Origin of the sequence: Thalassolituus sp. UBA2590 (assembly GCF_002339775.1) — a bacterium.
Taxonomy (GTDB): Bacteria; Pseudomonadota; Gammaproteobacteria; order Pseudomonadales; family Oceanobacteraceae; genus Thalassolituus.
In genome coordinates this window covers 1-57,671 of the sequence record NZ_DDKU01000170.1, presented here as the reverse complement: position 1 = coordinate 57,671, position 57,671 = coordinate 1, and the positions used below count along the sequence as shown (strand labels likewise).

Annotated in this window: 51 protein-coding genes (1 of these 51 running past the window's edge); 23 read left to right on the top strand and 28 right to left on the bottom strand. The window is 50.7% G+C overall.

From position 1 onward, the window contains the following. The 7 genes from hflX to B2067_RS14400 form a co-directional block, all read left to right on the top strand. Positions 1-676 carry the 3' portion of a ribosome rescue GTPase HflX gene (hflX, locus tag B2067_RS14430; RefSeq protein ID WP_068437344.1) on the top strand. The gene continues 635 nt to the left of window position 1, outside the view, so the window shows 676 of its 1,311 coding nt (coding positions 636-1,311); the start codon falls outside the window, past its left edge; its stop codon occupies positions 674-676. Positions 677-799: 123 nt separating this feature from the next. Then, on the top strand, positions 800-1,987 hold the full coding sequence (gene hflK / locus B2067_RS14425) for an FtsH protease activity modulator HflK (protein ID WP_068437361.1): 1,188 nt from the start codon (positions 800-802) through the stop codon (positions 1,985-1,987). Further along, complete coding sequence (hflC, locus tag B2067_RS14420) at positions 1,987-2,856, top strand: protease modulator HflC (RefSeq protein ID WP_301388928.1); 870 nt, start codon at positions 1,987-1,989, stop codon at positions 2,854-2,856. Before hflK ends, hflC begins: the two co-directional genes overlap by 1 nt. 119 nt (positions 2,857-2,975) lie before the next feature. Then, a complete protein-coding gene (locus B2067_RS14415) occupies positions 2,976-3,176 on the top strand; it encodes a DUF2065 domain-containing protein (RefSeq protein ID WP_068437367.1) in 201 nt (66 codons plus the stop codon). Between the two features lie 10 nt (positions 3,177-3,186). Beyond that, the gene (locus tag B2067_RS14410; RefSeq protein WP_300428509.1) at positions 3,187-4,353 is read left to right on the top strand and encodes an ATP phosphoribosyltransferase regulatory subunit; all 1,167 of its coding nucleotides are present in this window, start codon (positions 3,187-3,189) and stop codon (positions 4,351-4,353) included. Positions 4,354-4,389: 36 nt separating this feature from the next. After that, complete coding sequence (locus B2067_RS14405) at positions 4,390-5,682, top strand: adenylosuccinate synthase (protein WP_076516535.1); 1,293 nt, start codon at positions 4,390-4,392, stop codon at positions 5,680-5,682. 410 nt (positions 5,683-6,092) lie between these two features. After that, positions 6,093-6,551 carry an acyl-CoA thioesterase gene (locus B2067_RS14400; RefSeq protein WP_297533871.1) on the top strand — a complete coding sequence of 153 codons (459 nt, stop codon included), beginning with the start codon at positions 6,093-6,095 and terminating at the stop codon, positions 6,549-6,551. 60 nt (positions 6,552-6,611) lie between these two features. Here B2067_RS14400 and B2067_RS14395 read toward each other — a convergent pair whose 3' ends face one another. Beyond that, positions 6,612-8,135: a carbon-nitrogen hydrolase family protein gene (locus B2067_RS14395; RefSeq protein WP_301388927.1), complete on the bottom strand. Its 1,524-nt coding sequence runs from the start codon at positions 8,133-8,135 to the stop codon at positions 6,612-6,614. A gap of 424 nt (positions 8,136-8,559) precedes the next feature. Here B2067_RS14395 and B2067_RS14390 point away from each other — a divergent pair, with 424 nt between their 5' ends. The 3 genes from B2067_RS14390 to B2067_RS14380 are packed head-to-tail and all read left to right on the top strand — an operon-like array spanning position 8,560 to position 9,780. Continuing rightward, complete coding sequence (locus tag B2067_RS14390) at positions 8,560-9,300, top strand: metallophosphoesterase family protein (RefSeq protein ID WP_301388926.1); 741 nt, start codon at positions 8,560-8,562, stop codon at positions 9,298-9,300. After that, the gene (locus B2067_RS14385) at positions 9,228-9,488 is read left to right on the top strand and encodes a hypothetical protein (RefSeq protein ID WP_301388925.1); all 261 of its coding nucleotides are present in this window, start codon (positions 9,228-9,230) and stop codon (positions 9,486-9,488) included. The genes B2067_RS14390 and B2067_RS14385 overlap by 73 nt, the downstream gene beginning before the upstream one ends. Continuing rightward, positions 9,463-9,780, top strand: a complete 318-nt coding sequence (locus tag B2067_RS14380; RefSeq protein WP_068436041.1) for a hypothetical protein — start codon at positions 9,463-9,465, stop codon at positions 9,778-9,780. Before B2067_RS14385 ends, B2067_RS14380 begins: the two co-directional genes overlap by 26 nt. 65 nt (positions 9,781-9,845) lie before the next feature. Here the strand turns inward: B2067_RS14380 and B2067_RS14375 are convergent, their stop codons facing one another. Next, the gene (locus B2067_RS14375) at positions 9,846-10,718 is read right to left on the bottom strand and encodes a LysR substrate-binding domain-containing protein (RefSeq protein WP_301388924.1); all 873 of its coding nucleotides are present in this window, start codon (positions 10,716-10,718) and stop codon (positions 9,846-9,848) included. A 113-nt stretch (positions 10,719-10,831) separates the two neighbouring features. On the opposite strand from B2067_RS14375, the gene B2067_RS14370 reads away from it, so the two are divergent. The 4 genes from B2067_RS14370 to B2067_RS14355 all read left to right on the top strand — a co-directional run bounded on the left by B2067_RS14370 (position 10,832) and on the right by B2067_RS14355 (position 14,565). Next, positions 10,832-11,953, top strand: a complete 1,122-nt coding sequence (locus B2067_RS14370) for an S-(hydroxymethyl)glutathione dehydrogenase/class III alcohol dehydrogenase (protein WP_301388923.1) — start codon at positions 10,832-10,834, stop codon at positions 11,951-11,953. Positions 11,954-11,970: 17 nt separating this feature from the next. Next, entirely contained in the window at positions 11,971-12,804 is an 834-nt protein-coding gene (fghA, locus tag B2067_RS14365; protein WP_301388922.1) for an S-formylglutathione hydrolase, read from the top strand. A 230-nt stretch (positions 12,805-13,034) separates the two neighbouring features. Continuing rightward, positions 13,035-13,985: an SGNH/GDSL hydrolase family protein gene (locus B2067_RS14360; RefSeq protein WP_301388921.1), complete on the top strand. Its 951-nt coding sequence runs from the start codon at positions 13,035-13,037 to the stop codon at positions 13,983-13,985. Between the two features lie 136 nt (positions 13,986-14,121). After that, complete coding sequence (locus B2067_RS14355) at positions 14,122-14,565, top strand: hemerythrin domain-containing protein (RefSeq protein WP_301376803.1); 444 nt, start codon at positions 14,122-14,124, stop codon at positions 14,563-14,565. Between the two features lie 44 nt (positions 14,566-14,609). Here B2067_RS14355 and B2067_RS14350 read toward each other — a convergent pair whose 3' ends face one another. Beyond that, positions 14,610-15,995 (bottom strand): PLP-dependent aminotransferase family protein, encoded by a 1,386-nt coding sequence (locus B2067_RS14350; protein WP_301388920.1) that lies wholly within the window; start codon positions 15,993-15,995, stop codon positions 14,610-14,612. 113 nt (positions 15,996-16,108) lie between these two features. Here B2067_RS14350 and ccoG point away from each other — a divergent pair, with 113 nt between their 5' ends. The 7 genes from ccoG to B2067_RS14315 all read left to right on the top strand — a co-directional run bounded on the left by ccoG (position 16,109) and on the right by B2067_RS14315 (position 28,173). Continuing rightward, on the top strand, positions 16,109-17,431 hold the full coding sequence (gene ccoG / locus B2067_RS14345) for a cytochrome c oxidase accessory protein CcoG (protein ID WP_301388919.1): 1,323 nt from the start codon (positions 16,109-16,111) through the stop codon (positions 17,429-17,431). Between the two features lie 146 nt (positions 17,432-17,577). Further along, complete coding sequence (gene dptF, locus B2067_RS14340; RefSeq protein WP_301388918.1) at positions 17,578-19,146, top strand: DNA phosphorothioation-dependent restriction protein DptF; 1,569 nt, start codon at positions 17,578-17,580, stop codon at positions 19,144-19,146. Further along, entirely contained in the window at positions 19,146-20,492 is a 1,347-nt protein-coding gene (dptG, locus tag B2067_RS14335; protein WP_301388917.1) for a DNA phosphorothioation-dependent restriction protein DptG, read from the top strand. The genes dptF and dptG overlap by 1 nt, the downstream gene beginning before the upstream one ends. Continuing rightward, complete coding sequence (dptH, locus tag B2067_RS14330; protein WP_301388916.1) at positions 20,473-25,626, top strand: DNA phosphorothioation-dependent restriction protein DptH; 5,154 nt, start codon at positions 20,473-20,475, stop codon at positions 25,624-25,626. The genes dptG and dptH overlap by 20 nt, the downstream gene beginning before the upstream one ends. A 19-nt stretch (positions 25,627-25,645) precedes the next feature. Then, the gene (locus tag B2067_RS14325; protein WP_301388915.1) at positions 25,646-26,179 is read left to right on the top strand and encodes a hypothetical protein; all 534 of its coding nucleotides are present in this window, start codon (positions 25,646-25,648) and stop codon (positions 26,177-26,179) included. 12 nt (positions 26,180-26,191) lie between these two features. Continuing rightward, positions 26,192-27,340 (top strand): DGQHR domain-containing protein, encoded by a 1,149-nt coding sequence (locus tag B2067_RS14320; protein WP_301388914.1) that lies wholly within the window; start codon positions 26,192-26,194, stop codon positions 27,338-27,340. 5 nt (positions 27,341-27,345) lie between these two features. Then, the gene (locus B2067_RS14315; protein ID WP_301388912.1) at positions 27,346-28,173 is read left to right on the top strand and encodes a hypothetical protein; all 828 of its coding nucleotides are present in this window, start codon (positions 27,346-27,348) and stop codon (positions 28,171-28,173) included. Here the strand turns inward: B2067_RS14315 and dndE are convergent. The 22 genes from dndE to dksA all read right to left on the bottom strand — a co-directional run bounded on the left by dndE (position 28,160) and on the right by dksA (position 53,544). Continuing rightward, positions 28,160-28,504, bottom strand: coding sequence for a DNA sulfur modification protein DndE (gene dndE, locus B2067_RS14310; protein ID WP_301388911.1), 345 nt, complete (start codon positions 28,502-28,504; stop codon positions 28,160-28,162). The genes B2067_RS14315 and dndE overlap by 14 nt on opposite strands. A gap of 59 nt (positions 28,505-28,563) precedes the next feature. Further along, positions 28,564-30,567 (bottom strand): DNA sulfur modification protein DndD, encoded by a 2,004-nt coding sequence (gene dndD, locus B2067_RS14305; RefSeq protein ID WP_301388910.1) that lies wholly within the window; start codon positions 30,565-30,567, stop codon positions 28,564-28,566. Next, positions 30,567-32,150, bottom strand: coding sequence for a DNA phosphorothioation system sulfurtransferase DndC (gene dndC, locus B2067_RS14300; RefSeq protein WP_301388909.1), 1,584 nt, complete (start codon positions 32,148-32,150; stop codon positions 30,567-30,569). Before dndC ends, dndD begins: the two co-directional genes overlap by 1 nt. Beyond that, positions 32,147-33,247: a DNA sulfur modification protein DndB gene (gene dndB / locus B2067_RS14295; protein ID WP_301388908.1), complete on the bottom strand. Its 1,101-nt coding sequence runs from the start codon at positions 33,245-33,247 to the stop codon at positions 32,147-32,149. The genes dndC and dndB overlap by 4 nt, the downstream gene beginning before the upstream one ends. Positions 33,248-33,556: 309 nt before the next feature. Further along, positions 33,557-34,357 carry a hypothetical protein gene (locus B2067_RS14290; protein ID WP_301388906.1) on the bottom strand — a complete coding sequence of 267 codons (801 nt, stop codon included), beginning with the start codon at positions 34,355-34,357 and terminating at the stop codon, positions 33,557-33,559. Between the two features lie 90 nt (positions 34,358-34,447). Further along, positions 34,448-35,593, bottom strand: coding sequence for a hypothetical protein (locus B2067_RS14285; RefSeq protein ID WP_301388905.1), 1,146 nt, complete (start codon positions 35,591-35,593; stop codon positions 34,448-34,450). Positions 35,594-35,610: 17 nt separating this feature from the next. After that, entirely contained in the window at positions 35,611-36,459 is an 849-nt protein-coding gene (locus B2067_RS14280) for a hypothetical protein (protein WP_301388904.1), read from the bottom strand. A gap of 256 nt (positions 36,460-36,715) precedes the next feature. Further along, on the bottom strand, positions 36,716-37,435 hold the full coding sequence (gene mtnC, locus B2067_RS14275) for an acireductone synthase (RefSeq protein ID WP_301388902.1): 720 nt from the start codon (positions 37,433-37,435) through the stop codon (positions 36,716-36,718). Between the two features lie 7 nt (positions 37,436-37,442). Beyond that, entirely contained in the window at positions 37,443-37,988 is a 546-nt protein-coding gene (locus tag B2067_RS14270; RefSeq protein ID WP_301388901.1) for a 1,2-dihydroxy-3-keto-5-methylthiopentene dioxygenase, read from the bottom strand. 7 nt (positions 37,989-37,995) lie between these two features. Continuing rightward, positions 37,996-38,640, bottom strand: a complete 645-nt coding sequence (locus tag B2067_RS14265; RefSeq protein ID WP_301388900.1) for a methylthioribulose 1-phosphate dehydratase — start codon at positions 38,638-38,640, stop codon at positions 37,996-37,998. Positions 38,641-38,654: 14 nt separating this feature from the next. Next, positions 38,655-39,659 carry an S-methyl-5-thioribose-1-phosphate isomerase gene (gene mtnA, locus B2067_RS14260; RefSeq protein ID WP_301388899.1) on the bottom strand — a complete coding sequence of 335 codons (1,005 nt, stop codon included), beginning with the start codon at positions 39,657-39,659 and terminating at the stop codon, positions 38,655-38,657. Between the two features lie 427 nt (positions 39,660-40,086). Further along, on the bottom strand, positions 40,087-41,745 hold the full coding sequence (gene pgi / locus B2067_RS14255) for a glucose-6-phosphate isomerase (RefSeq protein ID WP_301388898.1): 1,659 nt from the start codon (positions 41,743-41,745) through the stop codon (positions 40,087-40,089). A gap of 118 nt (positions 41,746-41,863) precedes the next feature. Next, complete coding sequence (gene panD / locus B2067_RS14250) at positions 41,864-42,244, bottom strand: aspartate 1-decarboxylase (RefSeq protein ID WP_076516573.1); 381 nt, start codon at positions 42,242-42,244, stop codon at positions 41,864-41,866. Positions 42,245-42,352: 108 nt separating this feature from the next. Then, the gene (panC, locus tag B2067_RS14245; protein ID WP_301388897.1) at positions 42,353-43,213 is read right to left on the bottom strand and encodes a pantoate--beta-alanine ligase; all 861 of its coding nucleotides are present in this window, start codon (positions 43,211-43,213) and stop codon (positions 42,353-42,355) included. Beyond that, the gene (panB, locus tag B2067_RS14240; RefSeq protein WP_301388895.1) at positions 43,210-44,019 is read right to left on the bottom strand and encodes a 3-methyl-2-oxobutanoate hydroxymethyltransferase; all 810 of its coding nucleotides are present in this window, start codon (positions 44,017-44,019) and stop codon (positions 43,210-43,212) included. The genes panC and panB overlap by 4 nt, the downstream gene beginning before the upstream one ends. Positions 44,020-44,079: 60 nt before the next feature. Then, positions 44,080-44,574, bottom strand: a complete 495-nt coding sequence (gene folK, locus B2067_RS14235) for a 2-amino-4-hydroxy-6-hydroxymethyldihydropteridine diphosphokinase (RefSeq protein WP_076516579.1) — start codon at positions 44,572-44,574, stop codon at positions 44,080-44,082. A gap of 5 nt (positions 44,575-44,579) precedes the next feature. Next, positions 44,580-45,947: a polynucleotide adenylyltransferase PcnB gene (gene pcnB / locus B2067_RS14230; protein ID WP_301388893.1), complete on the bottom strand. Its 1,368-nt coding sequence runs from the start codon at positions 45,945-45,947 to the stop codon at positions 44,580-44,582. 1,670 nt (positions 45,948-47,617) lie between these two features. Next, positions 47,618-49,021 (bottom strand): sigma-54-dependent transcriptional regulator, encoded by a 1,404-nt coding sequence (locus B2067_RS14225; protein ID WP_068439284.1) that lies wholly within the window; start codon positions 49,019-49,021, stop codon positions 47,618-47,620. After that, the gene (locus B2067_RS14220) at positions 49,018-51,948 is read right to left on the bottom strand and encodes a sensor histidine kinase (RefSeq protein WP_301388891.1); all 2,931 of its coding nucleotides are present in this window, start codon (positions 51,946-51,948) and stop codon (positions 49,018-49,020) included. Before B2067_RS14220 ends, B2067_RS14225 begins: the two co-directional genes overlap by 4 nt. Beyond that, complete coding sequence (locus tag B2067_RS14215; protein WP_068439288.1) at positions 51,938-52,117, bottom strand: hypothetical protein; 180 nt, start codon at positions 52,115-52,117, stop codon at positions 51,938-51,940. The genes B2067_RS14220 and B2067_RS14215 overlap by 11 nt, the downstream gene beginning before the upstream one ends. Positions 52,118-52,167: 50 nt before the next feature. Continuing rightward, the gene (gluQRS, locus tag B2067_RS14210) at positions 52,168-53,046 is read right to left on the bottom strand and encodes a tRNA glutamyl-Q(34) synthetase GluQRS (RefSeq protein WP_301388890.1); all 879 of its coding nucleotides are present in this window, start codon (positions 53,044-53,046) and stop codon (positions 52,168-52,170) included. A 63-nt stretch (positions 53,047-53,109) separates the two neighbouring features. Continuing rightward, the gene (gene dksA, locus B2067_RS14205; protein ID WP_068439292.1) at positions 53,110-53,544 is read right to left on the bottom strand and encodes an RNA polymerase-binding protein DksA; all 435 of its coding nucleotides are present in this window, start codon (positions 53,542-53,544) and stop codon (positions 53,110-53,112) included. Positions 53,545-53,754: 210 nt separating this feature from the next. Between dksA and B2067_RS14200 the strand changes: the two genes are divergently transcribed. Both B2067_RS14200 and sfsA read left to right on the top strand, forming a co-directional pair. Then, on the top strand, positions 53,755-54,951 hold the full coding sequence (locus tag B2067_RS14200) for a pyridoxal phosphate-dependent aminotransferase (RefSeq protein ID WP_301378177.1): 1,197 nt from the start codon (positions 53,755-53,757) through the stop codon (positions 54,949-54,951). Beyond that, the gene (gene sfsA, locus B2067_RS14195; protein WP_301388889.1) at positions 54,951-55,661 is read left to right on the top strand and encodes a DNA/RNA nuclease SfsA; all 711 of its coding nucleotides are present in this window, start codon (positions 54,951-54,953) and stop codon (positions 55,659-55,661) included. Before B2067_RS14200 ends, sfsA begins: the two co-directional genes overlap by 1 nt. Positions 55,662-55,712: 51 nt before the next feature. Here the strand turns inward: sfsA and B2067_RS14190 are convergent, their stop codons facing one another. The 3 genes from B2067_RS14190 to B2067_RS14180 form a co-directional block, all read right to left on the bottom strand. After that, positions 55,713-56,030 carry a Rieske (2Fe-2S) protein gene (locus tag B2067_RS14190; protein ID WP_301388887.1) on the bottom strand — a complete coding sequence of 106 codons (318 nt, stop codon included), beginning with the start codon at positions 56,028-56,030 and terminating at the stop codon, positions 55,713-55,715. A gap of 338 nt (positions 56,031-56,368) precedes the next feature. Further along, entirely contained in the window at positions 56,369-57,154 is a 786-nt protein-coding gene (locus tag B2067_RS14185) for a Crp/Fnr family transcriptional regulator (RefSeq protein ID WP_301388886.1), read from the bottom strand. A gap of 97 nt (positions 57,155-57,251) precedes the next feature. Next, a partial coding sequence (locus B2067_RS14180) for a pentapeptide repeat-containing protein (protein ID WP_301388885.1) occupies positions 57,252-57,671 on the bottom strand: 420 nt, incomplete at its 5' end.

Sequence of the window (57,671 nt, the reverse complement as noted above, 5' to 3'; positions counted from 1 at the left end):
ATCGACTCTGTTCAATGCACTGACGCAGGCTGAGGTCTATGCTGCAGATCAGTTGTTTGCAACGCTTGATCCGACCTTGCGACGTCTCGAAATTGATGACGTGGGTGAAATCGTTCTGGCGGATACGGTTGGATTTATCCGACACCTGCCCCATAAACTGGTAGAGGCATTCCGTGCCACTCTTCAGGAAGCGGCAGAAGCTGACCTGTTGATGCACGTGATCGACTGTGCCTCGGATGAACGGGAAGGCAATATCGAGCAGGTTGAGCTGGTACTTGGAGAAATTCAGGCGGATGAACTGCCTGAATTACGTGTGTACAACAAGATCGACCTGTTGGAATCTGGTGAGCCGCGCATCGACCGGAATGAGGATGGTGTTCCCGTTGCGGTCTGGGTGTCGGCACAGGAACGACTTGGTTTTGACCTGCTGTGTCAGGCGATGTCTGAGTTGTTGGGCGAAGAGATCTTCGAAGATCGGCTCACGCTGGCACCTGCGGATGCACGTCTTCGTGCAATTCTTTACGAAAGCGGTGGCGTTCAGGGCGAGGATTTTGCCGATAATGGTGACATCCATCTGCAGATTCGCATGCAGTTGCAAGACTTTAAACGAGCGTTATCTAAAGCTGAGGTTCCTGAGTCGCGCTTTATCGCGCAACCTGCAGATCCCTGGTTATAGCGAAAGTCGGCGGTTAGTTGCCCGATTCAATGCCTGATGGGCTGGCCGCTGCGCTCAAATCCGTTATCATGACGGACGTACTATTCATTTATGACAAAACAGCCACACTGACTGGAGTGATCTATGGCCTGGAATGAGCCTGGCGGTAATGGCAACAAGCCCAAAGACCCTTGGGGTAACAATAACAGGGGCAACGGCGGTGGTGGTGGTAATCAGCCACCCGATCTGGACGAAGTGATCCGCAAACTGACCGATAAACTGAACGGTTTATTCGGCGGCAAGAAAAGCGGCGGAAATAACAACAACGGCGGTGATGGCAGCATCACAGGTTTTCTTGTTGTTGCCGCAGTCATCGCGGCAATTCTGCTAGCGATGAATTCTGTATACATCCTCGACACTCAGGAACGCGGCGTTGTATTACGTACTGGTAAGTTTGACCGCATCGAAGGTGAAGGTCTGAACTGGAAACTGCCAGTGATTGAAGACGTAATCATCGTCAACGCGACCCGTGTTCGTGAAACTGAAATCCGTGAAAGCATGCTGACCGAAGACGAAAACATCGTCGACGTAAAACTGAACGTGCAGTACCGCGTCACCGATCCTGTGTCTTATGCGCTGCGTGTTGAAGACCCTGAGCTGACTCTGCGTGATGCCGCCGAAAGTGCGCTGCGTCATGAGGTGGGTTCCACCGAGATGGACCCTATCCTGACCACAGGTCGTGTGGTTCTGGCAGAAGCGGTTAAGCAGCGCCTGCAGTTCTACATGGATGAGTACAATACAGGTATCACTCTGCAGAACGTGAACATCAAAGACGCTACCCCGCCAGCCGCGGTGAAAGAAGCGTTTGATGATGTTCAGCGTGCTAAGCAGGATAAAGAACGCACTATCAACGACGCAGAAGCCTACGCTAACTCGGTTGTACCGGAAGCCCGTGGTCGTGCTCAGCGTCAGCTTGAAGAAGCCCGGGCTTACCGTGAGCGTGTTGTGGCACGCGCAGAAGGTGAAGCCGATCGCTTTACCAAGCTGTTAAGCGAGTACAACAAGGCACCCGAGGTTACCCGTGAACGTCTCTACATTGATGCTGTGACTCAGGTGTACAACAAGAGCAGTAAAGTTCTGGTGGACGTCGAAGGCGGTAACAACATGATGTACCTGCCACTCGATAAACTGACCCAGCAGGCTCAGGGTGTGGCTCGTCAGTCTGATCTCAGTGATGAAGACATCAAGCGCCTGACTGATGAAGTGATCCGTGAGGCTAACTCGCGTCGTACTTCAGGCAGTTCATCTACTATTCGTCGGGAGGGTCGATAATGTCACCTAAAGCATTTACTTCGCTGATCGTTATCGCGCTGGTGGTCCTGATTGGTAGCCAGAGCTTCTACATCATCAAAGAAACCGAGCGTGCGATTAAGCTGCGCTTCGGTGAGATGATTGACGACGATGTTCAGCCGGGCATCGGGTTTAAAATGCCACTGGCCGATGTCATCAAGCGTTTCGATGCGCGTGTACTGACGCTGGATACTCAGCCATCACGCTTCCTGACGTCAGGTAAGAAATACGTCATCGTTGATTCGTTCGCGAAATGGCGCATCAAAGACGTGCGTAATTACTACCAGGCGACATCGGGTGACCGCACTCGTGCAACGCTTCTTCTGGAAAACCAGGTGAACAAGGGTCTGCGTGACGAAATCGCAGCGCGCAGCCTGTACGAAGTTGTTTCTGGTGAGCGTGATCAGCTGATGACCAAACTGACCGCAATGCTCAACGAGCAGACGCAGGACGAGCTGGGTATCGAAGTACTGGATGTTCGCGTTAAAGCGATCGACCTGCCAGATGAGCTGAGCAATAACGTGTATCAGCGTATGTCGGCAGAACGTGGTCGTGAATCCCGTGAGATCCGCTCTGAAGGTAACGAGCTGGCTGAAGGTATTCAGGCAGACGCAGATCGTCAGAAAACGGTGATCGAAGCAGAAGCCTACCGGGAAGCAGAGCAGATCCGCGGTGAAGGTGACGCTGAAGCATCACGTATCTACGCGCAGGCGTTCAACAAAGATCCTGAGTTCTACTCATTTACCCGCAGTCTGAAGGCTTACACCGAGACCTTTGAAGGAAACGATATTCTGTTGCTCGATCCTAAGAGCGACTTCTTCCGTTACCTGAACGACTCTAAAGGGAACTAATGGCAGTCGGGCCTGAACATGTTTGCATGTTCAAGCCCGGTCAGCTCTGGTAGAATCCCGCAACCGGGCTGGTAGCCCGGTTTTTTTGTGCAATTCTGTTTTACATCAAGGTAGAGAAAGTGTCCGCAGAAGCCTGGCATACACTGGCGGTGGCCGTCAGTCTGGTGCTGATTATCGAGGGCGTTATCCCTTTTCTTTACCCCGCACGATGGCGCCAGCTGGTGATCCGGATGGCCGAGACAGATGACCGCACCATGAGAATGATCGGGCTCTTCAGCATGTCGCTGGGGCTCATCCTGCTTTACCTGTTTAACAATTGAAGGCTGGACAATGACTGGAGCTGACCGTTGGCTGCTGCCTGATGGCATTGACGAAATCTTACCGCCACAGGCGCGACGTATAGAACAGTTACGCCGCCATCTGCTCGATTATCTCGATAATTGCGGTTATGACTTCGTTATCCCGCCGGCGCTGGAGTATCTTGATTCACTGCTGACCGGCACGGGCAAAGACCTTGATCTGCGCACGTTTAAGGTGACTGATCAGCTGTCTGGCCGCCTGATGGGGTTGAGTGCGGATACAACACCGCAGGTCGCCCGTATCGATGCGCACAGCCTTGCTCCGGAAGGCACCAGTCGTTTGAGTTACTGCCGTACTGTGTTTCACACGCGTCCGGCATCACTGCTGGCCAGTCGCACGCCAACTCAGATTGGTGCGGAGCTGTATGGCGTAGCTGGCACCAGTGCCGATGTCGAAATCATCAGCGTGATGCTCAGCCTGTTGTCTGAAGCTGGTATCGAAGGTGTTCACCTGGACCTCGGTAATGTCGGTGTATTCCGCGCATTAGCCGACAGTGCTGGTCTGAGTGATGAGCAGCAGAGCGAACTGTTCGACCTGCTCAAGCTTAAGTGTCAGACGGACACATTGGCGTGGGTTGAGCGTGAGCTGAGTGACAGCCGTTTAACTGAAGCATTCAGCCTGGTGGCTTCAATGCAGGGCAGTGCCAGTGCACTGACCGACAAATTTGCGCGCTTAGCTGAACTGGTGCCCGTTGCGGCGCAGCAGCTGAGCGATATGACACAGGCGATTGAAGCGCTGATGCAGCGTTTTCCTCAGGTATCAATCACCTGTGATCTGACCGAATTACGTGGTTATGATTACCACACAGGTCTGGTATTTGCGGCCTATGTGCCGGGCTACGGTGATGCTGTAGCTCAGGGCGGTCGCTATGATGAAACCGGTGCTGATTTCGGGCGAGCACGTCCGGCAACCGGTTTCAGTGCCGACCTTAAAGTACTGGCGGCTCTCGGTCAGCGTCAGTTTGAAGCAAAGGAAACCGTGGCCGCTCCTGCGTCGGATGATCCGTCGTTATGGCAGGCAATCACGGACTTACGGACCAAAGGATACCGTGTAGTGACCGAAGCGAATGGTGATGTTGCAGGGGCGTCTCAGCGACTGCAGCAAAACGATGGCCAGTGGATACTGGTCAGCGCCTGAATTTTTAAATTTAACGACTGAGTGAAAGATTCTGCCATGGGCAAAAGCGTTGTTGTTCTGGGCACCCAGTGGGGTGACGAAGGTAAGGGTAAAATTGTTGACCTGCTGACTGAAAAAGCAGCGGCCGTCGTCCGTTTTCAGGGTGGCCACAATGCAGGTCATACCCTGGTAATTAACGGTGAGAAAACTGCACTCCACCTGATCCCGTCCGGCATCCTGCGTGATGGCGTTCGTTGTGTCATCGGTAATGGTGTGGTTCTGGCGCCAGATGCTCTGTTGAAAGAGATCCGCGCGCTTGAAGAGCGCGGCGTACCTGTGATGGATCGTCTGCGTATCTCTCACGCTTGTCCTCTGATTCTGCCATACCATGTCGCTCTGGATCAGGCGCGCGAAATTAAGCGTGGTAATGCGAAAATCGGCACGACAGGCCGCGGTATTGGCCCGGCGTACGAAGACAAAGTTTCTCGCCGTGGACTACGTGTTGATGACATGTATCAGCCAGAGTTTGCTGACAAACTGAAAGAAGTCATGGAATACCATAACTTCTCTCTCGTGAACTACTATGGCGTTGATCCGGTCAGCTACGAAGAGACACTGGCTGCCTGCATGGACTGGGCTGCTCAGATTAAAGACATCGTTGTTGATGCTGTTGATCTGGTGCACACCGTGCGTGAAGACGGTGGCGACATCATGTTTGAAGGTGCTCAGGGCACTCTTCTGGACATCGACCACGGTACATACCCGTTCGTAACCTCGTCTAACACCACTGCCGGTGGTGTGGCGACAGGCTCTGGCGTTGGTCCTCTGTATCTGGATCAGATTCTGGGTATCACTAAGGCTTATACGACCCGTGTTGGTTCTGGCCCATTCCCGACGGAACTGTTTGATGACGTCGGTAAGCACCTGGCAGATGTCGGTAAAGAGAAGGGCACGACCACTGGCCGTGACCGTCGTTGTGGTTGGTTCGATGCTATGCTGGTTAAGCATGCAATCCGCGTTAACTCGATCAACACCATCTGCCTGACCAAGCTGGACGTTCTGGATGGTCTGGACACCATCAAAGTGTGTATCGGTTACCAGGACGAGAATGGCAATGCGTTGAAAGTACCAGCGTCTGCTGACCAGTTCGAGAAAGTGACTCCGGTCTATAAAGAGCTGCCGGGTTGGACTGAAACGACCTTCGGTGCCAAAAGCATTGACGATCTGCCAGAGAATGCACGCGCTTACATCCGCTTCGTAGAAGAAGCGATTGGTGCGCCGATCGATATTATCTCTACCGGCCCGGACCGCGTTGAGACCATCGTTCTGCGTCACAGCTTCGAGCTCTGATTACGACGTTCGCTCGTAATGCTCCTAAGACCCGCCTCGGCGGGTTTTTTATTGCCTGACGAAAAGCTGACGATTTGGCAGTAACCAATCAAAACCGACGTGTGGCTTATCTGTTTTCTGACGTTTCTTTAATTCCCGTTTCCAAGGAGCCGGTTCAAGTTTCTCAGGACGTGTTCGTGGCCGGATAAGTCTTGCCGTTATGACTAATGAAAAAGTACTAGTCCGTGTTTATAAAGTTCTCCCTTGCCAACTTTGACTGGTGCTTTCTTCGTATATTTGATTAATTTTCACCCTTTCTTTTTCAGCGGGCATAGTCGTTGCTCTAGTACTTCTGTCGGCGCTGACTGACACCTTTTCTTATCGCTGGCCACGATGGCGAGCACCAATGAAGTATTAATGGGGCGATTATCATGCTGGATTTATACGATTATCCGATTGTTGTTGAGATACCCGTAGCGTGGGGCGAAATGGATTATTTCCACCATGTGAATAACACGGTGTACTTCCGTTATTTTGAAAGCGCGCGCGTTAAATACGTCGAAGCGATCAAAATTGAAGAATATATGGCTAAGACGGGCATGGGCCCGATTCTTGGTAGCACGAGTGCTAAGTTCCTGGCACCGCTCAAGTACCCTGACACCATCAGTGTGGGTATAAAAAGCGTTAAGCTGGATTCCGGCCGCATCGTTCAGGAATACGGCGTGTGGAGCCATGAGACGTCACGCCTGGTCGCTAAAGGTGAAAGCACCATGGTCTTTTTTGATTATAAAAAAGGCCGCCCGTGTGACATCCCGGAAGGCCTTCGTGAGAACATTCTGAAGTTAGAGCCATATCTGGCGGAAACAAATAAAACGACGGAATCTGCCTGAGCGTAGTCTCAGAATTGCCGGGATGCCTGTTCATCAGCATCCCGGCTTTTCCTCTCTGTCTTACTTCTTGATAAGGACGTCGTACAGGTCTTTGCGACGGTCTTTCAGGTTTCTGACCGAACCTTCGTTATGCAGAATGCGTAACTTATCCATATCCAGATCCGAAAACAGCAGCATCTCTGTGTTCGCTGTTGCTTCAGACAAGGTCGCATCATGCGGGAATGGGAAGTCCGACGGTGTCAGTACCGCTGACTGACCATACTGCACGTCAAGGCTCTCCACTTCTGGCAGGTTGCCGACGCTGCCCGCGATGACTACATAGCATTCGTTTTCAATGGCACGGGCCTGGGCGCAATGGCGGACACGCAGATAGCTGTTTTTCGTGTCTGTCCAGAAAGGTACAAACAGAATTTCCAGACCCTGCTCAGACATAATCCTTGATAACTCAGGGAATTCGACGTCATAACAGATCTGAATGCCAACGCGGCCTGCGTCAGTTTCAAATACCTGGAGCTTATCACCGCCTTTAATCACCCAGTCATTTTTCTCGTGCGGAGTGATATGGATTTTGCGTTGCTCATCAACCTGACCACTGCGGTGGCAAAGATACGAGACGTTGTAAATCGCGCCGTTGTCCATGATCGGCATCGAGCCGGTGACGATGTTAGCGTTGTACTCAACGGCCATCCGTGACATAGCATCACGGATCGGATCGGTGAAGTCGGCCAGAAAGCGTATGGCTTCCGTCTGGGAGGTCTGGGGTCCAAGCCCCATCAGCGGTGCGTTAAAAAATTCCGGGAACACAATAAAGTCGCACTGATAGTCCGATACCGTATCGACAAAGTACTCGACCTGCTTCAGCAGCTCCTCCAGTGACTGAACGGTACGCATTTGCCACTGAACCGCGCCCACGCGTACTGTCGTTTTGCGGAACTCAAGAACAGTATCGGTCGGCTCATACAGAATATTATTCCATTCCAGTAGCGTCGCGTAGCCAACAGACTCAGAGTCTTCCGGCAGATACTTTTTCAGCAGGCGCTTTACCTGAAAATCATTAGACAGCTGGAAGGAGAGAATCGGGTCGTAAATCTCTTTCGTGTCGACCTTGTGGATAAACTCCATAGGCGACATTTCTTTGCGATAGGTGTGATAACTCGGGATACGGCCACCCGCAAGAATTGCCTGAAAGTTGTACTGGCGGCAAAGCTCTTTCCGGGCGTCATAGAGGCGTCGGCCAATCCGCATGCCACGGTGAGATTTTTTAATAACGACATCAAGGCCGTACAGCGCATCACCATCAGGATTGCTGCGGATAACGTCGTTAGCGCCAACAATATCCTCGTAGGTGTGGGGGTTGGAGAAGCGTTTGTAGTCTACCTGTACGGACAGGGCGATACCGACCAGAGTATCGCCATCAATGACGCCAATCTGTCCCTCTGGAAACTCTTCGATCAGGCGCTTAATCGTGTGCTTTGGCCAGGAGCCGCCCAGCTCCGGATAAGCTTCATCCATGAGTACTTTAATATCGGGATACTGCTTCAGTGTCAGGTTGCACAACTCAAGATGAAGACGTTCTGATGCCATGTATGTACTTCTCTTTTAAGAACGGGGAAATTTTTCTCTAATCTAGCAGGAATGCGGTTCTATTCAAAAAAATGCTGCCGACAACATAAGGTCGATAGCAGAGGACAACCACAGTCAGTGAGACCCGTTGCGGTAAAAAGGATTCAATATTTTCTGAAAAGAGTAATCCGCAATTGGGATAGTGCTGGCTAGTAAATGTAAGAGATACGCCCTGCGCGCGCGAGTACGCTTTAACTGTGTCGCTTAAATGACAGCAACAGCCTGTTGTCAGTAAAGACGAATCAGTGATGACATTGCATCAGCGCCTAAGTGCAGTACGGCAACGGAAATCTGGCCCGTATGGATTTTAGCGTCTGTCGGCCTGTCACAGAAACGACATTGCCTGTGGGCTTACTGAGTCCTCCAGAAATTTGGGGGACAATCCATGAATAATTCTAAAGTAATGGCTCACCTTGGCCTGTTGGCTGCCGCTGTGGCACTGACAGCCTGTGGTGGCGATAGCAACAACAGCAGTAACAGCAGTAACAGCAGTAACAGCAGTAACAGCAGTAACAGCAGTAACAGCAGCAACACTGAAACACCTGATACCAGTCTCGATACGCCAGTCGTTGAAGCGCCTCAGGCTGAAGCTCCACAGACAGAGGAGCCTCAGAATGAAGGCGTCAACGAAGAAGCGCGTTTCGGTGCTTTCACGGTAGGCGTACTGCCAGATACTCAGGGCGGCTCGGATGAAACCGGGCAGGCCCATTTGGCGATGCACCCGATGGACGAGGTGCTCAAACATCAGCTGGTAGCGGGTGTGGATCTGGTGATACCCGTAGGTGACCTGACAGACAAAGGCTCTGCGGTTGAATGGGAAGAGTGGACCAGCGTCGCGCGTCCCTACAAAACGCAGGGCATGGAATTTCTGCCAGTAATGGGTAACCACGAACTCAATTACTCGTACACCACCGGCTGGATTAACGCCATGCGTGAATTCATTCCGGAAGATGCGGTGCACATGCCGGGCTACGAATGGGTGAACTACTACGTTATCCGCGAAAACGTTCTGATCATCGGTCTCGCTTATTACAACCTGCCGCTGGCGATTAAGTGGATCGAAAATGTGGTCGAAGAAAACCGGGAAAAGTCGATCGCATTGTTGTCGCCAGTCACGATGGCCTGATCGGTGCGAAATACGGTCTGACGCGTGAACAGATTGTCGAAGGCACGAAAGATGACGACTGGGTATACAGTGTCGCTGACGAAATTCGCGCGTTCTTCTCTGAACACGATGTGATTTACGTTCAGGGTCATGAGCACCAGTACCAGCGCTCACTGATTGCACGTGATACTGCCAGCCACAGCCACTGAATCCTGGGACATCTCTGACGCCGTCTCTGACCCTTACGCCGTTGCCTTTACCGCCTCAGCGGGTGTGTCAGGTGGCAGTGTGATTCTGGCGCAACACAATGGCGAAGACTGGCAGCCTCTGGCTGATGCCAGTTGCATCATCGATGGTATGTGGCTGGAAAGCTATGTCGACACGCCGCCAGCGCGTGACGGTGCCTGTGCTGAACAGCCGCTGCTCGGTTATGACAGCGACGACAACATCTGGTGGACGGTATTGAACGAAGACGCCGAGCTGGCTCTGATCAGCCGTTAATAGCCGGTATACGTTGCTAAAGAGAGAGCCCTGGTACGCCGGGGCTTTTTTATTTTCGTTAGAGGTTATTGCCCCAGATGCTCGGTCAGATACGTCAGTAATACCCGTACTTTCGGTGACAGTTGGCGGCCCGGCGGATATAACGCCGAGATGCTTTCTTTCTCTGGGCGGAAAGGGGTCAGTACCTCAACCAGCTCACCTCGTTTTAATGCGTCACCCACGTAATGGTTCGGCAGCTGAACAATGCCTAAACCTCGCATTGCAGCATCGCACAGGGCTTCACCACTGTTGCATCTCAGGCGTCCATTCACCCGCAGAATGCGCTCACCCTGTTCATCGCGGAATCTCCAATAATCCAGCGTGCCGACAAGGCAGTTGTGATCGCGAAGCGCATCGAGTGTCTCAGGAATGCCAGCATCATCCAGATAGGCCTGCGACGCACAGGTAAATAGCTGACGACTGCCCAGCCGTCGCGCGACCAGGTCCGGGGTATCAATTTTGCCAAGCCGGATCGCAATATCGTAGTCGTCGGCAATCAGATCCATCTTCTGGTTGGTCAGTTCACAGTGAAGGCGGATGTCCGGATACTGCTCCAGAAAAGCATTCAACACCGGTGCCAGCTGGCGCTCGCCGTAGGTCACTGGGGCCGTCAGACGGATTAACCCCTGCGGTACACTCTGAAGCTGCTGTACCGCATGCTCCGCGCCCTGCAATGCCTCTATTAATGGGCGGCAGGATTGATAGTAGAGCTGTCCGGCTTCGGTCAGGTGTACGCGTCTTGTCGTCCGGTACAGCAGTTTGATGCCCAATCGCTCTTCGAGCAGTCGAACCTGCCGACTGACCTGCGCCGTTGAGATCGAAAGCCCAGCCGCTGCCTTGGTGAAGTTCTGCGATTCTGCGACCGCGACAAATTCATTCACGCCTTGCCAAAGGTTCATTGTTACCAATATGTAATAGTGATTTTATAGATTGCTAGATTATCTCTATTTGGTAACGAACTACAATGTTCGCAGTGAAGACACCGAATTCCGGAATAATAAGGAGACCTCCCATGTCCGAGACTATTACCTGCCGTGCTGCCATCGCGTGGAAAGCCGGCGAGCCGCTGTCTATTGAAGAAGTTCAGGTTGCACCGCCCAAAGCAGGTGAAGTCCGTGTGAAGATCGTCGCGACTGGCGTTTGCCACACCGATGCGTTTACTCTGTCTGGTGATGACCCTGAAGGTATTTTCCCTGCGATTCTGGGCCACGAAGGCGGTGGTATCGTTGAGTCCGTCGGCGAAGGCGTGACCAGTGTGAAAGTAGGCGATCACGTGATTCCGCTGTACACCGCCGAATGCCGCGAGTGCAAATTCTGTAAATCCGGTAAAACCAATCTTTGTCAGGCGGTACGCGAAACTCAGGGCAAAGGTCTGATGCCAGATGGTACCAGCCGCTTCAGCCAGAACGGCAAGCCGATCTTCCACTACATGGGTTGCTCAACCTTCTCTGAGTACACGGTACTGCCGGAAATCTCACTGGCCAAAGTAAATCCAGAAGCTCCTCTGGAAGAAGTCTGCCTCCTCGGTTGTGGTGTCACGACTGGTATGGGCGCCGTGATGAATACTGCCAAAGTAGAAGAGGGTGCGACTGTCGCTATTTTCGGTCTGGGTGGTATTGGTCTGTCGGCGGTTATCGGTGCGGCCATGGCAAAAGCATCACGCATCATTGCCATCGATATTAATGAAAGCAAATTCGACCTGGCGAAACAATTGGGCGCGACTGATTGTATTAACCCGAAAGACTACGACAAACCGATTCAGGAAGTCATTGTTGAACTGACCGATGGTGGCGTCGACTACTCGTTTGAATGTATTGGTAATGTCGACGTTATGCGCTCTGCGCTTGAGTGCTGCCACAAAGGCTGGGGCGAGTCTGTGATCATCGGTGTTGCAGGTGCCGGTCAGGAAATCTCTACCCGTCCGTTCCAGCTGGTGACCGGGCGCGTCTGGAAAGGCTCCGCTTTTGGTGGTGTAAAAGGCCGTTCTGAGCTGCCGGATTACGTCGAACGCTATCTCGCTGGCGAATTTAAGTTGAGTGATTTTATTACGCATACCATGCCACTGGATGACGTTAATGAAGCCTTCCACCTGATGCACGAAGGCAAGAGTATCCGTACCGTAATTCACTACTGAACACCGGGTATTAAGTAATGGAAAAAGTCAGCGAAAACCGTTGTTTTGACGGTCGTCAGCTGCAGTTTACGCACCGCTCTGCGGTGCTTAACTGTGAGATGCGCTTCGGTATTTATCTGCCACCGCAGGCTGAAGTCAGAAATGTACCTGTGCTCTACTGGTTATCTGGCCTCACCTGTACCGATGAGAACTTCACTCACAAAGCCGGTGCACAGCGCGTGGCGGCCGAATTAGGTATGGCGATTGTGATGCCGGATACATCACCTCGCGGTGAAGGCGTACCCGACGACCCTGACGGCGCTTACGATTTTGGACTGGGCGCAGGTTTCTACGTGAATGCGACCGAAACGCCATGGTCTGAGCATTACAAAATGTACGATTATGTCGTTAAAGAATTACCTGAACTGATTGAAGCCGAATTTCCGGTGACGGATAAACGCGCTATCAGCGGTCATTCGATGGGTGGTCATGGTGCGATTACATTGGCTCTGAATAATCCGGATAGCTATACCAGTATCTCTGCCTTCAGCCCGATCTGTAATCCCATGGATTGCCCCTGGGGCGAAAAAGCGCTGGGTAATTACCTTGGCGCTGATAAGGCTACCTGGGCGAAGCACGACGCCAGCTATCTGGTTCGTCATGCGGATAAGCAATTACCTTTGCTGGTGGATCAGGGGCTTGCGGATAACTTCCTCGTCGAGCAGTTGAAGCCTGAAGCGCTGGAAGCAGCCGCTGCAGAATCTGGCTACGCACTGAAACTCCGTCGTCATGAAGGGTATGACCACAGTTACTTTTTTATCTCCAGTTTTATAGAAGAGCATCTCCGCTTTCATGCGAAATACCTCGGTTGAGAATTTCGTATGAACCTTCTCTGAGTGTTTTCTCAGAGCTTCTCTTGCCCGGCATTGCCGGGCTTTTTTATGCGTCGTTTTGGCTCTGCTTCCTGTGACCATTGAAAGGAAAGACAAAGTGAGTCAGGCATGCGGCTTTTGCAGTTTCAGTCCTTGTTGCGGGGGGCGCCATTGATTATGTTTCTGGCGTTTTTACCCTAATCTCCCCAAAAAATACAAGGAATGTTGATATGCGCAAACACCTGCTGACCGCGTGTTTACTGCTCGGTACCTCACTAGCCTCCGTTGCTGGCCCTCACCATCATGGTGGGCATGTTGGAAATCCTCACGCAGAGGAAACACCAGAGACACTTCCCGTGCTGATCGTTGGCGCTTCGTTTGCTAATGGCAAGGCCCCTTTCGATGGCGACCTGTCATCGCCCTTACTGGGCTTATCGGTTGGTACCGGACAGTATATTTCGTTAGGGGATGCACTGATCCGCAATCGTACTCACAGCGGCTATGTCATTACCGAAGCTCAGGCTTCAGCCACGACTTTTGCACGTGAAAGTTGCCGTACCGCACTCTATGGTGGCGGTTGTAGCACCGCCCAGTCTGACAGCTACCAGACTCAGGTGTTGCGTGCCAGCTCTCGTGTTTATTCTCTGGCCGACGGCAGCTACAACGCAGAATACGTCGTTGTAACGGCCCCCAACGACTGCCTGCACTCAGATGCCTTTGGACTCCCTGAAAGCGATGCGCAGCAATGTGACGAAGAAGATATGCAGGACGCTGCCGACCGTATGGTCGAAGTCGGGCAGTTGATACTTGGTTTGGGTATGACCCCCATATTCGCGCCTTACCCGGACGTGAGCAATATCGATCTGGAGCTCTTCCGTCAGAGTTCATTGTTGGAGTGGACGATCTCTCCCACCGATTACCAGATGCTAAATAACATCGTTATGACGACCATTGCATCTGATCTTCCCGAAGCGCTGATAGTTGATTACTGGGCGGAATATTCTCACCTTGGTGACGGTATCCATCCAGACCTGGCGACAGTTGAAAATGCGGCCAATATTATTCTGGAAAGCATCGGTTACAACGTGATTTCTGAAGCTCCGGGCAATAGTGCCTGGGGACATAAGCGCGGACACCGCCACCATGGCTTACGTGGTAACTCCCGTGGTAGTCGCCGCTGAAGGCTGTTGTTTTCTCATGCGCAACTCTTCGATCGTGTGTGAGCGCATGAACCTTTTTTGAACTTTCTGATTTTTATCGCAACTGAATTAAGGCAACCGCGATAAATTTCAGGAAGCATCAATTCAGGAGAACACCATGAGCACGATTTTTGAAAAACTACGTGAAGACCATGAAGTACAACGTGAACTGATGGATAACATTGTTTCCACCTCAGGTGACGAGTCGGCCAGAAGAGAGCAGATGAAGTTACTTAAAGAAGAATTGACCGAACATGCTGCCGCAGAGGAACGCCATTTTTATTCAAAGTTAATGGCGCACGATAATAGTCAGGATAAAGCACGTCACAGTGTCGCAGAGCACAAAGACATCGATGATCTGGTAGAAGAGCTGGAAACTATCGACATGAGTAGCCCACAGTGGCTGCAAAAGTTTAAAGATCTGAAGCATCTTGTTGAGCACCATCTCGAGGAAGAAGAGCAGGAAGTTTTTCAGGTGGCAGGTAAAGAACTGACCGATAATCAGAAAGAAGTTCTGGCTGAAAAATACGACAACGATATGGAGCGTCGTCGCAGCGCCTGATATCAGGTACTGAGTGTCTTAACTGAGCTAGCTATCTGAACCAGCTAGCTGAGTAGTTTACCAAGCGCCGACAGAGCTTTCTGTCGGCGGCTATTCCAGGGGTGTGCGAAACTCAGACGCATGTAATTTTTGAATTTATGCTTTGATGAAAATAGTGCACCCGGTGCAATAAAAACGCCCTCGCTTTTCAATTCTGAAAACAAAGCCGAAGTATCCCAGTCTCCGTGTAATTCGACCCAAAGAGTTAAACCTCCTTCCGGAATTCCAACATTCTTAACAGCAGACCAGCCCCGAACTTGATCTGAGAGTTCATCCCTTTGCTGGCGTAACCATTTTTGTTGTCGTTTCAGATGCGAATCGTAGTCTCCATTGGAGATAAACTCCGCAAGCCCGTTCTGTACACTTAAAGGGCTGGCTAATTGAGTAACCAGTTTTAATTGCAGTAAGGCCTGTTGCCAGCGGCCACCACTGATCCAGCCGATGCGCAGGTCTCGGGATAAAGACTTTGAGAGAGAGCTACATAGAATGACACGCCCAGTCTGATCCAGTTTCTTAAGTGGATCAGGCGTATACGAAAGCGCCGTATCGGCATAGATATCATCTTCAATCACAGCAAAGTCACGCTGTTCTGCGAGCTGTAATAATTGCTGGCGTTCGGGCTCTGGCATGACAGCTCCCGCGGGCGTCGAAAAGCAGGGAGAAACGATGCAGGCTTTGATTGGCCACTTCTTCGATGCCTGCTGCAAAGCGTCGACCGACATCCCCGTCAGTGGTGAGGAAGGTATTTCTACTACCTTCAGCTGCAGTTGTTCTAACAACTGCAGAGCGCCATAAAATCCGGGGGATTCTACTGCAACGACATCACCGGCTTTGCAGGTGGCCATTAGTGCAAGAAACAATGCATTCTGGCATCCGGCAGTAATCATCAGCTCGTCAGAGCTAAGCTGACAGCCCCTGCGTAGTAGCCTCATTGAGAGTTGTTCACGCAATACGACTGCCCCGGCAGGGTCATCATAATAAAGATGGCTCTGGCCACGCTGGCGCCGCATTACCCGGTTAATAGAACGATTGAGTATTTCCAGCCCCTGAGTGTTCTCTCCGCCGGCGCCGGGCACTAAATCAAACGCCGCACCATGCTGCATTAAGTCCATCAGTAGCGGACTGACCCGGGCGGCGACCGGCGCAGTGGGGCGCGTAATCGCGGGAGCCTGAGCTTCCCGGGGCAGTACGTAATAACCAGAGCGGGGTTTCGCCAGAATCAGTCCGCGGGCCTCAAGACGACTGAGCGCGTGCAGCACAGTCCCTTTCGCAAGATCATGTCTCTCGCATAACACTCTTACAGAAGGCAGCCTGTCGCCGGCATTCAATCTGCCTTCGACTATCTGCTCAGCCAGTACGTCTTCGAGAATCTGATATTGATGAATCTTCATAAGGTTAACTGTACCACTTAAATTTTATGAAAGTGTGCCTTTTGTGGTACAGATAGGGCGCGTACCCTCACCTCAGCATAGAGAGAAAGCTGTAATCTGATGAGGTAACAGGTATGCAAAGAATTCCAGCACTGGATATTACGCCCGCTCAGTCCGGAGAGAAGATACACGTAAGGTTATTCTCCGGCCGCTTTCAGACACTGCGCCGCCTGATCAGCTGGCCGTTGCTGCTCGCATACTTTGGCCTTGCCTGGGTCAACATCAATGGGCAGCAGGCGTTACTGTTCTCGATTGAAGACCGCAGGCTATATTTCTTTGGCACCCAGTGGGGCTGGCACGACTTCCCGGTACTTGCGGGTGTACTCATTATCGCTGCCATTGCGTTATTTGCGGCATCGGCTGTGGTGGGCAGAATCTGGTGTGGTACAGCGTGCCCGCAGAGTGTCTGGACCTGGCTGTTCCTGCGCGTCGAAGAAGTGACCGAAGGCCCAGCCTGGACGCGTAAGCGCATGGATGAAAAAGGCCTCACCACAGAGCAGCGCCTGCGCAGGGTCAGTAAGCATACACTTTGGTTACTGCTGGCCACCGCGACCGCCATCACCTTCACCGGCTACTTTGTACCTGTTCGTGAATTAGTGCCTGACACCCTACTGGGTGAGGCGAGCCTCACAACAGGCATCTGGCTCACCACCATGACAGCACTCACTTACCTGAATGCTGGGCTGGTGCGTGAAAAAATATGCCTGCACGCCTGCCCGTACTCGCGCTTTCAGAGCGTTATGTTCGATGACAATACCCGGACAGTTACCTACGACAAAACACGAAGCAGCGACTGTATTGATTGCAGCCTCTGCGTACAGGTATGCCCAACGGGGATCGACATTCGCGATGGCCTGCAGGCTGCCTGTATCGATTGCGGTGCCTGTATTGATGCCTGCGATAGCGTCATGGATAAAATTAAAAAGCCGCGAGGACTAATTACCTACAACTCGGTAGAAAAGATCCGCACTGGTAACAGCCCTATCCTGCGAACACGCACTCTGGCTTACGGCGTAGTGATTAGTGTGGCTGTGGTTATTCTGGGTAGCTTTATAGCCCAGCGGGATAGCATCGTCGTTGATATCCAACGCGACCGCCAACAGCTTTACTACCAGACGGTGAACGACCAGACCTGCAACAGCTACCAGCTCGAAGTTGAATACTTTGCACCGGGCAGCCACCGTGTCGCTGTCGCGATACAAGGCCTGAAACAGGCCCAACTTTCGGGGCCTGCAACACTGCTCGTGCCAGAAAATGGTGTCGCAACGCAGCAATATCAGGTGTGTGTGGACACAGCAGCGCTGAGTCGCGGTGCGTATCGCAGTGATATTGAGTTTGTAATTGCGGCAGACGATGAAAAGGTGGTGCGAGGAACGACGTTTATTGTGGGGCGGTAAATATCCGGTACACCAATCTCTAATGGAACAGATTGTCATCTCCCTTTGCCTAGATGATTAGCGCCAACATCGGTATGCTTGTAGGCCTTGTACTTCCGTGCTTTCACCATAAGTGCGGTACGTTAGGCCTACGAGAATCGGTGGATATGGATTTCAAAACACTGCTTGATACCTTGGCGCGCTCGTCAGCCGAGGCAGTCTCTACACTCTCAAAGTCATCCGATGAAGTAGAAGAGCTTCGCTCCTACCTCTACGTTGAAACCGAGATTGAACGCCGCTTCGTTGAAGCCCTGAAGACGACAAACTCCGCGCATTCAATCATCTTCCTTTGTGGTTCCAGTGGTGACGGTAAGTCAGAGATCCTCCGCAGGCATCATGACTTATATAAAGACGACTTTCTGTTTCATCTGGATGCGACTCATAGCTTCAAGCCAGATCAGAACGCAGTAGAAGCGCTGAACGAGTTGTTTGATCAGCATGGAGAGAGTAATAAGCCCCTTATCGTTGGTATCAACATCGGGATGTTGTTTAACTTCCAGAACACCGGCGATGAGCGACATGACGGTGTTAAGGAGGCGATCCGCCGATTCATTGATGGCGAACGTGCTTTTGACCAATACCAGTTCCTTAGCTTTGAAGATTACCCTAAGTTTTCGCTTGAGAAAGGTGCGGTTGGCTCTGAATTTATCTCAGAATTACTCGGAAAAGTGACTGCGGCTGACGAAAAAAATCCGCTTTACAGAGCTTATTCAGAAGATGAAGCGCACCATCAACAACTGATCTATGAGAACTATCGTATCCTTCAAGAGACTGAAGTTCAGGCTTTGATTGTGCAGACCTTGTTGCATGCACGCCTGAAATACGATCAGTTTCTGTCTGCACGGGCGTTATTAGATTTTATCTATAACCTGATTGCTGGTGATTCGGTACTATTCGATAACCTCTTCCTTGCACCGGGTGACGGTTTAGCAGGCAGCATGGCCAGTCTTGATCCGTGTTTACTCAGGTCACAGCGTATCGACGAGTTTGTCGTGCAGCGTTCTCTTGAGGTTACGGATAGTGATTTTGAAGAGTTCAAGAGGGCATTCTCCACGAAGTACGGCCACTTCAGTATGGAGCCAACGACCTGGATTCGCGCATTCTATGTGATGAAAGACATCGATATCGGTAACAATTATCACAAAGCCTTCAGTGATGACTTCCGCCGGAAGCTCTTCGAAGACTACATCCATGTCTGGCAGCTTCATCAGACTCTGGATGATAAAAAGCAGCTCCGTGAATTCTATGACAAGACTCTGATAGCAAGTCTTATTAAGTTTGCGAATCGCCTGCTTACCGGACTTGGTAACGACGCCCTTTACCTTGCGGAGCGTAATGGTGTGACCATCACCACCAAAGTACGGGTAGCAATGGATACTAAGGCTCTGGAGAGTCCCGCTTCGAGTCAGATTCACAGTTTCAATGCCGCAATTAAGGTCGGAGATCAGGCGATTAAGCCGTTTCCCGTGACTATTTCATTTCTTGAGTTGGCTGAGCGCATCATGTCGGGTTACAGGCCAAACAGACACGATAAGAACACCATTGTGATTCTTGAAGAGGTGATCGACGAAGTTGCTCGGGTTGCATCAAAGAATGGTTCGCTGACTTTTATCAAAGATGAGCGCGAATGGTCGCTGCTGTTAGAAGATGATGAATTCATTGTGGAGGCTTGCTGATGAGTATTAAAGAAAATCTTCAGGCCGTGTCGGAAGTAGCGATAAAAGATCGAAATTTCGTCAATCACTTCCTTACATTCCGACAGCAGCGCGGGGAAAAAATCAGTGATCCTGATGTCATGGCTGTTGCGGGTGAACTTCTGTCGATTGCCTGGCGGAAAGCTTTAAAAAAAGGGGCCTCGCTTGAGAAGTACACTCAGGCTTGTATGGATAGGTTATCAAGCAAGGTTGCTGACGATGAGTTTGAAACTTTGCTGCAACACATGTACTTCAATGATGATGCCAGGGGCCTTTTTCAGGTATCGCCTGAATTTATGCTGTTTAAAGCTGGAAGTGCCTCTTCAGGCAATACCCGGCATGTTGGTAGTGTCCTGGGGAATATGCTTCTTTCCAGACCTGAAGTGACGCAGGGGAAACCCGAGAACCTGAACTTCCTCGAAGCCGAGCTGCTGGACGAGTTGCAGTCATTTGTTTCTGATTTCGCACCAGCAGACGCTACTGAAGATTACTTACCCTTTATGGGGGACGTCTTTGCCGAAGATCTTTCGCTGTTGTGCAGCTACCCAAGCTACATGATGCAGAACCTGAAAGCCTTTGTTGGCTTGTACAACTTTCTTTACAGCGCTCAGCTGGCGATGAACTTACGCAGCTGGCGTACAGAGCCTACTAGCAAACCACTGTATTTCATCATGGATACGGAGAGGGCGAGTAGCGAACGTACCTATGTTCGGGAAGCACTCAGTTCTCTTATTGATTACGTGGAAGATCTCTTCCCTGTATTGTCGGCACTTGAGTACCTCAATCAACCCGATAATAAAGAATCAATCTGCTATCCGTTATGGAAACACTATCAACAGATAGAGGCACTACCCGCCGATGAGTCTTACGAACTCAAATCTGGTCTGAAACGATTCCTTGAGAACTATCGTAATGCACGAGGTCGTGAGCCTTGGAGCGAGGAGTTGAATACTACGGAAGATATCTTTAAGGCGATCACGGCGACGGCCAGAGAGATATTCAGGCAAGCTCGCTCCAGCCAGTTAACGGTCAATCGAAAGGTGGTTGCGTCATTCGAGACTGAAGTAGCTCGTCATTTCATTCAGAATCGTAAGCGCGGTGGGCGTGTTCTCATCATGAATCAGGACTACCTGCTACTGCTGACGAACCTGGCCGTAGGAAGTAGAGAAAAGCTCCAGTATCAGCAGTTGATTGAAGAGTTTAAGCGCCGGGGCGTCTGGTTTGATCAACAATCACAACAAGCGTTAATCGAATTTTACGAGCGAGTAGGAAATCTCGAGCGGATGAGCGACAGCGGGGATGCGGTATATGTCCGAAAAACAATTTGAAGGATTTCTCGTACGCCACTTGAAGGCATGGCTTAGCAGCAGGCTCAAGCCAGGAGATCGCTTTCAGTTCCGTTCAACTGATCCGGATAACACAGTACGTTTACTATCTGCATTGCGTGATACCGCTGATGGAATTGTCGAGGATGAAGGTACTAACCTCAGCTATTTAGAGGTAAATGGTATTCAGGTGCTCATTGCTGGACATGCAGAAGAAAAGTCGGTGACAGAGGGGTGTTACACCGATAACTATTTAGCAAAATTGAGAGACAGGGTCGTTGATGATAAACGCGCTCTGGTGATGATTCATAACAGCTCACTCGATACGATTACCAACAGTACATTTGACCTCGCGCATAGTGGAGCCGTTTGGTCTGTCGCCAAGATTCGGGATCTTCTGGAAGGCCTGATCGACGATAGCATGACGAATCGCGATACCTCAAAATGCCTTCTCGATCTGCAGACAAAAATTGTTGCCTCTGATGGGGCGAGTATTTTTGGTTATCGCAGCCTCTATGAGTCGATGATCGACGGCGATCTCCGATTTGATGAGTTGGGTTTGTTCAATGACCCTCATTTGACTGATTCATGGGGTGGTGCGACAACGGCCCCAAATCAGCGCCAGATCGAACGTAGATTGGAGGAAAACCGAAAACTGAGGTCTGAAATCGAATTTGAAATAGAGCATCACCCAACTGAGTTAGAAGATCGTTTAAGTCAGTTTGGAAGTAAGTTTATAAAAGAAAACTTTATAAACAGTGATGATTGGAAAGATCGTACCTATGACGAACTCGTATCCGAAATCCAAAAGCAGAAGAAGCAAGCACTGGAATTTCTTGATGTTGAAGCCTTAACGGGAAACCTTCAACGACGAAGCAAGAAAGAAACGGCAGCAGGGCAAAGAGAGCAGAATGTCCTTCTTCAGGTGCCAGAAGATCAAGGTACTTTTCAGATTGATTTGAGATTCTCCGGAGCTCGAACAGAAAGAAGCGAGTTCGAAATTCAGCCCAAGAAAACGGCCAAGTTACTGGAGCTGAGTCACAAGCCTAGAGGCAACAATACGACCTTTACCATCTCTGGTGAGCTGACGTCCGAGCCGTTGTTTTTCTCCGTACGTACTAAACGTGAGCTGTCCAGTGAGCAATTCAAGTTCCAATGCCTGGTGTTGCCTGAGGGCAAATTCTGCTTTGACGATATCATTAACAAATACCTGATCAAAGCGACGGGGCGAGGCCAGTCTCTGATTATCCAGTCAGACGTTCAGTTACTGGTGACCAACCCCGAGCTCGAAACGGCCGTTACGCTAAAAGATAACGATGAAGTCATCGACGTGATTGAAGTCGGAACACTCGACTATCAGCAGATTTATGATGAGTCGGATGAAGTGCGATTTATCCTGAAAAGTGGGGCCACCACGTTACCGGTTCAGGTCGAAGGGGAATCTGCAAAAGAGTCGCTTACCCTACCACTGCTGATGGATACATCACGTACCCGTCACATGTTTAACGACGACTACTATGGCGTTTATAAAGAGTCTAAAGGGACCGTCGTCGTTGAAAACCAGGAAGTCATGCAGTTGTTCCTCCGAAAGCAACTGCTAGATGCTGAATGGGAGATCATCGCGTCAGAGCTTGTGTACTGGGATGCGTCTAAAGAAAAAGGCTTACCTGCTTCTGGCTTAACTGCGTTTCCTGAACTCCAGAATCTGCATCAAAGCTATATCGCGTTTCTCCAGTACTTTAAAACAGGTAGCCGCCGCACCTTACCGTCTCTGGAAGGCTGGGGGCCGGCACTGGTTAAACTGGCGAAGAAGTATGTGGCCGAATACCTCTCCTATCTCGAATCGGTCGAGCGAGGTAAGACGTTATCGTCTGGTACCAAGTTTGTGATGAAGCTGGGTACGGCCAGCATTCGCGATACTGAAGATAACCGGATTAAGAACTACCTCACTCCGTTTCATCCGTTGGTGCTGTCGTATTACCTCTATCTCATTGAAAGCATACAGGCAGACGGTGATGACCTGAGCTTCCGCACATTGCCGGAGGTGACGTTAAAGCGCCTCACTGCACGAGGGCTGGTTCCACATTTGTTTGACGAAAAGCAGCAGTACAGTTACACGCAAACCGTCGATGAAAATGCGCTCTGGCTGGAGATTGTGCCACGTGAGGACAGTAGCTTTGATTACATCAGCAAGCTCGTAAGGCACAAAATTGAGGAGTTTACGGAAACCTTCTCTCGTTTGTTCGATACTGTGTCATCGGCACCAGTGCTTATTAACTCTGTCAATAATGCCGAGAACCGCGAACTCTTCCGGGGCCTGCTCGCCTACTATATGGAGCACCTCGAAGAAGGGCGTTATATCCACGTCAATCTGTATGACGACGAAGAGCTGGAAACCGAGTTCGACCTCTTCGCTGAGATGGCCACTTACGACGATATCAAAGACAGATACGATCTCGATAAAGGTAAGGCCAAGCGGAATACCGATACCATTGTCGATGTACTTCGCACGCGCCTGACCTTCAGTAAGTTCCTTAATGGTAAAACTGACCAGCAAGCCTATGCGCACCTGACATTCTTTAAGAACAATCAGGTAGTGGATGCCCGAGATAACAACATCGACGAGCATCTTTCTGGTGTTGCATGCGGCGGCCTACTGAACGGCGAATCATCACGCAGCGAGAACGATGCCTACTTTACCGCGTTCGGACTGAAGGGTGTCGATTACGCCGATAAGCCGCATTTGAAGATTGCCCGTTTATTCGGTGCCATGTGGCGGCCTTCAAAGCTGAACAGTGATTCCTATCACGAACACTCCGCTATTAGTCTGGCTGTTAGTGATTCTGTGAAACAACTGCTGGATAAGTCTTACGACAGCTCCGTGTGGGTAACGATTGTTGACCCGAAAGTGACGCTGGATTTCTTCTCAAAGTCAGACGACGTCATTCTGATCCACTACTCAGATCAATACACCAGCTCTGCTGGCTATGACGCGATAACTGTTACCAAGCAATCACAGCTCTACCGAAGTGTGCTGGGTGCCTCCGGTGAGAGCCTGATTCGCGAGTTCAACGCTTTCAACGGCGAGTGGCTTCTGCAGATGGTCAATGACCCAAGCAAAGAGAAGCTAGGCAAAGAAGGCGTCATTGCTTCTTATAAAGCTGTTGCTGCCATGCTGTCTAAGTCCGATATCTGCTGGGTGCCCTTATCCGTTGCTGAGATGATTCGGGTGGCAGGTAACATCGGCCTGGCAATGAGCGACTCAGATTTCTCTCGTCATAATCTTGGTATCAAACAAGGTGCAATTTCAGATGATGTTCTGTTTGCAGGCTTTAAGGGTGGCAAGCTTTATTTGCTACCGGTCGAGTCCAAGGCAACAAACAATAGGCCTGATTTTATAAAGGCTCGCAAGCAGGCGCGGGAGCTGAAGACCTATATGGAAGGTCTGCTCGGACAGGAGAACCTTGCAGGCAGACTGTATCGCGGCTTGTTTGTTCGCCAGGTGCTGTTACAGGTCGAGAAGTACCAGCTCTATAAAGTATTCAGTGATGACTATTTCGATGAACTACTGTCAGCACGAGAAGAGTGGCTCGAAGGAAACTACACGCTGGCACAATTGCAGAACTACCCGGCGGGTATTGTTGTTGCACACCTGAATACAGACTCTTGCGTGACAGAGCGATACGAAGAAGTTGATGGCATCCTTGAAATCGACATTCCAATGACCAAGCTCGCAGGGCTTGTGCATCAGCCTTACGAGGCATTAAAAGACGAGCTTCATGCTGGCCGGCTGTTAGCCGTACCTGAGCAATATATTCTTGGTGATTCAGCTACTGATGCGCCTGTGGTTCAGTTGCCGGTGGGTGATGAGGAGTCGCAATCATCTGATGATGTACTGAACACACCGTATCCGAAATCAACGACTCAATATCCAGAAGCGGCGGAACCTGAAGCCCCAGAACCTGTGGCAAAGCATGATGTATCCGTGCCGCTTGCACCGTTAGAACCAACCGGACCGTTGGTGATTAAGTTTGGTACTGACGTTGCCAATAATCAGGACGTGCTTTGGGAACCGACGAATACCGAAAAACTATTTAATACCAATACCGGAATCATCGGTACCATGGGCACCGGTAAAACCCAGTTCACCAAGTCTGTAATCACTCAGTTGGTACGTAATCAGCACAACAACGTTGGTGGTACACCTATTGGCATACTGATCTTCGACTACAAGGCAGATTACATCAAAGATGATTTTGTCGAAGCGACCGGCGCGAAAGTGTTTGATCTGTATCAGCTACCGTTTAACCCGCTGGCTATCTTCGGTAACAGGCCAATGCAGCCGATGCATACCGCTAACCTGTTTAAGACAACCACGGCTAAAGCGTTTAACCTGGGTACCAAACAGCAGAATAAAGTTCGAACGCTGGTTATGGATGCATACGAGGCGGCAGGCATTTACCCACAGGACAAAGGCACCTGGGGACGTATGGCGCCTACACTAGCGGATGTCTGGGCTGAATTCCAGGCACAGGACAAGATTGAGCAAGACTCACTCTATGCTGCCCTTGATGACCTGATCAGCTTTGAGATCTTTGAGCCTGATAGCAGCAAAACTAAGTCACTGTATGGTCTGGTCGACGGTGTCACCGTTATTAACTTATCTGGATATGATCCGAGCATACAGAATCTCGTGGTCGCGCTGACGTTAGACCTTTTCTATACACAGATGCACCAGCAGGGGAGTTCGAAGCTTGATGGCGACTTTCGCCAGATCTCGAAGATGATTCTGGTGGACGAAGCCGACAACTTTATGTCGCAAGACTTCGAGAGCCTGAAGAAGATCCTGAAAGAAGGCCGCGAATTTGGTGTTGGAACGATTTTGTCGACCCAAGAGCTGACGCACTTCAAAACTGGGGATAACGACTACTCGACTCTGATCCTGTCTTGGGTGATCCATCAGGTAGCGAATATCAAGTCGCAGGAGATCAAAGCGATCTTCAATACTCAGACGAAGAGTGACGAGGAATACTTTATGGGACAAATCCGCAAATTAGAGAAGCATCATAGCTTGTGTGTGGATGGTAAAAAGAAAGTCGCTAAGATCAAAGATTTGGCATTTTGGGAGATCTTTTGAAACATGAAGGAGCTGACTCATGTTTGAGTTGCATAGGCAAACCTCATTAGCATGTTTTTGGATGCTTTTAGGGTCGTTCTTGCCGATGATAGTAGAAGCGGCACTCAAGAACTGGATGTTTTCCATGGGCTATTGGGTGGCTTTTAAATCGACTTTAAGAGGGGGGGAAGTATTCATTCTAACGACGGCGATGATAACTCCATTTTTTTGGCTACTCATTAAGAAAGTTGCTGGAAAAGTTAATAATAAGTTTAGAATGTTCGGATTTATTCTATTGTTTTCATTAGTTTCTTTGATTGGTGGTGTTGGAACATTCTCTTATTATAGAATAGGCCAGTTAATTTCGAGTCAAGATCTAGGGCTGGATGATAAAACGCTAGGTTACCTCAACTCAATTTTCTCTCACGATCTCATATATGTTGCATATATTATCTATTTTATCTCACTTCTTGTTTGGTATTACTCAGCATATTATGAAAATAATACATCTGTTGACTTTATGAACAGTGTTTCAAAAGATCAGAAGTCATTAAGTGAAAAGGTTTTCCGGTAGGAGTTGTGTGTAATGGATACAGTTGTAGAGTTTGATGCAATTAAAGTGAGTCAGCCTGTAGGTGAATTCTATTGTGGCGTCATGAATGCTGAAGATGTGGCAAAGATCTCAGAAGCAGACGTTCGTAAAATGGAAAATGATGATGTTGGTAAGTATCTTGGTATTCAACGGGAATTAAAAACAAATCGTGTTAAAGAAATAAGCTCTTATATTAAAACCATTGATGCTACATTTCCTAGTTCAATCATTCTGTCTATTAGCGAAGATAATGTAGAGTGGGATGAGAAGTCTAAAAAGGTTAAGTTGTTATCTGAGGGAGGGCGATATGATAAGATCGCCTCTATTTTGGACGGGCAGCATCGTCTCGCCGGTTTTAATGATAAAAACTATGAGTTTGAGAACCCTGATGGTAGTGTTTCAAAATTTCAACTTTTAGTTACCATATTTGTCGGAGCCGATATCTCGACGCAGGCTGGAATATTTGCAACAGTTAACTTGGCTCAGACCAAAGTCAATAAAAGTTTGGTTTATGATTTACAGGCTCTAGCTGATACTCGTAGTCCTGAGCGAACATGTCACGATATTGCTGTAATATTGAATTCTGAACCTGAAAGCCCATTTTATAGATCAATTAAGAGATTAGGTGTGGCGACAAAAGGTGTAAAGAATGAATTCTTAACCCAGGCTACCTTTGTTGAGAATGTTGTTAAATTAATATCCCCAGATCCAAAGTCTGATAGAGACTACTATATGTCAGAATCCAAATTTTGGCGTAAAAGTAAAAAAATATCCCATATGGATGTGGATAGCCTTAAAAAGTACTTTTTTAGGAAGGCATTTGTTGAAGATAGGGATGAAGTCATTGCTTCTAATATTCTGAATTTTTTTAATGCTGTAATGAAGAAATGGCCCGTAGCTTGGTCGAAGAATGAAAAAAGGTCATCGCTTAATAAGTCTGTAGGTTTTGCTGCTTTAATGAGAGTGTTTAAAGATATATATAGGTCTGAAAATGATAGCTTATCTTGGGATTTTGTCGTTGGTGAAGATAGGTATTATAAAAGACTTTGTAAGTGTTCTAAAGATGATGAGTTTTTCCTGAATATAGAGCCATCTACAAGGTCTATAAAAGTAATATATGATGCAATTAGTTGTTTGGATTGAGTTTTATGATTAATGCTGACGAGAAGCATAGTCTAGTTGATGTTTCTGATCATATCTATCATTTGAAATGTTTTGTTGCATACGGTTTTTTTGAAGGTGATTTTCTAAACTTTAAAAGCAACGATGAATTTGGTATTTTTGATTTTTTGACATGGCTGGAGTTGTCATCAGATATATCCGGGGTGGAAATAACTCCAAGGTATTCAAATTCTGTTCAATGGTGTTCTGGCGCCTATGAATATGAGAAACAGCATAAGCAAAACTATCAAAGATTTGCTTTTAAGATATCCCGGTTGCTTTTTGTTTGGAGTGCATTTGAAAAGCTTTGTGATATCGTTGGGATTAATCAGCTTGTTCCTGGTAAAGAAGGGCCTGCCGTAAAAGTTGGGAAATATCTAGAGGCAGAGAGTATATCAATTCATCCGAGCTTTATTGATGTATGGAAAAAGTTCGCTGACTTGTATCTTAAACATGAAGATTTCGGTAAGAGTAAATCTCAAATATACCCTTTTGCAGAGCAATGGAGTGTGGCATCGTTAATTAATCTTGCTAGGGATGCCAGAAATAAAGCGGTTCATGGACAAAGCTCCCTTAAGCCTCCAGAGGACTATTCTGGGAATATATTGCCGAGCAGATGTTATATTTGTTTTATTGATCTTGCGGTTAGAGCTATCTTAATAACTATTCAAATGTTGCTTGAAACATTTCTTTCGAAGAATATATGTGAGTATTACTCAAGTTATGACGATGAAGATAACGAGTTAGATGTCCATCAATATTTAATAACTCTACATTTGGTTGAAACAGAACATCCTGATATTATGCATTGGTGATTATACGAGCCGTGTTAGGGATACCTTCAATAATTGCCGCCCCGTCATCCACATGACTCCCCCAGGCCTTGTAGTAGTCTTTCGCTTCAAGGTTTGGGTACTTCTGCTTTAACAGCATTTCCACCACATCCCCATAGTCACCCAGCCAGGTGTACTTATCTAGTTCACGAATGGTGAGCTGGATGTCTTCGCCTTCCCATGTGAAGCCACGCTCAATGGATGCAAAAAATGCCAGGCGAGCGCCGATGTTCACCGTCAGGCCTGTGTTGCTCTGCAGGCGACGCAGTGAAGTGAAGGCCTTTTCTGAGATTTTCATTTTCTGTGGCAGCATGGTGTGTCTCGTCGTGTTCTTACGTTCTCAGTTCTTTTATCTTTCTTTCATCACGTTAGTTAGTGACGCCAGAAATAGCCTTCGTAGTATCCGGAGCTTCCCGCTTCTGGGTCGTAGGCGACCTCAAAAGCGTGGGATATCTCTGGCGACAGGTCTTTATAGAAGTCTTCATCGACTTCGGTATCCGTTGATAAGATCAGTACCTGATGGCTCGCGGTCGGGAAGTAGTTCTTAACCAGATTTTCACGATGTCGTGAGTCCAGTCGCCCCAGTGGCGTATCAATGATGATCGGCAGGTTACGGCCAGAGGTTCTGCCCAGTGCTTCCAGCATGGCAATGGCATAGATTTGCTTTTCACCGGCTGACAGCTTCTTCTTGTCAATGATGTTGCCTTTGCCATCCACCAGAGATACGTTGAATGTATCCGGGTCGATCTTGGCGGTAATCATCAGGTCGTCTTTGCGGGCAAGCTTGGCAAATGACTTGATGAATTCCTGCTCCAGTTGCTGAATACGCTGTTCCCGGGTTTTTACAGCGAAGCCTTCAAGTAAGCCGCGGGTGCGGTCGGCCAGCGTGACGGCCTGGTTCAGATTACTGACGCTGCTGAATTCTTTCTCTTTGTCGCGCAGTTTGCGCAGGTTATCCATGGCATCGCGAAGAGTACTTTTTGCTTCTTCGGTCTTAAGTTTCACCTCAACTTGGCGTTGACCGAGAGTCCTTTCGAGCCCGGCTAACTCCGTTACAAAGTTAGATATACGGCGTTCATCAGGTGCACGTGACAGGTTGAGACCGACATTCGCCAGTTCTTCTTCAACGGATTCCAGTTCGGTAGATAGTGTTTTAACACGAGCTTGCTGCTCTGGTACTACCTTAGTGATCAGGTGGTTCAGGCGGTTGAATTCACTGTCCGAGATATCGTGAATGATCTCTGTATCTGCGGCGTTATTTGAAGCAGAGCTGTCAGCCATTGAGGCAGTAATAGACGCTTCAATTGCTTTCTGGTGTTCTTTACCCAGTGATTTCAGCAGTGATCGCTGCACTTTATTGAGTTGCTTACGCAGTTCAACCTGAACGACGAGTTGGCGCTTGGTTTGTTGCTCTGCGGAGAGCTGTTTCAGTAATGCTTCAAGCTGAGTCTTTGCAAACGCCAGAGGGGCTGCATCGGCAATCAGGTTTCTGATTTGGTTCTGCAGTTCATTGCGTTTGGCGCGCAGAGCTTGTTCTTTGGCTTCTGCTTCTTGTTTATTACTTGCCCAAGCACCGCCCAGTTCGTTGATATTCTGAGTCAGGCGCTCTTTAGTTGCCTCAAGTTCGGTGGTCTCGATCTTGAGAGTATCTATATCCGAGAGTTTCGCCTGGTACGCTGCGTACAGAGACTGATATTCAGCCTCTAACGTTTCGATTTCTTTTTTGATGTCTGACGGCAGTTGGTCGCGCTTCTGATCTCGTAAATAAACGCCCAGATCAGCCTTGAGGCGATCAATAATGTCTAAACCGAGCAAGCGGTTAATGGCGTCTGCGAGTGCGGTATTGTCGCTGTCGTCGGCAAGCTCGGCGATTTTCTCACCGTCGAAGAAGAAGAGGTCTGCAACACCAATAGGAATCAGCTCATTGAGGAACGATTGCTTCTGCTGATCCGTGAGGTTTTGCAGGTATTCACCGTTCTGATAGATTTCAACACTTTCAAATACGCTATTCCCGCGCACGGTCCAGACACGCTTAACGGTGTAGTCGATCACTTCACCCTGTCGGCCAAAGTTGAAGTCGAGCTTCACGCCAGCGGTATTCGGCTTGAGTACGCTGCCTTTAGGTTTATGAATCGAATCGAGCAGAAAGTCGTGATATGCCTGAACGGATACAGCGCGACCGAGACTCTGCTTGCCATACAGGGCCAAACGCACAGCGGTCAGGGTTGTGGTTTTACCTGCACCGTTGAGTCCACCGAACAGAATGATCGGACGCTTCTTGTTGTATTTGGTGCGAGGCTCAAGATCAACGTAGTTTTCGTCGAAGCTACCTTGAAATACGCCAAAATCCTGAAGGTAGAGGCTTTTAAGTATCATTATTTCAGTGCCTCATATTCTTTCGTCAGAGCTTTCAGTTGTTCGTCGTAGATGGATTTAAGATGCAGGTCTTCGCTTTCGCCTTTAAGTTCCTGCTTTAGCTTTGCTTTCAGGTCAGACGAGTGCGTTGCTTCGGCCTTAGCTGCTTGAATATCTTCAAGTGTGCCCCAGTCATTTTTGAGTAAGCTTTCGATTTTGCCGAACAGGCCTTTGCGGCGGCTCAGGCCATCCATCGAAAGTTCCAGCTCCAGTAACTTCATGACCAGCTCAGCGGGTACGGCATGCGCTTCGGCCAGCTCTTCGATTAAGTCAGCATCGGCTTGTGAGAACGCGCCTGCGTCATGCTCAACCCAATCAAGATCTTCTTTATAGACCTCGCGATAGATCTTGGGGAGTTCGTCAGACCAGTCTGGTTCGTTCGGGTCGAACATCCATTCTTTACGTATTGCATGGAGCTCTTCTGGACGAATAAGCTGGATCTTACGGCCTTCTTCGATCAGGTTCTTTTCGATGGTCAGCAGCTCTTTGAGCCACTTCTTTCTGTACTCAAGAAGGTAGGGCCCAGGAATTGTTTTAATTTCGGTAACATTGTCGTTATCTACAGCGCCACGAGCATATGAAACCTTACCGGTACGACGTTTGAAGTTACGGACTTCATTTTTGTTTTCTGGAAGCGTCGTTCTGTAAAGCTTGTTACGAAAGCTCTTCAGTTTTTTCAGCCACACTTCGCCCGAGTCAATCAGGCCTTCGATTGCGCGGTCTTTGGTCACAACGGTACAGGTCCAGCAACCAAAACGAGAGTTACCACAGGATGGGGTGTTGGTGTCGATAACGAGAGGGCACTCACCAGCACTGGAATCTTTGTAGAGCTCGAACAGCTCGAAGTGATCACCGCCCCAAGGAGCAGGTGCACCCAGCAGGTACATCCAGACTTCGTCAAAGGTCCAGTCTTCAATCGGCATATATGTAAAAGCACCGGGCAATGAAGAGTGACGAGACAGCGATGAGCCTTCGATCTTATGTTTAGCAATGACCTGAGCACGTGAAGCGCTTTCCTGGCTGCGTGCACCCAATACAACAATCACTTCACCGAAGCGGGCGATTTTGTCTTTGATAAATTCGCTTACTGGATCGATCTTCATTCGCTCGGTACACCAGCGGAAGCTCTGCGTCGGTGCAGGGTAGCCTTTACCCAGTAGGTTTACCCAGAAGGTTTCTCCCCATGCGGGATAGACAACATGGGCTGACATTGGAAGGCCCAGCTGCTGGGCATTGTCGTTGATCGCTTCAATAGAACTGCTGATCATGTCGACGACCATGGGCGTTTCGACCAAGGTGTCTGAAGAAATCACGTAAATATGTTTGTGCCGTTGCTTCTTCGGCAAACGTGTCAGTGCAACGTAGATCAGTGACAGAACTGTAGTGCTGTCTTTACCACCGCTGAAGCCGATGACCCATGGTTTGTCGTTCTCGAGGTACAGGTTCTGGATTTCCTGTATCAGGTCGAGCGCTGGACGTCCGGCGAATTCGGAGGCCTCAAGCATCTCATCCATGCTTGGGAACAATGTTTCTTTTTGGCTCATGAGTTCAACTGATCTTCGATTTGTTGCTCTTCTGCACCCAGTGATACTCCGAGTGCGTGTCGTACGACGTTCGCCGTCAGTACGGTGTTACTTCGTGTTTTGCTTAGCTTTCCGTGGTTGTCCATAGCGCGACCACGCCAGAGTTTCACGTTGGAACGGCTCCAGTCGATGTCATGGAGACCGGACAATTTGGTCTTCCACTCGCTTGGAAACTGCCGGATAAGGTCAGAGCCTGCGGCCCCAAGAGCCGCTAAGCCAATGCCGTGTGCGTGTATGAATTGCTCACGCAATTCCGAGGTCGAAACCTTGCGACTCATGGCGTCTTGCCAGTCGCGCATGTTACTACAAACGGCATCCCAGTACTCGGCGGCAACGTCCATTTCTTCCTTTGAAATCCTGTCTTTTGACGTTTTACCGAGGAGTGCTCTTGAGGCCTGTTTGATGCTGCTTAGCGTAAACAGTTTGCTGCTACGTTTAGAGAGGCTGTTGTTCTCAAGGTCAGTCAGAGCAGTGAAGCAGGGTACAGAATCAAAAACGTAACGGGCAAGGGCTGAGCCGCCATCACGCTGATCATAGAGAGTGCTCAGAGAGTCTGATGGTCGTACAGCGTGCTTGTTCAGGTCGGCGAACATTTGCTGGCTGCGAGCAAGACCGTCGTCAACAAAGAAGAGGACAGGGATGTTGTCGTGCCCAAGCTCGTGGGCTTCTTTAACGGCTTGCTCGATAGCGGCACGGCGATGCTGGCCATCGTTCACTAAAATCTGGGTATCCATTGCAATGGATAACATCCCGAGGTTTATTGCCGGGCCTGTGTCGGCCATTGGTTCGAAGTTAACTGCACCATCTACTGAGGCAGTAATCGCCGAGAGGGTGTAAGAGTCAGGGTTTTCGACCAGATATTGGGCAATGTCTGGCACACGACTTTCGTTCAGTCGGCGTTGAGCGCGCAGTTCAGGCGGGACGACATCTTCATCGAATACAAAGAGTTTTGGCACAAGACGCATTGGGCACATAGCGATATAGCATGGTCGCCCGGCTTGCATACCACGTACCGCAGGGAACTTGTGTGTGTATTCGTTGAGTAGAGACGTTGCCATGTGAACACTCCGTGTTTGTTGTAATTTTCGAGCGGCGGTGAGTATTGCACGTAAAAAACCACGAACACAAGTTTTTCTGTTGGGATTGCTATAGGAAAGAAAGGTCAGAAGTTTAGTTATTTTAACTTCAGGTGGAACCTAAAATAGCAACGAGCAGTATTTTAAGGCCCCAATGCAGTTGGAACTTAGTTGCCTTAGTTGGCTAGCGGCAAGGAGAGCCGGGCTAGGATGGCCAGCCCCTTGGGGGTTGCGGGCAATTGATACCTGTGGAGGGTATAGTGTTAGGAGAGCTCCGGATTCGAGTTAGTCCTACTCTTCGGTTTGTTTCGCCTTCTCAACGGCTTCTCTTCTGAAATCCAGGTATGAACCAGTATCAGCTTCTCGTCTCCAGACCAGAGGCTCCATGGCTGCGGTTTGATGTGTATCTTTCGATACTGATGCCGCAGCGGCTTTCTCTTTCTTAACCCACGCTGGAAGGTCGATCTGGACGGTCTGCATTATAGACGTGCAGTAGTTCTTAATTGCTGCTTCGTGAGAGGCTGTTTTTTCGTTTTTCGGGAAACCGAACAGAAACTGAAGATAGTGATTCTCAGTGATGGGAGTGGACCATATGTATTCAATGAAATTGCTGTGGGTGGAATGTTCCACCTCATTCATATGATAGGTAAATTCAACTTCATTATTTACCCAGGTTCCAATGTTCTGAAGAGCTGTTACATCTAAGTAATATCGTTCGTCATTGAACTGTCTGGAAGTTTCGGATCTAACGACCTCTAACAATTTTCCGGGCAGAAAGAGGTTCTGTCCATTGTTACACTTGGCGACTAAGAGTCTGAACTCTATATAGGATTTATTCTTACCAAGTCCAAAGATACCTTTTATATCCCAAGTACTGGAATAGCAGGTCTCATAACCTACAGCTTCATCTTCGGTAACGAACTTTTTATTGTCGTATAAATTGAAGCTGGACGAGTACTCACGGTGAACTCCCCATTTCGTGGCTGTGGGGCTAAGTACTACGGATATTTCGATATCCGATAGCTTAAAAGAACGCTTTTGGACGCTCTTTAAACTAGGGAAACGGAGTTTGCCAAATATAGGGTAAGACATGTTTATCGGCTGTTGGTCATCACTGGTCTGATCGTAGTGGAACCAAGGTGCGCTTAGCGCACCTTAAGAGCAGCGGTCGTTGACGCTGGATCAGTTGCCTGCCCACTGTTGGTTTCCTTTGCCAAAGGTCGTATTACCTATTCCCCACAGGCTTCGGCCATATGCTCCAATAACACAGGTTGTTATCAGAGCAGCCGCTGCTCCATAGCCGGCGCTGTTCATCATTGATGATCCGGCGGCGGTCGCAGCATCAATGGCTTTCATTATGTTGTCGCTGCCAAACGCTGAGCCTGCTCCAAAGGTTAAGCCGACAACAGCAGTCTGAATAGTACCTGCGCTGGTCAGCTTATTAATAAGTGCGTCGCGATTATGGACTATGTCATGTTCATTAAGCTGCAACCCTGCAAATTCAATGTTTGCGGAAGTGCAGATACTTTCAAGATGCGCTCTACGGCTTTTGGAACCCCTTGGGTTGCTGAAGAATACGCGCTGAGTTTGTGCCTCAGCCTTGAGTTCATCTTTTTTGGCTAGCAGTTCCAGAGCTTCTGCGAATACTGTCGTCGCCTCTCCATGGACTAACCAACGTACGCGTCTCTTGCTTGCATGAGCTTTAATAAGGTGATTCAGGATGGAGTTTACATGTTGAGTATTTTTGAAATCGTTATTTAGCCAGTAGAGTGAGTAGTGATTACCAGCCGCTTTCGATTGATTCGGAGATAGTGTGTAAGCGCCGAGAATATGCTCAGGTAATTTGTCTCCAGCTTCTTCCTTGGTTTTGAACTTGCCGGCGACGGCAGCACTATGTTCATTGTCACCCCAGTGGTGAGTGAAGTCCATGGCGACGTCGGTATCTCGTTCTATGTTCCATTTATCGAGGCCAGCCTTGACGCGATACAGGCCTGGGGTTTGTTTAGTTGTGTATTCGGGAGCATCATCAACAATCGTATGATGAACTTCGATATCACCCGATCCTTCGTCAATCCGGAAGGTTATCGAAATCGGTCCAATAACGGTTCTCTGCATCCCTACTTGTCGAGGGCCCGGGTTTGTAGCCAAGTGGATCATAGCCCTGTTCAGACGTTGAAAATAGTAGTGCCCTTCTTCCTTCGACTTGATTACTTCCCATTGGGTCTTAACGCTTTGAAGCACGTAAAGATTCCGATTGATATTGATTCGGCTAGGATCAGATTTAGAGATATAAAGATGAAAGCGTGGTTTAACTTGTTTGATATTCATGAGTAGAATCCTTTCTATTATTTTGTATATGTCGGTGCTGGAGTGCCTGGCTCTGTCACAATGATAGGGGGGTGCCCATGTTCACGTGATCCTCGATGCCACGCCCACGGATAAACCCACTCCTCGGGATCGCGCTGTTCCGTGTAAGCCCACCTTTCAGTTTCATTTTGCAAACGCATAACCTTTGCTTGAATTTCCGGACGATACTTCAGATCGAAGGTTGATATAACCCGACCGATTATGTTCCTGAAGTGTTCGTTGATAATGTCTTTCTGATCGGAGTTAATGCAGTAAAAGTTAGCCAGTACAAAAAGATTGTCATCGAGTGGTGCGAAAGCAAAAGCATGCCAAGCAACTTCATCAGCCTGATTTCTATCTCGTTCCTCACAGTAAACCCAAGGGGTATCATGAGTTTTGTATACCTGCCAATTTACTGGAGCTATTCGTACACCGAATTCTGGCTGTTCAGGGCCGTGATTAAATAAGTATCGGTTGATAACTTGTTCAAATTGGTTTGGATTTAAACAGCTCATACCATCTGGTAGGGTATCTGCACGCATCAGGTGAGCATTTGCTCGGATACTCCCTATGGGTTGAGGGTCCCATAGCACACCGTATAGCTCCCACCGTCGACTATATAGAGACTGATTCGAAAAGAGCCCATAGAGGTCGTGCTCGAATGCTTGCGGGTTGTAGGCATTCAGTGTGGATGCAGGTGCGACTCTCTCTCCGAAACCTTCAAAATCTTGGTTCGGTAACAGCTTGAAAGATAGTGTGCTCCCAGATAGGTCTACGGATATATTCTCTGGGCTGTTGATGCCAGGAATATATGGCCGTTTGGTGGACGAAAAGAGGCGCTTCAGCATGATCCTTGCTTCTTGGAGTATTCAGGTCAAACTACCATAATTGGTTTGTTGATTTAAGTGGTTTGGTAGACCGTACGCGCCCTTCGAGCACGATTTACCATTGTATCCACGGCTGTGGGGGCTGCCGATTAGGGTTGTCTAATCCATACTTATGAATGCGAACAAGATATCTTGCGGAATTGGTTATCGGGGATATGATCCCCTCCTACAAGGCGGGGGGAGAGGCGTAGGGAGTGCATAAATCGATAGAGGAAACTCAGATTTCCGCAAAACTCTTCACAGCCTTATGCTCAGCATCCGCCGGTATGCCGTCTTCACGAACCAACCACACAGTCTGCATTCCGGCTTCTTTCGCGGCATCCAGTTCTTCTTTGATGTCTGATAAAAACAGCACGTCTTCGGCGTTTAATCCTGCGTGTGTTTTCTGCAGTTCAGCCAGAATATTCAGGTAAGACTGAGTCTCACGTTTGCCGCCCATCAGGGTGTCGAAATGGCCGTTAAATAAAGGCAGCAGGTTGCCGTCCTGCGAGTAGCCGAAGAAGAGTTCCTGGGCTTTTACCGAGCCTGAGGAATACACGTACAGTGGCAGGCCGCTGTCGTGCCATTTTTTCAGGTATTCGGTGGCGTCCGGGTACATGTGCGCTTGGTAGTCGCCATTTTCGTAACCGGTTTTCCAGATCATACCTTGCAGGGCTTTGAGTGGGGTAGCTTTGCGGTCTTCGCTGATCCATTGCAGCAGTTTGGCGATGAGTGCGTCTGTATTGTCGGCGCTGATTTTGGCGCTGAGATTGTCACCGTCTTCTGCTGCGATTTCTGCCGTCTGCTGCAGTGCAGTCTGTACTTTCTCGTCGTTGAGGTTGGCTTTTACGAATGCGGGCAGGTGCTCTGCCGCGTACGGGAAAAGCACGTCTTTTACGAAAGAAATCGAAGACGTGGTGCCCTCGATGTCGGTCAGGATCAGTTTGACGTTCTGCATAGCGGAATCAGTTTTCTAAACGGTTAAAGCGGTTGGCAATATCGCTGCCGGTGAAGTTCGCGACCCAGCCTTCTGGGTTGTTGAACAGGCGGATGGCGATAAAGTTCGGGTTCGGGCCCATGTCGAACCAGTGGGTGGTGTTCGCTGGCACGCTGATAAGGTCGCCTTGGGTGCACAGCACTTCGTAGACTTTTTCGCCGATGTGCAGGGTGAACAGGCCTTCGCCACCGACGAAGAAACGTACTTCGTCTTCGCTGTGGGTGTGTTCGCTCAGGAACTTCTGACGGAATTCGCCTTTCTGAGGGTGATCGGCGCTGAGGCTGATAACGTCCACGGTCTGGTAGCCGTCATTTTTCATCAGGCGGTCGATGTCTTTCTGGTAGGCCGCGATGACCTCTTCCTGTGGCGCACCCGGCTCAAGTTCTGCATCGGTTTCCCACTGTTCGTAACGCACACCAGCTTCTGCCAGTTTTGCGGCCATTTTTTCTTTGTTGTCGGTGGTGAACAACAGGTTGGTGACGTCGTGGTCTGTGTATACTCGGAGTACGCTCATAGTGGCCTCACGGTTGGCGTATTTTTAATAATTCGAGTTGGTAGCCTAACAGGTGTTCGAGTGCTTCAAGGTGGCGGTAACACTCTGCGAGGTCTTTGCCCCAGGTATAAACCCCGTGGCCACGGATCAGGTAGGCATGTCCCTGACCGTGTTCCTGCATGTGCGCTTCTACCTGCGCAGACAGGCGGTCGATGTCCTGATCGTTTGGAAAAATCGGGAAGGTGACGATACCTTCGTGGGTGGTCTCGCCAGCGAAAGCTTTCTGCAGTTCCCAGCCGGTGATGCTCAGGCTGTTTTCTTTCCAGATCTGCGACAGTAACACGACGGTCGGTGAGTGCGTATGCAGCACGGCGCCGATATTGCCATCGCGTCGATACAGTTGCGTGTGCAGGCCGGTTTCTGCCGAAGGCTTACCTTCTGACAGTGGGTTGCCGTCCATGTTCACCGCCAGAATATCGGCTGGGGTTAGCTCTCCTTTGTGTTTGCCGGAGCTGGTGAGGGCGCAGACTTCTTCATTCAAGCGTACAGAGTAATTGGAGCTGGTGGCGGGCGACCAGTTGTTACCGTAGAGAACGCGGCCGTATCGGCAGAGTTCTTCGGCGGCTTTCTGGAAGTCTGCCTTGTTGAATGCGGCTTTGTTGCAAACAGTCATAAGTCGCTACCTGCTCAGCTGTTGATCATAACGGCGATATTTTCCACCGTAGGATTTTCGACAAAGCCTTTCTCGGTCACGATGGCGTCGATCAGTTCCGCAGGGGTGACATCGAACGATGGATTAATCGCTTCGCAGCCCTCAGGGGCGATTAGCTGGCCGTTAAGTGATGTCACTTCTGACATCGGGCGCTGCTCAATCGGGATGGCGTTACCGCTGTCGAGTGTCAGGTCAAAGGTGGTGGTCGGTGCGGCAACCATGACTTTCATGCCGTGGTGTTTGGCTAAAACAGCCAGGCTGTAAGTACCGATTTTGTTGGCAACGTCGCCGTTGGCGGTGATGCGGTCAGCACCGACAATCACCCAGTCTGCACCGTTGGCACGGAATAGCTGTGCGGCTGCGCCGTCACACACCAATTTCACCGGAATATTATCCTGCATCAGCTCCCATGCGGTTAAGCGTGCGCCTTGCAGCCATGGGCGGGTTTCACCGGCGTATACCTGGGTGATTTTGCCATCGGCGTAGGCAGAACGGATGATGCCCAATGCGGTACCGTGGCCGCCAGTCGCCAGAGCGCCTGTGTTGCAGTGGGTATAAATGCGGCTGCCTTCTTTAATCAGCGAAGCGCCAAATTGCCCCATAGCCAGGTTGGCGGCGATGTCTTCTTCGTGAATCTTTTTCGCTTCGGCGACCAGTGCGTGTGGGTCTTCTGTGCCCAGACTGGCCATGCGCTCCAGTGCCCAGAACAGGTTAACGGCGGTTGGGCGGGATTCTGCCAGTACTTTATAAGCTTCGCCAAGATCACGGCCGTTTAAAGCATCCAGTGCGTAACCGTAGGCGGCGGTGATACCGATGGCAGGCGCGCCACGCACGACCATGTCACGGATGGCATCAGCAACATCATTGGCGGTGGTGTATTCATGCACTGTGTGAGTGTGCGGCAGTACGCGCTGATCTAAAAGATGCAGCGATTGGCCGCGCCATGCGATGGCATGAAACGATGATGAATGCGCTGTCATAGGTAACACCAGACTGAGGGGTTAAAGCGCCGCATTTTACACTGGTTGGCGGTGTGTTGTCGTTAAGAAGGCGTCATGGAGAGTCCAGCCGGAAACTGCGAATGGCCTTTGTTGGCATGGATGCCAACAGAGAGCGTACAGGGATGTATTTACAGCGTGCCAATCGGGGTTTTGGGTGGGCTCATAGGTATTTAGCCCGCTATACGACGCTCCACACTCGCAGCAAGTACGTCCCTGTATGCTCAGCTCCCACATCCTTGTGGGAGATGGTGTGTCGCTGCCGCATACCGGGCTCAACCACCACCGCGGATGTAACAACAGCGCCAAACTTTGTGTTTGCAGCCTTTGCCAGCAGGGATGCTGGCAGAGAGTTTACAGGGATGTATTTACAACGTGCTGCACACACAAGGTTTGACGATGTTTCTCGTTACAGAAGCTTCTGCATGCGATGGAAGGCGTTGATCAGGCCATTGGTTGAGCCGTCAAAGCCGTCCGGTGCGCTCTGTGATTCCAGAGCATCGAGGACTTTGTTACCGAGTTTCTTACCCAGCTCTACACCCCATTGGTCGAACGAGTTCACGTCCCAGAGCATGCCCTGTGCGGCAACTTTATGCTCGTAAAGCGCAATCAGTGCACCAACCACCTGAGGCGTCGATTTCGGGAAGTACAGCGTGTTGGACGGGCGATTACCCGGAATCGCTTTATGTGGCGCAAGCACCATGGCTTCGGCTTTGCTCATGCCTGAAGCAACCAACTCTTCTATGGCTTCGTCTTCTGATTTACCCTGCAGCAGCGCCTGGCTCTGTGACAGGCAGTTAGATACCAGCATCGCATGGAAGTTATCAATCGGGTTGTGGCTGTTCATCGGCATGATGAAGTCACACGGTGAGAAGTGCGTGCCCTGGTGCAATAGCTGGTGGAAGGCGTGCTGACCATTGGTCCCTACGCCGCCCCAGATAACCGGGCCGGTGTTGTAATTCACTTTGCTACCATCAATGGTCACGCTTTTGCCGTTACTTTCCATATCAAGCTGCTGCAGGTGCGCAGGCAGTGAGCGCAGGTAGTGATCGTACGGCAGGATGGCGTGTGAGTTCACACCAAAGAAGTTAACGTACCAGATACCCAGCAAGGCCATGATGACGGGCATGTTGTGTTCGAGTGGTGCCGTGCGGAAATGCTCATCCATCAGGTAAGCACCGCGCAGCAGGTCGCGGAAGTTATCAATCCCGATGGCCAGTGCCAGCGGCAGACCGATAGCCGACCAGAGCGAATAACGACCGCCTACCCAGTCCCACATCGGGAAGATGTTCTCTTCAGAAATACCAAACGCAGTGGCTTTTTCGACGTTGGAAGACACCGCGGTGAAGTGCTTGCACAAATCGCCTTCGGTACCGCCATTATCAAGGAACCACTGGCGGCAGGCATTGGCGTTCTTCAGGGTTTCCTGAGTACCAAAGGACTTGGACTGGATAATAAAGAGGGTGGTCGCCGGATCGAGTCGCTTCAGAATCTCAGTAATGTGCGAGCCGTCGATGTTGGCAAGGTAGTGAATATTCAGGCGGCTGTCCCAGTACGGCTTGAGCGCGCTGGAGGCCAGTTTCGGGCCGAGGAACGAACCACCGATACCGATGGATACCACGTCAGTAAAAGGCTTGTTGGTGTAGCCGCGCCATTGGTTACGACGGATCTTCCAGCAGAACTCTTCCATGCGATGAACCGTCTCGCGGATCTCGGGCATGATGTTTTCGCCGTCGACCATGATGTCTCGGTCGCCGAAGTTACGCAGAGCGGTGTGCAGTGCCGGACGGTTTTCGCTGCGGTTAATGGTTTCGCCATTGAACATGGCTCCGATTTTCGCTGGCAGGTCCTGCTCACGGGCAAGGCTGAGCAGCAGAGACATAGTGTCTTCGGTGATGCGGTTTTTGGAGTAGTCGAGGGTAAGGCCTGCCGCTTCAAGCTGGAAGGTGTCAAAGCGGTTGGGGTCTTCGTTAAACCAGTCACGCATGTGGTGATCACTGATGCGGCTGTAGTGTTCCTGAAGGTCTTTCCACGCTGCTGACTGCGTCAGGCTTCCTGTGTATCCCATTGGTTTTCCTGCACTTTTTCCGTAACTAATGAATTGAGTATACGGTGTGGGTAATCAACGGGCAAAAAAAGACCGCCCGGAGGCGGCCTTTGTGGTCAGTTTGACAGTGATCGTGTGATCAGGCCACCTGAACCGGAATGTCGAAGCTGGTGTGGCTGACAGTGTTGTCTTCGTTCATGTACACCATCTTTGGCTTAAAGGTTGCCAGTTCTTCTTCGCTGTAGTTGCCATAAGCGCAGATGATGATGCGGTCGCCAACACTGGCGTGATGCGCTGCCGCACCGTTTACAGAGATAATGCCTGAGTCGTCTTCGCCACGAATGATATAGGTGGTGAAGCGTTGGCCATTATCAATGTTGTAGATCTGGATTTGTTCAAACTCACGCATGCCCGTTAGTTCGAGCAGCTTGCCGTCAATGGCACAAGAGCCTTCATAATTCAGCACAGAGTGAGTCACACGTGCCTGGTGAAGCTTGGCTTTCAGCATGATGGTTTGCATGGGTAAACCCTTCAAGTTCTCTGTTCGGACAATTCAAAACCGCGTAAATTTGCGGGCGTCTGAACTGTTCATTTTCTGGCCTATAGGCGTAAGGCGCGGAAGTATGCCTTAAACAATCCCGCGATTCAACGTTACGACCAGATTATCAATAAGGCGCGCATTGCCTAGAAATGCGGCGCCCAGAATGACCACCTCGGCAACCCCTGATGCCGCTGGGCTCAGGTCTGTGGCGGATCTTACTTCAACATAGTCTGGGCGGAATCCGCGCTCTTCAAGGCGAAGACTAGCTGCGCTCAGGCTATTTTCCAGCGACTCACCGGCGTTCAGTGCGTCGGCAACTTCGTTCAGTGTCTTGTAGAGTCCGGTAGCAAGCTGGCGCTCTTCGTCCGTCAGGTAGCCGTTGCGTGAACTCAGGGCCAGTCCGTCTTCCGCGCGGGCAGTCGGGACGGTGACTACCTCCACTGGAATACACAGGTCGTTGACCATCTTTTTGATCACAGCGACCTGCTGGAAGTCTTTTTCACCAAAGAAGGCGGCGTCGGGCAGTACCTGGTTAAACAGCTTGGTGACTACCGTAGAAACGCCGTCGAAGTGCCCTGGGCGGCTGCCACCGCACAGGCCTTCAGAAACCACGGGCACATGGACAATGCTTTGCTCGTCCTGACCGTTCGGATACATCTCGTCGACGTCCGGTGCGAACAGCAGGTCGCAGCTGGCTGCGGCAAGCTTTTCCTGATCCTGTGGCAGGGTGCGTGGATAGCGCTGTAGATCAGTTTTGTCGTTAAACTGGAGCGGGTTCACGAAGATGCTGCTGACAACGTAATCGGTCTCAGCGTTGGCGCGATCAACCAGGCTGATGTGGCCCGCGTGAAGGTTCCCCATCGTCGGTACGAAACCAATACGTTTTCCGCTCATACGAGCGTTGCGGACGTGCTCCCGCAGTTCGGCAATGGTATGGACAGTGATCATGCATCGAATCCATGTTCTGGGGCCGGGAAGCTGCCATCGCGGACTTCGTCAGCGTAGGCTTTGATTGCTTCTGGCACGGTGCGGCCATCGGTCATGTAGTTTTTCACAAACTTCGGGATGTGCTGAGTATTGAGGCCCAGCATGTCGTAGCAGACCAGCACCTGAGCATCAGTGTCTGAACCCGCACCAATGCCGACGACAGGTACGTTTACCGCTTCTGTAATGCGCTTCGCCAGAGGGCTGGGAACACACTCAAGCAGGATAATATCGGCCCCGGCTTCAGCCAGAGCAATGGAGTGCGCGACCATAGCGTCGGCTTTCTCTTCTTCACGGCCCTGAACGCGATAACCGCCCATTTTGTTTACCGCTTGCGGCGTAAGGCCGAGGTGAGCACAAACCGGTACACCCTGACGAGCCAGGCTCTCTACAAGTGGCACCAGCCACTCATCGCCTTCGACTTTAACCATGTGAGCACCGGCCTGCATGACAGCACGAGCGCTGTCTACGCCTGTTGCGATATCACCGTAGGTCATAAATGGCAGGTCGGTCATGATAAGTGCCTGGCGTTCAGCGCGGGCGTTACCACGTGCTACAGCAGCCGTGTGATAGACCATTTCTTCCAGTGTGACTGGAATCGTACTGGTCTGGCCCTGAATTACGTTACCGAGTGAATCACCAACCAGCAGAGCCTCAACACCTGCGTCGGCGGCCAATTGGGCGAAGGTGGCATCGTACGCGGTCAGTACAGAAAACTTCTGACCCTTGTCTTTCATGCTTTGTAACGTGCGGATGCTGATAGCGCTCATGCTGTTTATTCTCCGGTAATCCCGATACGCGGGTAATGGGCGTATGGTGCGGATTGTGGGTTATAAGTCAATAACGGGCGATTGCAGCTTGTGCAGATCGCCGTCAAATTCGGGCTGGATCTGACTGAGCCGTTGCCCGTCAGGTAGGGTGAGATCTGGCGCAATCTCCAGTAATGGGGTCACCACGAAAGAGCGGTTCGCCATTTCGTGGTGAGGAAGATTCAGGCGCTCTGAATTCAGTGTTTCATTGCCGTAAAGAAGGATATCGAGGTCGATGCAGCGTTCGCCCCAGTGGCGGTGTTTTATCCGGCCCTGGGTCTTTTCAATCGCCTGCAGGGCATCGAGGAGATCCAGAGGCGCCAGAGTTGTCTCAAGTTCGGCGACGGCATTCACATAGTCGGGCTGATCTTCAGGGCCAAGCGGCGCGCTGCCATAAAGAGAAGAGCAGCGGATGAGCTGAGTCTCTGGCAGAGCTTTCAGTGTTCGCAGGGCGATATGAATCTGCTCGATGGGCCCGTCTATGTTGGCCCCAAGCCCGATATAAACCGTGGTCATTGGGGTCAGCTACGGTTGTTATTGCCGTTGCGACGACGACGCGGGCGACGGCGGCGTTGCCCATCATTGCGCTCGCCTGCACCATCGCTGCGTCTGTCGTGTGAACGACTCGCCGCTGGTGGATGGTCTTTCTGGATTTCGGTCCAGAAATCACACAGCTCCTGCAGATCTTCGCCAGACTGCTGGCGTAGCAGCAGGAAGTCGTAAGCGGCACGGAAGCGTGGATGCTGGGTCAGCTCGGCAGCTTTGCGGCTGCGCGTTTTCGGCAGGCGTAGCTGCATTTCCCAGATTTCACGCATCGGAATCGAGAAGCGCTTTGGAATCGCGGTCGCTTTCACCTGTTCCTGAAGTACCTTGTCGGCGGCTTTCTGTAGTGCCGGATGCGGCGCCATGCCATCGTCTTCGTACTTCTGACGCACTTTATTCAGCTGCGGCCAGAGCAGTGCGGCCAGGAAGAAATACGGTGTTACCGACTTACCCGACTGAATACGGGCATCGGTGTTACGCATTGTGTTCTCGACCAGAGACACGGCGTAATCGTCTTCCTGCATGCGTTGTTCCGCAGACGGGAACAGAGGTTCGAACAGGTGGTAGTCACGAAGCATGCGCACAGTATCCAGTGCGTTGCCCGCCAGAATAAGTTTCAGAGACTCTTCGAACAAACGCGCTGCAGGGATCTGAGTCATCAGCGGTGCCATGTCACGAATCGGCGCGGCCGTTTTCGCTTCGATGTCGAAGCCGAGTTTTACCGCAAAGCGGATGGCACGGAGCATGCGCACCGGGTCTTCCCGATAACGTGTTGCCGGGTCACCGATGAGGCGGATCTGCTTGGCTTTCAGGTCTTCCCAGCCGCCAGCGTAAGAGTGCACGCTGAAGTCATCGATGTTGTAGTAAAGGGCATTGATAGTGAAGTCGCGGCGCATCGCGTCTTCATCTTTGTTGCCGTAGACATTATCGCGCAGGATCATGCCCTGATCGCCCTGGCGGGATACTTTATCCGAATGCTCTTCAGAGGGTGGGGCGCGGAACGTCGCGACTTCAATGACCTCGCGGCCAAACACCACATGAACCAACTTAAACCGACGACCAATCAGGCGGGAATTGCGGAACAGAGCATTAACCTGCTCTGGCGTCGCATCCGTCGATACATCGAAATCTTTAGGTGATAAGCCGAGAAGGTTATCGCGGACACCTCCACCCACCAGATAGGCTCCATAGCCAGCTTTGCGCAGTCGATATAGCACCTTAAGCGCAGGCTCACTGATGTTTGTGCGGGAGATAGAATGCTCGTCGCGCGGAATCACACGTAGCTGTACATCGTCAGCATCGGCTTTCTGGCTGAACAGTTTTTTGACTCGGTTGATCAGGGTCACGATAGAAGTGGTTCTCTGGTTAATCTGCGAGCGAGTTTACAGCTAAGCCGGAGCGGACACAAAGTAAACAGTTGAGGCTGGCCCGGAGGGGGAGGTAGCAGACAAAGAAAAAGCCGCACTGATTGGGGCCAGTGCGGCTTTCTGAGTCGGGTGGTGCCGGATGTTGTTATTGTTATGCCCAGCAACCATGTCGACAGATGTTTTGAATGGGCATCCCCTGCCTCATTTTTTATTGTTGTTGTCGGCGCTCAATGCACATTCAAAACATTTGTCACCCAGGCCTTTGTTATTTTTATTGTTGGCCCTTCTTCTCTACCCGATCCCGTTGGAAGCACTTTGTTATTTTTATTGGTGCGCTTCGTTCTGAGATCTTGCTGAGGCGTCGCATTTGTTATTTTTATAGTTTGCGTTGCTCTCTGATGAATATAAAGCGAATGGTGTGCCAACTTTTAAAAACCTATATATATCAATAGCTTATGTTTCATTGCCCCGGTTTTTGAGTTGTGCTGTGGGCCGAAGTGTTACGAAAGATTACGGATTGTGTAACCCACAGGTAACAAACTTCAGGAAACGTAACACTGAGTAAATGTTCAATCAGCCTTACGCCGGATGCCACTGAAGAGTAAACCGTCGAGAGGTTATGAAGAGGTCGAATCGGGTAGGGCGAATTTCAGGCAATAAAAAAGCCGCAGGTGCGGCTTCTTGGATTCTTTCTGCAGTCTTGTTTGGACGCCTCTGTTATTTTTATTGTTAGCGGCCCAACTGTCTTATTTTTCTCTGATCTTCCGTACTTCTTATTGTTTGTGAAGGGGTCCTTCACTGGGCTTGCTGATTATTTTTATTGTTTGCGTTTCAGCGGCAAGCCCGGCAGTCCGACTTTGTTATTTTTATTTGTGTCGTCCTGCTGTACGTAAATTAATGCCAAGACCGTGCCAGTTTTTAAAAGTCTTTATTTTTCAATGGTTTATGGTTTTTGTTGGCGGGCATTAGGCGCATTTTTACAGAAAGTGTTACGTAACATTACGCTGACATATGTCTATTGGTAACAGTTGGGCGAGTGGGGTAACACTTTAGTCGAAGTGTTTTGCCTGGGGTAACAAAGACGTTACCGATCGGGAATGATTGCTGAGCTAGTACTGATGCCTGACGAGCAGGCAATAAAAAAGCCGCTCAGGCGGCTCTTCAGGGGCGTTATTCTTATTATTCTGTGCTGCCACAGGTGTCATCGTCGTTTTGAATAGGCAGAGCTTCTGTTTTTATTCTTATTCTGTCTCTGCTCATTCGAAACTAACAATGGTGGCCATTGTCGTTTTTGTTATGAGGTTGGGAATTGCCGGCGCTTTATTATTTTTATTAGTGCGCCTCCCGCTTACCGGCAGTGTCTCTTTGTTATTTTTATTCATGGACACCAGCTCAGTACTGTCTATAAAGCCAAACCCGTGCCAATTATTAAAAAATCAATAAAAACAAGAGCTTATGAAATTACACCTGTCTATAATTATAGACAGTTAGACTAAAGTGTTACGAACTGTGAGCCATTAGGTAACAGTTTTGATACCTGAGTAACACTCTGTAACTGGATTCGTTACATGCGTAACAGAAAGGACGGAGGGCTGTCCTGAAAGGAATGTGTAACAGTGGGGGTAACAAAAGGAGTGGCCGAGATGGAATCAGCGGCCACCTTTTTTGCGTGGAATGCCAAGGCGCTGGCGACGTTCCCACAGCGATTTACGTGAAATTCCCAGCTTTTTAGCCAGTTCGGTCTCGGTCATGGACGCTTCGTTCTCGAGTACGAAGTGCACAAAGTAATCGTCCAATGACAGATCACCCTGCTGCTCGTCGTTCTGGTCCGTAGGCTGGTATGGGTTGTCTTCGACCAGGCTGTTACGCATGGAGTCACTGATGTAACGATCAGGGCTGACTTCGATGCCCAGCAGGTCAGGTTCAACCTCATCAGACTCAGCGAGGATGACAGAGCGCTCAACAGCGTTCTCCAGCTCGCGCACATTGCCGGGCCAGTGGTAATCACGAATCGCTTTCAACGAGGCATCGTTAAAGCACATCGGCGCCTGAGCCATTTTCTCACAGGCGCGTGCCAACATAGCGGTGGCAATTTCAATGACATCTTCACCGCGGTCACGCAGAGGCGGCAGGTGCAGTTCCATTACGTTGAGGCGGTAATACAGATCTTCCCGGAATTCGCCCTGTGAGGAGAGTTCTTTCAGGTTGCGGTGTGTCGCAGCGACGAGGCGTACATTAACCTTCTGGCTTTGCACTGAACCGACGCGGCGGATCTCACCTTCCTGCAGAACGCGCAACAGTCGCGCCTGAGCTTCAAGAGGAAGCTCACCGATCTCATCCAGAAACAGGGTGCCGCCATCAGCAGCTTCCACCAGGCCTTGGCGTTGAGCGGTCGCACCGGTAAATGCGCCTTTCTCATGGCCGAACAGTTCGGACTCAATAAGGGTTTCAGGAATCGCCGCGCAGTTTACGGAGATCAACGGCTTGTCAGCGCGTCGGCTCTGATTGTGGATCGCCTTCGCGACCAGCTCTTTACCAGTTCCTGATTCGCCCTGAATAAGCACAGTGGCATCAGTCGGAGCGACTTTCGCAATTTTTCGGAACAACAGCTGCATTGGCTCGCAGCTGCCGATAATCCCGGTCTCAGAGGAAGGCACTGGTTCTGGCAGGTCTTCGTGGGTGTCGGTAGCGGTGTCGTCGGTATCTGTGCGCATCGCCAGGATACGCTCGACCGCCTGAATCATTTCGTCGTGATCAAAGGGTTTGGCAATGTAATCAACCGCGCCGAGCTTCATGGCATCGACGGCAGAACGCAGGCTGGCGTAGCTGGTCATGATAAGAACCGGCACTTTACCTGCGAGCTCAATAAGGTCAGTGCCATGGCCACCAGGCAGTCTCAGGTCGCTGATGATCATGTCATAGCTGGTCAGGTCGAGCGCTTTGGCGGCATCGACAGAGTCTGCTTCAGTCACTTCATGATTATGGCGAGTTAACAGGCGACGCACCGCGTTGCGGATAATAGCTTCGTCTTCTACGACCAGAATATGACTCATGAATGGTGATCCGTTAACTCAGGTTGTTCACAACGTGGAAGACTGACTGTAACACAGGTTCCGCGTCCGCTGGCCAATGGGCTGTCGATTGCGATGTGACCGTAGTGCTCTTCAATGATGCTGTAGACCAGTGATAGTCCCAGTCCTGTCCCTTTACCCACGTCTTTGGTGGTAAAAAATGGCTCAAATATATGATCGAGCGTTTCCGCCGGAATGCCGTGTCCGTCATCTATCACGCGGATTCTGACCTGTTGTTCATCCATATCGCCCTGAACCCAGATGGTGCCGCCGGCTTCGGAGGCGTCGCGTGCATTACCCAACAGGTTTACGAACACCTGTACCAGACGCTGGGCGTCCCCAAGGGTCATCAGTTCGGGCGGGCAGTCGTTAATAAAATTGATGTCCTGACTGCGCTTACTCAGCTTAAGAAGCTGGATGGCTTCGTTAATACAGTAAGTGGCGTCGACCGGCTCGTGTTCTGTGCTGTGATGTCCGGCGTGAGAGAAGTTCATCAGCGATTGCACGATTCGGGTAACACGCTTGGTCTGTTCCTGAATCTGGTCGGCCATTTCCAGTAATTCCGGGTTGTCGGTCTCGTAACGCATGCTTTGCGCCAGACAGTCGATCCCCGTGATTGGGTTGCCAATTTCGTGGGCGACGCCGGCAGCAAGACGACCGATCGACGCAAGGCGCTCACTGTGCATCAGTTCTTCTTCAAGGAGCTGAGTTTCCGTCTGGTCCTCAAGCAGAATAACGGTACCGCCGGGCTGGCTGCCGCTGGGTTGCAGTACGGCTTTGTGCATACCAAACCAGCGTGGACGACCGGCACTGTCGACCCGGTGTTTATGTTTGTGCATGGCGTGGCTGGTCAGGAAGTCAGTCAGCATCGGCCCCCATGGAGAAGGCAGACGACTGACGTGCGAGCCCGTCACTTCACGGGATTCGGTACCCGTTAGTTGCGACATGACCTGATTCCACATCAATACTTCGCCATCCGGAGCGAGTGAGCATACCCCCATAGGAAGGCGCTCAAGTGTCTGGCGGTGATAACGGCGCAGGTTATCGAGTTCACTGGCAAGACCGCCCAAGCGGCTGTGGAAACCTTCAAGGCGCTGTTCCAGCTGGAAGATGTCTTCGGTCAGCTCAACGTCTTTCTGGAAGGGCAGGTAGCGGTTCACCAGATCGTGAGCAACCGTTGGGCCCATCAGACCTGAGAGGTTGGCTTCCAGTCGGGCGCGCAGGCGGCGCAGGGCGTAAGGTCTGTCTTCGTAGGATGGAAGCTCAAGATCATCTAACGCCTGATAGACTTCGCGTTCTGCGACGTAGCGCCCCAATGACGGAGTTAATGCATTGATAACTTCATTGGTGTTTACCGCTTGCAGAGGCAGACGCGATGGGCGTGACACGTTATCAATCGAGCAGGCATCCGCTGCTGATTGCTCTTCGGCGCTGCGTTTGGTGCTCAGGCTGATAATGACAAACAGCAGGAAATTGATACCAATCGCAGTAATGGCAGATAAGTGCCAGTTGCCCTCATCAGTGGGCGGTAAGAAGAACGGAATTTCCCAGCCCAGTGCCAGCTCACAGAACGGAAGTAAAAGACCATAGATCCAGGTGACGGTGCCGACGACCAGACCAACGATAAAACCTTTGCGGTTGGACTGAGGCCAGTACAGTAAGCCAAGAATACCAGGCAGGAATTGCGAGCAGGCAACGAACCCGAGAATGCCCAACTGACTGAGGTCGAGATCAGAGCCGACGATGCGATAAAAGCCATACGCCAGTAACAGGATTACACCAATCAGTGAGCGGCGCATCCACAGCAGCCAACGATAGAAATCGTAGCGCGGTGCAGGCTTATAAACCGGCAGCACCAGATGATTGAGGAACATAGCCGCAGTCGACAGGGTGGTAACAATAATGATGCCGGATGCCGCCGCCAGACCGCCAACGAAAATCATTACGGTCAGAAATTCAGATTCCAGCGCCAGACCAATACCCAGTGCGAAGTAGGAAGGGTCACTGTCGACGTTCAGATAGTAGCCAGCCCACAGAATAGGTGGCACCGACAGGCTCATGATTAGCAGAAAGAGTGGAAAGCCCCAGCTCGCATGTTTCAGTGCGCCCGGGTTGGTATTCTCGGTGAAGGCCATATGGAACATGTGCGGCATCGCCACCGCAGCCGCAAAGAACATCAGCAGCAGGGTTCTCCATGGGCCATCTTGAAGTCTTACCTGTTCGCGTGCGAGCTGTGCCTGATTGTCTGATAACCACTGTTCCAGGCCGCCGACTTCAGGGAACACGCCAAACAGAACCACGCCGCCCAGAACGAGAATGGCGACCAGCTTCAGAACGGATTCAAAGGCAATGGCGAACACCAGCCCTTCGTGTTTCTCTCGTGGAGACACATGGCGCGCACCAAACAGAATGGCGAACAGGATCATGATGAGACAGTAGGCCAGCGCCAGATTCTCAACCGGCCATTCGCGGTTTAGCAGATAAAGCGTATCGCCGATGGCTGTGATCTGCAGCGTCAGCATCGGGATCACAACCGCCAGCATGATCAGGGAGACGGTGATCCCTGCCCACCGCGACCGGTAACGGAAGGCAAGTAAGTCAGCCAGAGAGCTTAGCTGGTAAGTCCGGGTGATCTGCAGAATCGGTTTCAGCAGAATCGGGGACATGACAAAGGCGCCGGAAATACCCATGTAGTAAGCGAGGAAGCCGTAACCGTATTGGTTGGCCAGACCGACAGAGCCGTAAAACGCCCAGGCGCTGGCGTAGACACCCAAAGACAGCACATACACCAGAGGGTGGCGTACCCAGGCGCGGGGTAGCCAATTGCGCTCGACGGCATAGGCCGCGAGAAAGAGAGAAAACAGATAGCCAACGCCGAGGAGCGCCAGCTGACCAAGGCTAAACGTCATCGTTGTCCTTCTGCTTGCTGTTAAACCAGATATAGAGAGCAATCAGAAGCGCCCAGATACCGAATGGACGATACCAGGCGGCACGGTCGTCGAGCCACCAGTCCATCATGACTGGAGAAATAAGATAGATGCCAACCAGCATCAGCAGACTGAGGCGATAATCGTACATTTAGCGCTCTGGGTGTTTGGTTGCCCAGAGGTTATCACACCAGACGCTGATTATGTGCGTTGAAATGGCCCGGGTGCAGGCATAGATTTCTCGCCTTTCAAGGACACCGGGTTCCACTGGCTGACAGCCCAGTTTAAGAGTTCGTCCGCTGGCGCACCAAACAAGGTTTGTGGTGGCGACTGGCGTAACCAGTGCAGAGCCTGCCATAAAGTTTCACTGATGCGTTGGTCCGAGAGCGGCAGAGCCAGATTCTGTTTACTCAACTTCTGGCCATTCTGTTCGACCGCCACTGGAATATGACTGTACTGCGGGACACTGAGAGACAATGCCTGTTGCAGCAGATATTGACGAACGGTGGAGTCGATCAGGTCGATACCGCGAACGACATGAGTGATTTCCTGTGCGGCGTCATCGACGACGACGGCAAGCTGATAAGACCAGAAGCCGTCGCGGCGACGAATAACAAAATCACCGATTTCATCAGCGAGGTCATAGCGGTGATCAGGCTGCAGGCCATCGTGCAGAGTAGTAACTCCGCCGGGGCAGAGGAAACGCCAGGCGAAATCATGATCGGCGGGTGCTGGGCAGACGCCCAGATGAAGTTCTCCACCAAGCTGCTTACGGGAACAGGCACAGGGAAAGGCATCGCCCTGATCACGTAGTTTATCCAGTGCCGCCTGATAGAGTTCACCACGCTGGCTCTGATAAACAATGTCACCATCCCAGTGAAGACCATAAGCATCAAGAATCCGTAGAATCTCAGAGGCTGCTGTCGGGTCTTCGCGGGGAGGGTCGAGATCTTCGATGCGGACCAACCACTGTCCATGACAGTGTCGTGCATCCAGATAGCTGGCGAGTGCGGCCAGCAGAGAGCCAAAATGAAGAGGCCCGGTCGGGGAGGGAGCAAAACGCCCGATGTAATCAGTCATAGATGTGTTCCGGCAGGCAGTTTATTGCGCTGCCCACCGGTCACTGAACTAAAGCGTCGGAGCTTATACGCCGAGTTGCTTTTCCTTGATCTCTGCAAGGGTCTTGCAGTCGATGCACAGGTCAGCAGTTGGGCGGGCTTCAAGACGACGGATACCGATCTCAACGCCACAGGCTTCGCAGTAGCCGTAGTCGTCCTTATCTATCAGATCGATGGTTTTCTCGATTTTCTTAAGTAGTTTCCGCTCGCGATCACGGGTACGCAGTTCAAGGTTGAACTCTTCTTCCTGGCTGGCACGATCATTCGGATCAGCGTAGTTGTTGAGTTCGGTCTGCATGTGCTCTTTTGTGCGGTCAACTTCTTCCATCAGCTCCTGGCGCCAGTTGCCAAGGATTTTGCGGAAGTGATCCTGTTGCGCTTCATTCATGTACTCCTCGCCTTCTTTCAGGTCGTATGGAGTAAAGTCAGACAGGGCAAATTCTTTTTTCTCTTGCGGCATTTCTCTTGTGCCTCACCTGTTCAAATAATAGTCACGCATCAGCGCTTTTCTGAGCAATGCATCAGATGCGCAAAAAATACAAGGCCGGGAAACTATCAGATAACATCGCCAGCGCCAATACTTTTATGTGTTCATTTGTGAGTTCATATCCTGCTGTGCCAACACCTAATCTGGCACAATAGCCCATAAATCTTCAAAAATTTGAGAACTATGTCATCAACTTCGAAAAGAAGTGGCGAAATTAAGCCGTTTCAGGTCATGGCTATTCTGGCAGAAGCGCAGGCTCTGCAGGCCGCAGGACATGACATTATCCACCTTGAGGTCGGTGAGCCAGATTTCACGACGCCGGAGCCTGTAACCGAAGCAGGTATTGCTGCCTTAAGAGCAGGAAAAACGGGATACACACCGGCACTTGGCCTGCCTGAGCTACGCGAAAAAATCGCGCACTATTACCAATCGCGGTTTGGCGTTACCGTGCCAGCATCCCGTGTGGTACTGACGCCCGGTGCGTCGGGGGCGTTGCTGCTACTGACGGCTGCGCGGTTGAACCCGGGTGATCAACTGATGCTGGCTGATCCGGGATACCCGTGTAACCGACATTTCGCGCGCGTGTTTGAGGCCCATGGGCAACTGATTCCGGCTGGTCCCGAGCAGAAGTATCAACTGACGTCCGACGATGTTGAACGGCATTGGCAGCCATCGACTCGCGCCGCGCTGGTGGCCAGCCCGGCAAATCCGACGGGCACCGTTCTGTCTCTGGATGAATTGTCACAGTTATCACAGGCCGTCGCTAAGCAGGGCGGTGAGCTTTGGGTTGATGAGATTTATCAGGGGCTGAATTTCGGAGCCGGTGAAGGCGGCGGAGCCGAAACCGTATTATCTGTCGCCGACGACGCTGTCGTGCTGAACAGCTTTTCCAAATTTTTCGGCATGACGGGCTGGCGCCTCGGCTGGGCTGTCGTACCTGAATCACTGGTTCCTGTGCTGGATACTCTCGCACAGAATCTGTTTCTGGCGCCACCTACACCGGCGCAATACGCTGCGTTAGCCGCTTTTTCTCCCGAGGTCATGGCGACATTAGAAGAGCGCCGTCAGATACTGCACGAGCGCCGCGATTATCTGCTGAGTGTATTGCCTGAGCTTGGTTTCAAGGTGCCAGTGGTCCCGGAAGGAGCATTCTACGTCTATGCGGATGCCAGTCGTTTTACCGATGACAGTCTGGCCTTCTGTGCGCGGCTTCTGCGTGAAACGGGGGTTGCCATCACGCCGGGCGTGGACTTTGGCGAGCATCGTGCTGGCGAGCATGTGCGCTTCGCTTTCACGACCCGTATTGAGCGCTTACAGGAAGCGATAGGGCGCCTTGCTGATTGGTTGCCAGAATACGTTGCTGAACAGGGTGGTCGATAATGCAGTACGAATTACCTCTGATCGAAGGCACTCTGATTAAGCGTTATAAGCGCTTTCTTGCCGATATCCGTTTGCAGGACGGCTCCGAGATTACAGTGCATTGCCCGAACACAGGTTCGATGAAACGCTGCGCTGAGCCGGGGAGTAAAGTCTGGATTTCGGACAGTGCGAACCCGAAGCGCAAATACCGCTATACCTGGGAATGGGTCGAAGTGGATGGAAAGTACCGTGTTTGCGTGAACACCTCCCGTCCTAATCAGATCATTGGTGAGGCACTCGAGGCCAGAGCGATAGAAAGCCTTACTGATTATGAATCACTGCAGCGGGAGCCCAAAGTCGAGGATGGCCGCCTCGATTTCTGTCAGCGTCTGGACGACGGTCGTCGGTGCTGGATTGAAGTGAAAAGTGTCACTCTGCTCGAAGAAGACAATGGTCTTGGCTGTTTTCCGGACGCAGTAACCGACCGCGGACGTAAGCACTTGCTTCGTCTGCAGGCCCTGAAAGAAGAAGGTGATAGGGCGGTGCTGCTGTTTTGTGTTCCTCACGAAGGTATTCGTGAAGTGACCGTGGCAGAGCATATTGACCCCAGGTACGCAGAGGCTTTGCGTGCAGTGATGGCTGCCGGGGTTGAAGTGATGGCGGCGAAGGTCAGCTTTGCCGACGACGATTCAGGACTTGAGGTCAGTGGCTTATTGCCGGTAGTGCTCTGACAGTACTTTGAGAGCAATTTGAGAGCACTCTGATGTTTTTGAGATTGCCGGTCAGAGTTCTATCCAGATATCGTGATCGCGCACTTCGCAAGGAAGTGGCGTGAGCGACTGGCCGGTGCAGGGGCCAGAGATACAGTAACCGCTTTCTATCAGAAACAGTGCACCGTGCATGGCGCACTGAATCAGCCTGCCATCCGAATCCAGAAACTGATCCGGCATCCACTCAAGGTTTACGCCCAGATGCGGGCAATGATTACGGTAGGCGTAAAGACTGCCCTGTTGGCGGACGATAAAAAAGGAATGTCCGTCGAGTTCGAATCCACGGGACTGACCTTCTTGCAGGTCGGAATCTTTGCAGATGGCTGGCACGGTGCGTCCTGTTACTTCTCTTGGTCTTTAAGCATACCGCAAAGGGTAACGCCCTGCGGGTTATGAATACTGGACGTCTATTCTAGCAAGCGGGCAAAAAAACGCCCCTCGACTCTTCGTGAAAAGATAGAGGGGCAAAGCAACCGTGATTAGCCTGGCCTCTCGGCCAGTGATGAGAGAGATCATCATTCAGACCATGTCAGAATGCTGAACATCGTTGGTGATGAGCCAGCGACAGGATTCATATTAGGGAAGATTCTAAATGCAGTCAATAATAATTATCATTTAGTTTTGTAAAGAGTATGTCAAAGGTCGTCTTTCTGAATGGAGAGCGGCTTTCAGTGTTGCTCCAGTACCTGCTGATTCATCATACTGATGCGTCGGGCAAGGTTTTCAATCAGGTTAACCGCAGCCTGAGGTTGCGCTTCGATTAATACGGTGAAGTCCTGCTGCGGCACTGCCATCACAGTACACGCCGTGGAGGCGATGATGGACGCCGAACGTTTTTCGCCAGTAAATACTGCCATGGCGCCAAAAACTTCATCTTCACCCAGTTCACCGACAGACACCCCATCCACGATCACATCAGCATTGCCACTGATGATGGTATACACCATATCGGCGTCGTCGCCTTGTTGAATGATAGTGTCACCCGCTGAAAAGTTCAGGAATCCGGCCACGGGCTTGAGTTGCTCTTTCGACAGAGCGCCAAGACGTTCGGTCAATAACGAATTGAGGGTGACCAGGTAATGGCTCCAGCAGTGCTGACGTCGCTTGTCGTTGTAGATGTGTAGCAGGAAATCGTCACGGTTAATCGGTTGCAGTTCGACATAGCCGTCAGTCGTCAGTGTCGGTGATGGCAGGTGGAACGATTGACTGATTCCGATCAGGTCCCCTTCTTCACAGGAAAACAGGGTATTCTCGTTGCTGCAGATATTGATGATGCCATCTTTGACAAGGAACAGAGTGTCTTCGTCAAAGTGCTCATAGAGGTCGTCCACAGACTCGAAAGTGACAGCATTCTGCGAGTAAGCGAAGCCTTGCAGCATCTCTCGTGCGAGCTGCTGTAGCCGGGGGGAGTTCGCTTCGAATCCTGTCGCGGGTTCAGTTCCATTCTGATACATGGTGCCTCTCTTGCTTCTGTGAGCAATTCGTTAATGACACTACTTTACCCGATTCGGCTGAGATGTAAGCAGCCTCAGTCGCTCAGTGATAACTGAGTCACATATTGCTACTGTGGCGCAGACGTGTCCCCATAGTGACGGATAAACGAATCTCTTCTGCACTGAGTTCGGGCGGAAAATAGCAGCCACTGATTTTTGCGTCAGCGAGGCTGGCTCCACCTAACTGGCACCCTCGGAAGTCAATTCCACGCAGATCCGAGCCGCGAAAATACGTATCCGTGAGGTCCATGCCTGATACATTGAGCTTGCGCAGATCCAGACCTCGAAGATCACACCCGGTAAGGTCACAGGATTGCCCGGACTCGCGCGCCTGATTAAAGCCTTCGACGTTATCGTCGCGCAGCATCAGATACATTGGGTCCTGACTGATTTGAGGTGTGGTCATGCAGTGACTCCTGAAATACACTTTGATGCTCTCATTATAGGCACTGGTTCCGACATTGCTTTCCACACCGCT

Coding starts and splice junctions, on each gene's coding strand:
- hflK (WP_068437361.1), top strand. CDS start 800: ATGGCCTGGAATGAGCCTGGCGGTAATGGCAACAAGCCCAAAGACCCT.
- hflC (WP_301388928.1), top strand. CDS start 1,987: ATGTCACCTAAAGCATTTACTTCGCTGATCGTTATCGCGCTGGTGGTC.
- B2067_RS14410 (WP_300428509.1), top strand. CDS start 3,187: ATGACTGGAGCTGACCGTTGGCTGCTGCCTGATGGCATTGACGAAATC.
- B2067_RS14405 (WP_076516535.1), top strand. CDS start 4,390: ATGGGCAAAAGCGTTGTTGTTCTGGGCACCCAGTGGGGTGACGAAGGT.
- B2067_RS14400 (WP_297533871.1), top strand. CDS start 6,093: ATGCTGGATTTATACGATTATCCGATTGTTGTTGAGATACCCGTAGCG.
- B2067_RS14395 (WP_301388927.1), bottom strand. CDS start 8,135: ATGGCATCAGAACGTCTTCATCTTGAGTTGTGCAACCTGACACTGAAG.
- B2067_RS14390 (WP_301388926.1), top strand. CDS start 8,560: ATGAATAATTCTAAAGTAATGGCTCACCTTGGCCTGTTGGCTGCCGCT.
- B2067_RS14375 (WP_301388924.1), bottom strand. CDS start 10,718: ATGAACCTTTGGCAAGGCGTGAATGAATTTGTCGCGGTCGCAGAATCG.
- B2067_RS14370 (WP_301388923.1), top strand. CDS start 10,832: ATGTCCGAGACTATTACCTGCCGTGCTGCCATCGCGTGGAAAGCCGGC.
- fghA (WP_301388922.1), top strand. CDS start 11,971: ATGGAAAAAGTCAGCGAAAACCGTTGTTTTGACGGTCGTCAGCTGCAG.
- B2067_RS14360 (WP_301388921.1), top strand. CDS start 13,035: ATGCGCAAACACCTGCTGACCGCGTGTTTACTGCTCGGTACCTCACTA.
- B2067_RS14355 (WP_301376803.1), top strand. CDS start 14,122: ATGAGCACGATTTTTGAAAAACTACGTGAAGACCATGAAGTACAACGT.
- B2067_RS14350 (WP_301388920.1), bottom strand. CDS start 15,995: ATGAAGATTCATCAATATCAGATTCTCGAAGACGTACTGGCTGAGCAG.
- ccoG (WP_301388919.1), top strand. CDS start 16,109: ATGCAAAGAATTCCAGCACTGGATATTACGCCCGCTCAGTCCGGAGAG.
- dptF (WP_301388918.1), top strand. CDS start 17,578: ATGGATTTCAAAACACTGCTTGATACCTTGGCGCGCTCGTCAGCCGAG.
- dptG (WP_301388917.1), top strand. CDS start 19,146: ATGAGTATTAAAGAAAATCTTCAGGCCGTGTCGGAAGTAGCGATAAAA.
- dptH (WP_301388916.1), top strand. CDS start 20,473: ATGTCCGAAAAACAATTTGAAGGATTTCTCGTACGCCACTTGAAGGCA.
- B2067_RS14325 (WP_301388915.1), top strand. CDS start 25,646: ATGTTTGAGTTGCATAGGCAAACCTCATTAGCATGTTTTTGGATGCTT.
- B2067_RS14320 (WP_301388914.1), top strand. CDS start 26,192: ATGGATACAGTTGTAGAGTTTGATGCAATTAAAGTGAGTCAGCCTGTA.
- B2067_RS14315 (WP_301388912.1), top strand. CDS start 27,346: ATGATTAATGCTGACGAGAAGCATAGTCTAGTTGATGTTTCTGATCAT.
- dndE (WP_301388911.1), bottom strand. CDS start 28,504: ATGCTGCCACAGAAAATGAAAATCTCAGAAAAGGCCTTCACTTCACTG.
- dndD (WP_301388910.1), bottom strand. CDS start 30,567: ATGATACTTAAAAGCCTCTACCTTCAGGATTTTGGCGTATTTCAAGGT.
- dndC (WP_301388909.1), bottom strand. CDS start 32,150: ATGAGCCAAAAAGAAACATTGTTCCCAAGCATGGATGAGATGCTTGAG.
- dndB (WP_301388908.1), bottom strand. CDS start 33,247: ATGGCAACGTCTCTACTCAACGAATACACACACAAGTTCCCTGCGGTA.
- B2067_RS14290 (WP_301388906.1), bottom strand. CDS start 34,357: ATGTCTTACCCTATATTTGGCAAACTCCGTTTCCCTAGTTTAAAGAGC.
- B2067_RS14285 (WP_301388905.1), bottom strand. CDS start 35,593: ATGAATATCAAACAAGTTAAACCACGCTTTCATCTTTATATCTCTAAA.
- B2067_RS14280 (WP_301388904.1), bottom strand. CDS start 36,459: ATGCTGAAGCGCCTCTTTTCGTCCACCAAACGGCCATATATTCCTGGC.
- mtnC (WP_301388902.1), bottom strand. CDS start 37,435: ATGCAGAACGTCAAACTGATCCTGACCGACATCGAGGGCACCACGTCT.
- B2067_RS14270 (WP_301388901.1), bottom strand. CDS start 37,988: ATGAGCGTACTCCGAGTATACACAGACCACGACGTCACCAACCTGTTG.
- B2067_RS14265 (WP_301388900.1), bottom strand. CDS start 38,640: ATGACTGTTTGCAACAAAGCCGCATTCAACAAGGCAGACTTCCAGAAA.
- mtnA (WP_301388899.1), bottom strand. CDS start 39,659: ATGACAGCGCATTCATCATCGTTTCATGCCATCGCATGGCGCGGCCAA.
- pgi (WP_301388898.1), bottom strand. CDS start 41,745: ATGGGATACACAGGAAGCCTGACGCAGTCAGCAGCGTGGAAAGACCTT.
- panD (WP_076516573.1), bottom strand. CDS start 42,244: ATGCAAACCATCATGCTGAAAGCCAAGCTTCACCAGGCACGTGTGACT.
- panC (WP_301388897.1), bottom strand. CDS start 43,213: ATGATCACTGTCCATACCATTGCCGAACTGCGGGAGCACGTCCGCAAC.
- panB (WP_301388895.1), bottom strand. CDS start 44,019: ATGAGCGCTATCAGCATCCGCACGTTACAAAGCATGAAAGACAAGGGT.
- folK (WP_076516579.1), bottom strand. CDS start 44,574: ATGACCACGGTTTATATCGGGCTTGGGGCCAACATAGACGGGCCCATC.
- B2067_RS14225 (WP_068439284.1), bottom strand. CDS start 49,021: ATGAGTCATATTCTGGTCGTAGAAGACGAAGCTATTATCCGCAACGCG.
- B2067_RS14220 (WP_301388891.1), bottom strand. CDS start 51,948: ATGACGTTTAGCCTTGGTCAGCTGGCGCTCCTCGGCGTTGGCTATCTG.
- B2067_RS14215 (WP_068439288.1), bottom strand. CDS start 52,117: ATGTACGATTATCGCCTCAGTCTGCTGATGCTGGTTGGCATCTATCTT.
- gluQRS (WP_301388890.1), bottom strand. CDS start 53,046: ATGACTGATTACATCGGGCGTTTTGCTCCCTCCCCGACCGGGCCTCTT.
- dksA (WP_068439292.1), bottom strand. CDS start 53,544: ATGCCGCAAGAGAAAAAAGAATTTGCCCTGTCTGACTTTACTCCATAC.
- B2067_RS14200 (WP_301378177.1), top strand. CDS start 53,755: ATGTCATCAACTTCGAAAAGAAGTGGCGAAATTAAGCCGTTTCAGGTC.
- sfsA (WP_301388889.1), top strand. CDS start 54,951: ATGCAGTACGAATTACCTCTGATCGAAGGCACTCTGATTAAGCGTTAT.
- B2067_RS14185 (WP_301388886.1), bottom strand. CDS start 57,154: ATGTATCAGAATGGAACTGAACCCGCGACAGGATTCGAAGCGAACTCC.